Source organism: Nocardioides anomalus, from assembly GCF_011046535.1.
GTDB lineage: Bacteria > Actinomycetota > Actinomycetes > Propionibacteriales > Nocardioidaceae > Nocardioides > Nocardioides anomalus.
In genome coordinates this window covers 4,011,301-4,068,971 of record NZ_CP049257.1, presented here as the reverse complement: position 1 = coordinate 4,068,971, position 57,671 = coordinate 4,011,301, and the positions used below count along the sequence as shown (strand labels likewise).

Sequence of the window (57,671 nt, the reverse complement as noted above, 5' to 3'; positions counted from 1 at the left end):
ATCCTGGGCATCGCGACGGGCATCTACACGATCCCGTCGCTGGCCCTGCTGCCGCTGATGGTGCCGTTCACCGGGCTGTCGAAGACCACGGTGGTGATCGCGCTGGCCCTCTACGCGCTGACCATCCTGGTCCGCTCCGTGCTCGAGGGGCTGCGCGCCGTGCCGGAGGAGGTCGTGGAGTCCGCGACCGGCTTGGGGTACGGCGCCGGGCGGCTGCTGTTCCGCGTCGAGCTGCCGCTGGCGCTGCCGGTGATCATGGCCGGCCTGCGGGTGGCCACGGTCTCCACCGTGGCGCTGACGACCATCGGCTCGCTGGTCGCCTACGGCGGGCTCGGCAACCTCATCAAGGACGGCGTGCAGACCAACTTCCGCGCCGAGCTCTTCACCGCCGCGGTGCTCTGCGTGGTGCTGGCCGTGGCGCTCGACGTGATCATCGTGCTGGCCCAACGGCTGCTCACGCCGTGGACGAGGGGAGTGCGGGCATGACCGTCCTCTCCGACGCCTGGACCTACCTCACGACCTCGGCCAACTGGACCGGCGACGCCGGCATGCTGCACCTGCTCCTGCAGCAGCTGCTGCTGACCGTGACCGCGCTGGCCATCGCCCTGGTCATCGGGCTGCCGATCGCGCTGTGGCTCGGCCACCTCGGCCGCGGCGGCTTCCTGGCCATCAACATCTCCAACATCGGACGCGCGGTCCCGACCTTCGCGCTGCTGGCGCTGTTCGTGACCGCGGACTTCCCCGGCACCGGCGTGCTCGGTCCCTTCGGCCGGGCCGGGCTGGCCACGCTCTTCGCGCTCGCCCTGTTCGCGCTGCCGCCGCTGATCACCAACTCCTACGTCGCGGTCCGCGAGGTCCCGGCCGAGGTCAAGCAGGCCGCCGACGGCATGGGCATGACCGGGCTCCAGAAGTTCCTCCGGGTGGAGCTGCCGCTCGCCCTGCCGCTGGTGATGTCCGGCGTACGCCTCGCGCTCGTGCAGGTCTGGGCCACCGCCACCATCGCCGCCCTCGTGGCCGGTCCCGGCCTCGGCCGGGTCATCACCGACGGCTTCTTCCGCACCAACTACGGCAAGGGCATCGCCGGCGCCATCGTGGTCGGCCTGGTGGCCCTGGTCCTCGAGCTGATCGCCGCCACCCTGCAGCGCCTGGCCGACCCCATGCGGGGGGCCAGGGCCGGCCGGACCCCCGGCGGGCCGGGAATGTCGGTGACGTCGCCTACGGTTGAGCCCAGCGCCGACACCGTCGGCGCTCAGTGAGGTTCGCGCACCACCCGGCTGCCTCATCCGGACACGCCTGGGACAGACCCAGGGGACACAGAAGGAACACCATGTCGATCAGACGACAGCTCGCGGCGGTGCTCTCCGTCGGCACCCTCTTCCTCGCCGTCGGCTGCGCCGGCGACGACCTCGACTCGGGCTCGGACAGCTCCGGCAGCGACTCGTCCGCCACCGCGTCCACGTCCACCTCGGCCTCCACCTCGGAGTCCGCCTCGACCTCCGCCGGCGGCCCCATCACGCTCGCCGGCCAGAACTTCCCCGAGGCCACCCTGGTCGCCTCGATGTACGAGCAGCTGCTCACCAAGGCCGGCTACGACGTCACCACCAAGCTGGTCGACAGCCGGGACGGCTACATGGCCGACTTCCCCGGCGGCGTGGACATCGTCCCGGAGTACGTCGGCGGCATCGTCAACTTCCTCAACTCCCAGGCCAACGGCGACAACGCCACGCCCTTCGAGGCCGGCGACGGGACCCAGCTGGCCGAGGACGGCAAGCAGCTCCTCGACGCCGCGGGCATCACCCTGCTCCCCGTGTCCGAGGCCACCGACACCAACGCGTTCATGGTGACCCAGGACTACTCCGACGAGAACGGCGTCACCAAGCTCTCCGACCTCGAGGGCAAGAGCGTCAAGCTCGCCGCCGCCCCCGACTGCGAGGGGCGCCTGGACTGCGAGGGCGGCCTGTCCGACCAGTACGGCATCGACATCACCGAGGTGCTGCCGCTCGGCTACGCCAGCGACCAGACCTACCAGTCGGTGATCTCCGGCGAGTCCGAGCTGGGCGAGACCTCCACCACCGACGGCACCCTGGAGTCCCAGGGCCTGGTGATCCTCGACGACGACAAGCAGATCCAGCCGGCCCAGAACCTCGTGCCGGCCGTCTCCACCGAGTTCCTCACCGCCCACCCGGACGTCGCCGACATCCTCAACCCGCTGATGGCGGCGCTGACCACGGAGAACCTCACCGAGCTCAACGGCAAGATCGCCGTCGACCGCGAGAAGCCCGAGGACGTCGCGAAGCAGTTCCTCACCGACAACGGGCTGCTCTGAGCACCACCTGATCCACCCGCAGGCGAGGGGCGCCACCGGACGGTGGCGCCCCTCCGCGCGTGCGCGCGGCCAGGTGCCGCACCGAGCAGTCCGTGGTCGGTGCGGACCTGCTTGGCCACGTCCTCGGGCTCCTCGCTCTCGTCCGGTGCCTCGGCCCGACCGACCCGAACGGCCGCTGCTCGACCCCCGGGCGGAGCGGTCGCGACTGCGCCGCCGCCACGTCGCGAGGCGCACCGGACTGCCGGCTGTCGGTCGCGCTCGTGGCCAACGGTGGGGCGATGCTCGCGCTGCTGACCACGCTGGGCGCCGAGCTGCTGGCGGCGTACGCCGACGTCGCCCCGCCGGAGCCGCCGCTGCCCGAGCCGGTGTCGGTGGAGGGCGCCGAGCAGCTCGAGAGCGCCGGCGTCGATGTCGCCCCGACGACCGTCGAGCTGCGCCGCCTCGAGGGCGAGCGGCTCCAGGCGGTGAGCGCGGACGGCGGGCGGGCCGGCACGGTGGCGTTCGTCGGCGATGACACGGACGGCGCGGCGTACCTGCACGCCGGCCGCGCGATGCCCCGCCTCTAGCGCTCTGCGGCCCGGACCTCCAGCGCCTCGGGCGCGACGGTGGCCACGTCGAGCACGTCGGGCGGGGGGCGCCAGCTGGGTGCCGTCTTCCGTGCGCGGCAGCGGCCGCGGCAGCGCGGCCACGGCCTCGGCCTCCGCGCGGCGGTCCTGCTCCACCAGCCAGCCGATCAGCCGGTCGGCGGGCAGCAGTCCGGAGCGGGTCAGCGAGCGGGTGCCCCAGAGCTCGACGATCCCGGAGCGCAGCAGCGCCCACCACTCGTCGGAGCAGCCGGGAAGCTCGGCGAAGTAGCGGTGCAGGTCGCCGGCCAGCACCCGGTCCACGAAGACCTCGGTCGTGCCCGGCACGCCGTGGCCGACGACGGAGACCAGCGAGGCCCGCTTGGTCGCGAACCGGTCGCGCAGGTCCTCCAGCGACGAGCGCTGCTGGGTGATCGAGGAGCCGTCCGAGCGGATCCGCCAGTGGTAGACCACCTCGGGCAGGACCGCGAACCGGCGCGCGCGGAGGTACGCCTCGGTGGTGGTCGGCTGGTCCTCGTAGCGGGTCTTCTCGGGCCACGACAGCCCGGCCGAGCGCCAGAAGTCCATCCGGAACAGCTTGTTCCAGGCGAACACGTCCCCGAGCAGCTCGGGGTGCTCGTCGATCCCCACCGTCCGCCGCTCCCGGTGCAGCCGCGCCATCCACGGCAGCTCGGCGAGCCCGCCGTCCTCCAGGCGCGCCACCGAGCCCACCGCGAACGCCGTCCCCCGGCCCAGCGCCGAGCGCAGGGCCGCGTAGGCGCCGGGCGGCACCACGTCGTCGGAGTCGGCGAAGGCCAGCAGGTCGCCGGTCACGTGCCGCAGCCCCTCGTTGCGGGCCGCGCCCAGGCCGCGGTTCTCGGTGTGGACGACGCGCACCCGCGCCTCGCGCGCGGCGTACGCCTCGGCCACGTCGCCCGTCTGGTCCCTCGAGCCGTCGTCGACGACGACCACCTCGAGGGGACCCTCCTGGGCCAGGACCGAGTCCAGGCACTCCGGGAGGTACGCCGCCACGTCGTACGCCGGCACCACCACGCTCAGCAGCGGGCGTCGGCGAAACGGCATGGCCGATAGGCTCTCACCCCGTGACGGAGCTGAGCCTGACCGACCCGACGACGTACCCCCGCAAGGTGCTGTTCGTCGCCGGCGCGGGCCGCAGCGGCACCAGCACGCTGGCCGGTCTGATGCGGATCATGGGCCTGCACGTGCCCCAGCCCGAGGTCGTCGCGGACGAGACCAACCCCAAGGGGTTCGGGGAGCCGCGGTGGGTGGTGGACCACCACGACCGGCTGCTCAAGGAGGCGCTGGTCCAGGTCAGCGACAGCCGGCCGGAGGCGTGGTTCGAGACCGGCCGGGTCAGCACCCGCGAGCCCGAGCGGATCGCCACCGCCGAGTGGCTGGACAGCCACTTCCGGGTGAGCCCCGAGCTGGTGGTCAAGGACCCGCGGCTGGGCTGGTTCATCGGGCTCTGGCGGGTCGCCGCGGTCCGCACGGGCGCGACCCCGGTCTTCGCCACCATGCTGCGACCGCCGGCCGAGGTGGTCGGCTCCAAGCAGACCTACTACGCCAACCGGCTGGGCTCGGCCCACCTGGCCGCGAGCTGGCTCAACATGATGCTGCACACCGAGCGCGGCACCCGGGAGTCGGTGGCGGACGGCGGCCGGGTCTTCGTGCGCTACGAGGACCTGCTGACCGACTGGGTCAAGACCTCGATGCACGTCGCCGAGACCCTCCAGCTCCAGCACGTCCTGCACGCCGACAGCGAGCAGATCCGCGAGGGACACCGCTTCGTCGACCCCACCCTGCGCCGGATGAGCCAGACCCTCGCCGACCTGGGACTCCCGAAGCAGCTGCACGAGCTCACCGCCGGCACGTGGGAGGAGCTCAACAAGCTGGCCGACCCCGGCGGCGACGTACCGGCCGTCCACGAGGCCCTCGACCAGCTGCGTGCGGCGTACGTCGACCTCTACGAGGAGTCCGCCGCCATCAGCCGCTCCAGCGTCGTGGCCGCCGAGCAGCGACTCAAGCGCCAGCGGCCCCCGCCCCCACCCCGGCGTCCGGCGGCGTCGCCGACCGGATCCCGCACGGCGTACGCGCGGCCATCCCGCCCTCGGTCCGCAAGGGGCTCCGCAAGGCCGTCGGCCGGGAGCGGCCCACCGATGGCTGACCTGGCCAACCTCGAGGGGCACACCGAGTACGACGTCACCTGGCCCTGGAACCAGCCCGGCGGCCTGCGCCCCGGCGCCACCGCCGTCCTGCGCGTCAAGGACGAGGCCATCAACCTGCCCTGGGTGCTCCCACCCCTGCTGCGCGCCACCGACCACGTCCTCGTCGTCGACAACGGTTCCACCGACGGCACCCCCGACGTGGCCCGCGAGAGCGCCGAGAAGGCCGGCCTGGCCCACAAGCTGGAACAGCTGACCTACCCGTTCCCCGTCTCGCGCGCCGGCGCCGAGCACCTGGCCACCCCCGAGCGCAGCGTGCACTCGCTGGCCTACTTCTACAACTGGTGCTTCGCCCAGGTCCGCACCCGCTACTCCTGGAAGTGGGACGGCGACATGGTGCTCACCACCGAGGGCGAGGTCTCGATCGGCGACCTCGGCTGGCAGGTCGGCGACGTCCAGTCGATCATCCGCGTGCCCCGCCACGGCCTCTACCTCGAGAGCGACACCTTGGGCTACCTCGACCTCGGCCTGAAGAACGCCGAGGAGTGGGGCTTCCCCATCGGCCCCGACTTCGTCTTCACCAAGGCCTACGAGTGGGAGATCCGCACCACCCCCGAGCACGTCCGCTCCATCGGCCTGCCCCACGGCCTCTGCGTCGAGCTCAAGCACCTCGACGGCGACGAGTTCGCCCACTGGACCGACCCCGCGAGCTTCGCCACGTCGTACCGCAACAAGCGCAAGCGCCGCGAGTGGACCGTCCACAACGCCCTGCTCAACGGCGAGGTCCTCCCCGGCGTCCACGAGATCACCGCTCCCGAGGGCACCCACATCGTCGACTTCGTGACCCAGACCTGGCTCCCGCAGGCCCCCCGCCCGCTCGAGGTGGGTCTCCCCGAGCTCGCGCCGCTGTCCCCGGCCCAGCGCCGGCTGGTCGAGCAGGAGAGCGCCTCGTGAAGCCCACGGCCAACGAACGCGCATTCGCCGGGCACGACGGCTCCGCTGCCCGGTGGTTCGCGACCCAGCCGGGGTGGTGGCACGACCACTTCGAGTCGGCCGCCGACCAAGCGCTGAGCGAGCTGCACGGCAGCGGTGTGGCGACGGCCGGGCGCGAGCTGCTCGACGTGGGTTGCGGCGACGGCATCATCACGCTGGGGCTGGTGCGCCGCGGTGACTTCGCGCGTGTGGTGGGCATGGACATCGTCCCCACCGACCAGGCCTTCCTCGAGGCCCAGGCCCGACACCACGGCGTTCGCCCTGTCGAGACGACGGACTCGCTCTCGTTCGTCCAGTCGGCCCCCGACACCGCACCCTTCCCCGACGGCTCGTTCGACTTGGCCACGGCCTGGTCGGTCTTCGAGCACGTGACCGAACCGCGACCCCTCCTGCGGGACGTGCACCGCGTGCTCCGGCCCGGAGGCGTGCTGTTCATCCAGGTCTGGCCGCTGTGGTACTCCGAGCACGGGTCGCACTTGTGGCCCTTCTTCGACGAGACGTTCGTCCACCTCACCCGCTCGCCAGCGGAGATCCTCGACCACCTGCGCGAGAGGATCGGGGACCGACAGCTCGCGCAGTCCATGTACGACCTCTACGAGTCGTGCAACAGACACACCGTCGACGACATCCAGAGCGCCCTGCTGGACTCCGGTTTCGGCATCGGCAAGGTGTCGCTGAGCGGCGCCTCAGTCCACGTCCCGCCGGGGCTCGAGCGCATCCCCCTGAGCCGACTGGCCATCGACGGGTGCACGATCCTGGCCGTCCGTCGCTGAGTCTCCCCAGGTGTGGCGAACGGCGTTCGCCCAGTGGGGGTAGGTAGAGTGCGACGGTCGTCGAGACGGTTGCGCAGCGAGTGCCGTCAGATGTGTTGAGGTGGATGAGTTGACCGCGTCGTCCGGGCAGTCGCGAGCCGTGCTGGTCACGGGTGGGGCCGGCTTCATCGGCTGCGCCCTGGCCCCCCAGCTCCTCGAGCTCGGGCTGCCCGTCGTAGCGGTGGACAACCTGCTCGAGCAGGTGCACCCCGGCCGGGCCCGGCCCGCTGCACTGCCGGAGCAGGTCGGGCTCGTCGAGGGCGACGTGGCGGATCCGCACGTGTGGGACGAGCTGCTGAGCCGCGTCCGCCCCGAGCTGGTGGTCCACCTCGCGGCCGAGACGGGCACGGCCCAGTCGCTGACGGAGTCGACCCGGCACGCCACCACCAACGTCGTCGGCACCACCACCATGCTCGACGCACTGGTGCGCCACGACGCCTTCCCGAACCACGTCGTGCTGACCTCGACCCGCGCGGTGTACGGCGAGGGACCGTGGCGGGCCGCGGACGGCAGTGTGTTCTCTCCGCCTCCGCGCTCGCACGCCCAGCTCGAGGCCGCCGAGTGGGACCACCTCGACCCCTCGGGCCAGCCGGCCACCCCGCTGGCCACCGAGGCCGCCACCGCGCCGTACAACCCGAGCAGCGTCTACGGCTCGACCAAGCTGGCCCAGGAGCTCGTGCTCCGCAACTGGTCAGCCAGCTTCGGGATCCCGCTCTCGGTGTTCCGGCCCCAGAACGTCTACGGCCCGGGCCAATCGCCGCACAACCCCTACACCGGGATCATCACGCTCTTCCACCGTCTCGCCTCGCGCGGCGAGACCCTCGACGTCTACGAGGACGGCGAGATCAACCGCGACTTCGTCTACATCGACGACGTCGTCTCGGCCCTGGCCGCCGCCGTCGCGGCCCCACCGGACGCCCAGCGGGTCCTCGACATCGGCAGCGGCGTGCGCACGACCATCCACGATGCCGCCCGCATGATCGCTGAGCACCACGGCGCGCCCGAACCGAAGGTCTCGGGACGGTTCCGCGACGGCGACGTGCGCTCGGCGTGGGCCGACGTCACGGCCACCCGCGAGGCTCTCGGCTGGGAGCCGACCTGGAGCTTCCGGGACGGCAGCGCCGCGGTCTCCGACTGGCTCGAGCGGGGTGGGTTCCTTGGCTGACGGGTTCACCGCCTTCGCGTGGGTCGAGGGGATGCTCGATCCGTGGCTCCCGGCGATCGACCGACTGCTGGAGGTGCCCGGCTGCGAACGGGTGCTCGTGGCCGCTGGTCCCTTGCGGAGCCTGGACCACCTGCCCCACGACGACCGGGTCCAGGTCGTTGCGGCGGAATCGTTCGCCGCCACCGTCGCGGCCCTGCCCGACATCGTCGACGGGCCGGTCCTGCTGCTGACCGCGCCCGTGCTCCTGCCCACCGACGGCATAGACCCGGCCCTGCACGCCTTGGAAGGCGATCTTCGCGTCGTCTCGGTGTCGTTATTGAGCAACGCCGCCGGCCACCTGAGCTTCCCGCAGAAGAACAGGCCTACTCAATACTCCTACCAGGGCCACGACGAGACCACGATGACCCAGCGGTTGCGCGAGAGCGACCCGGTCCTCGACCCGGCGCCGATCGCAGCGCCAGCGGGCGCGGCCACGCTCGTCAGTCGCAACTGCCTGGTGATGACCAAGGGCCCCGACGACGTCTTCGCTGGCAACCCGGAGGCCGCCGTGGCCGAGATGGTGATGCGGGCGGGCCGCCGTGGCCTGAGGGCTGTGCTCGACCCCTCGACCTACGTCGCCCGCCTCTGGGAAGGGGCGCACTGGCGCACGACCCCTCTCGACGACGAGCAGGTCCGAGCCCTGCTGCGGGAGAGGCACCCCGCGGCTTTGCGTCTGCACGACGCGCAGCGTCGTCGCGTGGACATGCCGCTCGGCCTGGTCATGGGCACGGCGCGAGCGAAGGTCCGCGGCCTCCGGATCCTCGTCGACGGGAGCTGCCTCGGCCCGATCGAGAACGGCACCCAGGTCCAGACGCTCGCCCTGGTCGAGGCGCTGGCCCGGCGCGACGACGTCAAGTGGGTCGGGGTGGGTCTCGGCGGAGCGGTGCCCCGCTACGCCGAGCGTGTGCTCGCCCATCCCGATGTGCGCGTGCTCAAGACCACTGGACTCCGCTTCACCGACAGCCAGCGGGCTGATGTCCTCCACCGTCCGTTCCAGCCGACCGGCAGCCTGCCGTGGACGAACTGGCGCAAGTCGGCCGACCGCGTCCTCATCACACTGCAGGACCTCATCGCCTACGGGGTCGGCGCTTACCACGACGAGCCGGGCGGCTGGCTGCGCTACCGACGGGGCATCAAGCAGGCGGTGCGCAGGGCCGACGGGGTCGTCGTCATCTCCCACGACGTCGACGCCGACCTCCGGCGCGAGCGGCTGCCGCTGGTGACGGAGCGGACCTTCGTCGTCGAGAACGGCACCGACCACCTGCGGGGCGACGAGGCGGAAGAGTTCCCCGCCGAGTTGCTGGCGCGCGGGTGGGGGGCGCGTGAATTCCTGGTCGTGCTGGGAGCCAACTACGCCCACAAGAACCGCGACGTGGCGATCCGCGTCCTGCGCCGACTGCGCGAGCGCAACCCCTCGCTCGGACTGGTGCTCGCCGGAGTCGCCGTTGCCGAGGGCTCGAGCAGGGTGTTGGAGTCGCTGGAGCTGCGCGAGACCGACGGCGTGGTGACCCTGCCGGACGTCACCTCCGAGGAGCGGAACTGGCTGCTGCGGCACGCCGCGATCTGCCTCTACCCCACGTCCAACGAGGGTTTCGGCCTCGTGCCTTTCGAGGCCGCGCGCTTCGGGACGCCGACGGTGTTCACGCGCATGGGTCCCCTTGCCGAGGTGCTGGACGGCGTACCCGTGGCCGCGAGCAGCTGGGACCCGGAGGACCTCGCGGCGGCCTGCCAGCGGCTCCTGGACGACCCGCAGCTGTCGATCGAGCAGGTGACCGCGACGCTCAAGTGTGGTGACCGCTACACCTGGGACGAGACGGCGGCCCGGCTCGTCCGTGCCTACCGGCTGCTGTTGGCCGAGCCGGTCCGATGACCACCGAACCACGCGAGGAAGACATGGCTGACCAGAACCCCGCTCCCAAGGACGACCACGAGACGGTGAAGAACACCGCCGACCTCGACCAGATCTCGCTCACCCAGGCGCTGCTCGACGTCGACGTGGCCAACGCCCGGGTCATCGACCTCACCAAGCGGCTGACGACGCTGACCAAGGAGCTGCGCCGCACCACGAGCGAGCTCCAGCAGGCCAAGCTGCGCAACCGGAAGCTGGTGGCGGAGCTCGACCAGATCAAGGGCTCGCGGGCGTTCCGTTCGGCCAGCACCGCGCAGCGTGTGCTCGGCGCCGCACGCTCGCGGCTGGGGAGGTGACCGGGCCGATGGCCGAACCCCGCGTCCTGCTGGTCATCACGGCGTACAACGGTGAGGCCTTCATCGCCCGGACCCTCGACTCGGCCCTGCAGATCGATCCTGGCGACGCCGAGCTCGACGTCGTCGTGCTTGACGACTGCAGCCCGGCACCGGGGTTCAGTGGTCGTCTGGCCGCGATGTGCGAGGCCCGGGGCATCGGCTACTACCGCAGCCCGCGCAATCTCGGCATCCCGCGCAACGTCTCGCTCGGGATGCTGACCGCGGTCGAGGAGGGCTACGACCACGTCATCATCAGCAACAGCGATGTCGTGTACCCGCGCAACTTGTTGTCCCAGCTGCTCCGGGCGGTCGCGATGGACGGCGTGGGCTCGGTGACGGCCTGGTCGAACAACGTGTCGATGTACTCGCTGCAGAACGCCGACCCCGACCGGCACCTCGCCGACCAGGACAGGGTCGACTGGCTGAGCGAGACGCTCGCCGCGCACTACGACGACGCCGTGATGGACATCCCGGCCGGGATCTCCTTCTGCATGATCGTCCCGACCCCCGTGGTCCGCGACGTCGGGGTGATGGACCCCGTCTTCGGGCGTGGCTACTGCGAGGAGACCGACTGGTCGCTGCGCAGCCTCGCCGCCGGCTACCGCATCGGTCTGGCCCCGGGCACCTTCGTCTACCACGCCGGTCGAGGGTCCAGCCTGGAAGCGGGCCTGGTGACACGAGACCACACCTCGGTGCCTGAGAACGAGGACATCATCGACCTGCGCTACCCACTCTTCCGGGGACAGGTCGGCGGCTTCGCGGCCTCCGGCATCCTGGCCGAAGCCCAGCTCTACGGCGTCGACGCGGTGATGCGTCGGGCCGGAGCGGAATCCGGATACACCATCGACGCCGGCTGGCTGCCGCCCAGCGAGGCCGGACCCGACCTGGTCCGTTGCACGATCGCACCCGATGGCATGGACGGGACCGTCTCGATGGAGCACCTCGGGTTCCAGCACGTCCTCGAGGACGTCGACGCCTTCAGCGTGGGCGCGGCCCTGCAGGAGTTCTTCGGCGGGCGAGCCCCGTCGGCGGTGAACCTCCGCGACCGGGGCGCCCTGTCGACGTCCCTGCAGTCGGAGTTCGCGACGCTTTCCCAGCGGCACGGGAACTACCCTTCCCGCGTCTGAGCCGCCTCAGCACCTCGTCAGGAGTCACCACCATGAAGCTCAGCCTGGGGCCGTCACGTCCAGCACCGGCGCCTCGACCTGCTCCCGAGCCCTACGTCGGCGAAGAGCTGGTGCAGCTGTTGACCGACGCCGGCCCGCTGTGGATCCCGGCGGCCGACGGGGTCATGCGGCCGTTCCTCGAGGAGCGCGGCACGTGGGAGCCCGAGGAGGGGATGCTGCTGAGCGAGTTCTTCCGACCCGGTCTGCGCTTCCTCGACGTCGGCGCGAACGTCGGCTACTTCTCCCTCTTCGCCGCCAAGCACTGCCCCGGCGCCCGTGTGCACGCGTTCGAGCCGCACCCCCTCACGAGCAAAGTCCTCGCTCTCAACGCGTGGGCCAGCAATGCGGACATCACCAGCCACGCGCTTGCGCTGTCCGACGGGGACCGGGTGCTCGCGCTGACCACCGCGGAGTCGAATCTGGGTGACACCAGAGCGCGTGCCACCGGCGCGGGCACGTCGCTGTCGCCGGCGGCTCCGCTGGACGAGGTGCTGCCCGCCGCCGTCTTCGACTTGGTCAAGATCGACGTTCAGGGTTTCGAGCCGGAGGTTATCGGCGGCATGGCCGGGATGCTCGAACGCAGCCCCGGTGTCGTGGTCGTGGCCGAGTTCTGGCCTTCCGCGCTGCGAGAGCGCGACCTCGATCCGATCGCCGTACTGCACGGGTACCGCAAGCTCGGACTGCAGGTGCGCGGCCAGGTGGGTGAGCACCTGTCTACCGCTAGACCCGTCGAGATGGTGCGGATCTGCGATCAGGCCGGCCCCAACGGCCAGATCAACCTGGTGTTGACGCGCGCGGGAGGTTGAGGTCGTCCGCGGGTCACGACGATCCGGACAAGGCCCTTTCGACCGCTGGGGTCAGGTAGGGGACGAGCGATTGCGCGAAGGTCACCGTCAGGTGGTTCTCGTCGCGGTAAGGGATCACGCCTCCGATGACGGCCGGGCAGGTCCCGCGCCGACAGAGGTACTTGTTGAGGTTGACCCTGAAGACCCTGTCGTCGTCCTTGGCTACCCGCTTGGCCGCGGCGGTGAGGTAGTCGACGCCGATCCACTTGCGAGGTCGGCCCGCGCATGCGCCGAAGTCGTCGAGGTGGGCAGCGACGCAGTCGGGCGTGACGTTGGTGGGGTCCGCCGGCGCCGGGGTGTCACGTATGACCAGGACTGCGCCGCCGTCCTCGGCCGCCCGTCTCACTGTCGGCTCGTACATCTCGGCTGAGCTGGAGTCGGCGCGGTCCAGGGTCGACATGACCACGAGGTCGTACTTCCCGGCCAACAACTCCGCAGCGCTGTCACTCATGATGTCGTCGCAGAAGCTCGGGTTGGGGTCGAAGGTGGAGTAGCAGCTGCCGACGATGTAGGTGTCCACCTGCCAGTGGTTCTGACGACCGATCTTCGACATGGCCTCGACCCACTGACCAGCGTGGGAGTTCCCGAAGAGGGCGACCCGCTTCACCGGGTCGGTGATGTCGCCTCGGTGGCACACGACAGGTGTCTCGTGGTACGGCGGCCAGTTCAGGCACTTCTTGTCGGTGATGCCGTCGGAGTAGTCGTCCTTCGCGAACTCGGGGGACGTGATGAGCTTGTCGGTTCGGGGGCAGTCGTGCGCGGGGTCCATGGCGCCGGCTCCGAAGCACGGACGGCCGCTCGTGATCGCCTTCTCGACCTTGGCTGAGGCTGCGGCGATCTCGCTGTTCGTGTGGGCAGTCAGAGCGACGCCGGCGACCACGACCAGTGCGGTGATGGCGAGCGACATGACGAACACGCGCCGGAGGCGGGCCCTGAGCCACGACGAGCCGCGCACCGGACCTTCGAGGAACGTGGTGCTGCCCCAGGCGAGCAGCAGAGCGAGGACGAGCAACACCACCTTGTCCCACCAAGCGGTGTCGTGGCCCAGCGCGTAGGGCGCGATGACGATCAGCGGCCAGTGCCACAGGTACAGCGCGTACGAGCAGTCCCCGATCAGCTGTACTGGCGCTGACCTGGTCAGCCACCGCGGGTTCCCGGCGTGGCCAGGGTCGGTGGCGAGGATGACCGCCGCGGTGGCGAGAGTCGGAAGGAGCGCCGCGTAGCCCGGGAAGGGCGTGTCCACGGTGATGACGGCGAAGGCCGTCGCGATGCCGACGACCCCGCCCCAGAACAGGGTGATGCGGACCGACGGCTCAAGACGCCGGAGAAGGACAGGGTAGGTCGCCGCGAGCAGGCTGCCGATGCCGAGCTCCCACATGCGGGTCCACGTCGAGAAGTAGGCCACCGCCGGAGCGGAGTAGGTCTGGGCCAGGCCCCACCCGAAGGAAGCCGCAACTGCGATCACGAAGCCCCAGCCCACCAACGCGCGTGCAGAGCGCCCAGAGCGAACCGCGCACCACGTCAAGGCCCCGACGACGATGGGCCAGGCGACGTAGTACTGCTCCTCGACCGACAGCGACCAGAAGTGCTGGAAGGGTGACACTGCGCGCTGCGCGTCCAGGTAATCGGTCGACTCGGAGACGAGTTGCCAGTTCTGGACGTAGAGCATCGAGGTGATGGCCTCGCGAGCCAGGGCCTTCCACTGACCAGGCGACATGAAGAGGATGCCACCACCCAGGGTCGTCAAGATGACGGCGCCCACTGGCGGCAGCAGGCGGAGGGCGCGTCGACTCCAGAACCGGCCGAAGTCGGCGAGCCGCTGAGGTGGCCGGCTGAGCAGGTGACTCGTGATGAGAAAGCCGGAGATGACGAAGAAGACGTCGACTCCGACGAAGCCGCCAGGGAGAGCGCCTGGGAACAGGTGATAGGTCACGACGCCGAGCACGGCAACGGCCCTCAACGCCTGGATGTCGAGACGGTGCTGCTTGCTGGTGTCGGGGGAACCAGTGCTCGGCGCGCCCTGTCGTGCTGGTGCAGTGCGGCGCGAGCCGGCCACCGTGGCCTCCGACTGAGCTCGGGCCACCTCGGTCACCCCGGAATTCTAGGGCGTGGCCAGGACCGGTCCGAATCGACGCGGCGTCGTCAGGCCCGCCAATGCTTCGAGCACGGGCATCCGCTGTTACCGTGTTGGAGCGTCCTCATGGTGCGCTGCCGCCGTCGCTCACCTGACGCTGACTCCGGCGAACAAGGATCTCAATGACTGACCGCGCAAGCCTCGACGCCACCACTCCGCCGACCTCGCCTTTCGGTAGGGAGCCCCGCATCGGAGTGCTGGTCGTGGCGTACAACGCTGCCTCCACCCTTCCCGAGACGCTCGACCGCATTCCCGAGTCCTTCAGGTCGAAGATCGCGGAGGTGTTTGTCTGCGATGACGCGAGTCCCGACCGTACCTACTTGGTAGGCCTCGACTACCAGAAGTCGGCGCACGATCTCCCGATCAGCGTCATCCGCCACGAGCGCAATCTCGGCTACGGAGGCAACCAGAAGGCCGGCTACAAGCTCGCCGCCGAGCACGACCTCGACATCATCGTGATGCTCCACGCGGACGGGCAGTACGCGCCCGAGTTCTTGCCCGCGATGGTCGAGCCTTTGGTCAGCGGCGAGTGCGATGCCGTTTTCGGCTCGCGGATGATGGAGCGCGGCGCGGCCCGGAAGGGTGGCATGCCGCTCTACAAGTACGTCGGCAACAAGGTGCTCACTCGCGTCGAGAACAAGATGCTCGGCTCGGACCTCTCCGAGTTCCACTCGGGGTACCGCGCGTACAACGTGCACACGCTCTCTGAGCTCGACCTGTCCGCGACCTCCGACGGCTTCAACTTCGACACCCAGATCATCATCGCGCTGCACAGCCACGGCAAGAAGATCGTCGAGATCCCCATCCCCACGTTCTACGGCGACGAGATCTGCTACGTCAACGGCATGCAGTACGCCGCCGACGTGGTCGCCGACGTTGCTGTCTACCGGCTGGCAAAGATGGGCTTCACGCCCGGTGAGCTCGCCCAGGTCGGCGACGAGTACGACCTCAAGGAGTCCGAAGGCTCTTCGCACACTGTCATACAGCACCTCCTTGAGGACATGCCGGCCGGCCGTGTGCTCGATGTCGGCTGCTCGGGCGGACTCCTCGGCGAGCTGCTGCGCGACCGGGGCCACCACGTCACCGGCGTCGACTACCTCGAAATCCCAGGCGTCGACAAGCGGGTCGATGAGTTCTTCCAGGCCGACCTCGAGCAAGGGCTGCCGGAGGAGGTGGGCGGTGGCTACGACCTCGCCGTAGCCGCCGACGTGCTCGAGCACCTCCGCAACTCCGACCAGCTCCTGCGCGAGATGGGTAGCCGGCTCAACGAAAACGGCAAAATCATCATCTCGGTCCCGAACTTCGGTCACTGGTACCCCCGCGCGCGCACCGTTCTGGGCGTCTTCGACTACGACCAGCGCGGCATCCTGGACAAGACCCACGTCCGCTTCTTCACCCGGCGCAGCCTGCTGCGGATGATCCAGAAGAACGGCTTCAAGGTCACCCGCATGGAGATGACGGGTCTGCCGGTCGACGTCGTCTCGGGCAAGCGCTCGCTGGTCAAGCGCGCCGTCTTGGCCCTGGACGCACTGCTGGTCAAACTCCGGCCGACGATGTTCGCGTACCAGTTCGTGGTCGAGGTCGAGCCGGTCCCCGCGCCTCGCTCGGTCGTGTGGGCGCGCCGGGGTCGCTGAGGGAGCCGCGGGCAAGCTGTGGCGGTCATGGCCGGGGATGGGCCGCCGCGGAGCTCCCGCGGTCGGTCTTCCTCGTTGTCGCCGCGGTGTCCGCGGGGCTCTTGATCGGACTGTCGCGGAACGTGTTCTTGTTCTGGGACGATTTCATCTTCCTGGGCGAGGCCCAAGAGAACGACCTGAGTCGGGACTACCTGACGATGGGCCTGTTCCGACACTTCTCGCCCGTGTCTCGTTTGGTCGATCTCATGGTGGCCGACTCGGTGGCAGACCACCCGTGGGTCATCCCGTGCGTGCTGTTCGTCCTGCTCGCGGGGGTCGTCGCCAGCGTCGTCTGGCTCATGGTCGTGCTGCACGGGCGCACGGGCTACGCCTTTGTGGGATGCGTGGTCGTGGCGCCGTCGCTCACCTTGCTCCAGCTCGGCAACTGGTGGACGGCCGGGGTCAACATCATGCCGGCCTTGATCGGTTGCTACCTCTCGTTCGCCGCAATGGTCGAGGTGGTACGTGGCAGGGGGTCACGCTTCTCGATCCTCTGCTGGGCCGGCGCAGCGCTCGGGGTGCTCGACTACGAGTTGCCCATGCTGCTCATCGGGTACCTCGGGCTCTGGGTCCTGCTCTTCCGTGATCGCGTGACCGCCGAATCGCTGGGGGTGCTCGCTCGTCGCACGTGGTGGACCTGGGCCGGCTTGGCGACCATCTGTCTGGCGGCGGCCCTCAACTACCGGCTGAACTACTACGACCCGGTCCCCAGGCCGTCGGTCACGGACACGGCGCACGCCTTGGTGCGTTCCCTCGTCCACACCCTCGTGCCGACCGCACTCGGGTTCCACGACCCGCGGTCCACCGGCTTCTCGGCCTTCAGCCTGATCGTCGGCTGCGTCACCCTCAGCCTCGCAGTCCTGTGGCTCTTGGTTACCCGTGAGGCGGCGTGGAAGGGTCTGTTGTTCGCTGCGGCGGGTTGGCTCCTGCCTACTCTGGCGCTCGTGCTGAACCGGGTGTCCATCTTCGGTGTGCACGTCGTGGACAACGTCATCTACTTCCACCTGCCAACGGCGCTGTTCGCCGTCGGAATGCTCGAGGCGTGGCGATCGCCGGCCCGGCTCCGAGGCCGCCGGCTGCGGCCGCCTCCCGTGGCACGGCGCGCGATGGTGGCGTCCGCCATCGTGGTCATGCTCGGCGGCTACGCATGGTCCACCGGACCTACTGCCCGTTACCAGCTCCCGGAAGGTGCGACGCCGGATTACGTCGAGCACGCACGTGAGTCGGCCTCCGTGATCGGAGCTGATGGTCAGCCCTTCGCCGTGCTGGGTGGTGATGTACCCGGTTTCGTGGTGCCGGGCGACTTCCGCCCCTACAACCGGGTCGGCCGGGTCCTGCGGCTGACGGTCCCGGATCTGCACTTCGACGATCCTGACCGACGCCTGTACCGCGTCGACGACAGCGGGAACCTGGTACCCGCGCACATCGAGTGGGTCCGCGTGGCCGGACCATTAGAGTTGAGGCTGCGGAATGCGCCGAACCGGGCCATCAGGTCAGGCAACCAGCTCTGCTTCACGAGCACCCGCGACGTCTCGGTGATCTGGGCTCTCGGCGAGCCTGTCGAGGGACCCGGCCTCGTCGTGCGGACCACAGCTGAGGTCAGCTCGCCCACCGGCCTGAGGACCGTCGTCCGCCGAACCGGCGCGACCACCTTTGACCGCGCGAACCCGGACGACCACTCGCTCACCCCTCGCCGGCCTGGCGTCCTCGACAATGTGCAGGCGACCTCCATCGCCACCCTCAGGGTGAAGGGCTTCGACCCGGGCGTCGATGTCTGCGTGAAGTCGGTCGAGGTCGGGCGCCTTGTCAGCTGACCCGGGTGTCGCCCAGGTCACGCGGGTACCGCTCCCGCGGCGGGAAACTTCGCCGTACCGTTGTCGTTGAACTGGCACAGGAAGTAGTCCGGTACCCACACCGGCTCCAGCACCGATCGAGCAGGCAGCGATCGGCGCGGGAGTGGTCGGAGGGACGGGAACGAAAACGAGGTCAATGAGATGTCCGCCCTGAGGGTGGGCGTCGTCGGCGCAGGTCGCGTCGGCGCCGTCCTGAGTGCTGCGCTCCGCGCGGCCGGCCACGACGTGGTCGCGGCCGCCGGTGAGTCCGACGCCTCGCGCAGCCGCATCGCTTCGCTGCTGCCGGGCGTACCCCGCCGCAAGCCGACAGCCGTGGCCCGGACCGCCGGCCTGCTGCTGCTCGCGGTGCCCGACGACATGTTGGGCAACGTGGTGACGATGCTGGCCGACAGCGGCGCCCTGCGCCCGGGTCAGCTCGTCGTGCACACCTCGGGCCGCCACGGGCTGGCCGTCCTCGAGCCGGCCCGCGCGGTCGGCGCGCGGATCGCGGCGATGCACCCGGCGATGACCTTCACCGGCACGGCGGTCGACCTCGAGCGGCTGACCGGGACCGTCTTCGGCCTCACCGCCGACCCGGCCGAGCGCGCCGTGGTCGAGGGCCTGGTCGCCGACCTGGGGGGTACGCCGATGTGGGTGCCCGAGGAGATGCGCACGCTGTACCACGCGGGCCTGGCCCACGGCGCCAACCACCTGGTCACCCTGGTCACCGAGGCCATGGAGATCCTCTCCGCGGCCGGGGCCGACGACCCGGCCGGCACGCTGCGCCCGCTGCTCACCGCGGCCCTGGACAACGCGCTGGCCCACGGCGACGCCGCGCTCACCGGACCCATCGTCCGCGGCGACCTCGGCACCGTCGAGGCCCACCTGCGCGACGTGGAGGCCAACGCCCCGCAGACCCTGGCGTCGTACGTCGCGCTGGCGCGGGCCACCCTCGGCCGCGCCGTCACCGACGGCCGGCTGGTGCCGCTCCGCGCCCAGCGCATCCGCGAGGCGCTCGACGCCGCGGAGACCCGGGCCCGCGTCCGGGTGCGCTGATGGAGCTCGTCCCCACCCGGACCGAGCTCCGCGAGCGGCTCGCCGGGAAGGCCTCGGTCGCCCTGGTGCCCACCATGGGCGCGCTCCACGACGGGCACGCCAGCCTGCTGCGCGAGGCGCGAGGGCGCGCGGAGGTCGTCGTGACGAGCGTGTTCGTCAACCCGCTGCAGTTCGGCGCCGGCGAGGACCTCGAGCGCTACCCGCGCACGCTCGACGAGGACCTCCGGATCTGCGACAAGGAGGGCGTCGACCTGGTCTTCGCCCCCGCGGTCGAGGAGGTCTACCCCGGCTGGCCCGCCCAACCCCAGGTCACGGTCGAGCCCGGCCCGCTCGCCACCGTGCTCGAGGGCCGCACCCGGCCCGGCCACTTCCGCGGCGTGCTGACCGTCGTGGCCAAGCTGTTCGGGCTGGTCCGGCCCGACGTCGCGGTCTTCGGCCAGAAGGACTACCAGCAGCTGGTCCTGGTCCGCCGGATGGTCGACGACCTGTGCCTCGGCGTCGAGGTCGTCGGCGCCGAGACCGTCCGCGAGCCCGACGGCCTGGCCCTGTCCAGCCGCAACCGCTACCTCGACCCCGACCAACGCCGCGAGGCCGCCGTCCTCAGCAAGGCCCTGCACCGCGCCCAGGAGGACGCCGTCCGCGGCGTGGACGCCGCCCTGGGCGCCGCCCGCGCCGCCCTGCGCACCGGCCACGGCGTCGACCTGGACTACCTGGTCGTCACCGATCCCGACCTCGGCGAGCTGCCCCGCGACGCACCCCCCGGCACCGAGGCGCGCGTGCTCATCGCCGCCAAGCTCGGCTCCACCCGCCTCATCGACAACATGCCCCTCACGATTGGACACCCCTGATGCTCCGCACCATGATGAAGAGCAAGATCCACCGCGCCACCGTCACCCAGGCCGACCTGCACTACGTCGGCTCGGTGACCGTCGACGAGGACCTGCTCGAGGCCGCCGACCTGCTCCCCGGCGAGCTCGTCCACATCGTCGACATCACCAACGGCGCCCGTCTGGAGACCTACACGATCGCCGGCGAGCGCGGCTCGGGCGTCATCGGCATCAACGGCGCCGCCGCCCGCCTCGTGCACCCCGGCGACCTGGTGATCCTCATCGGCTACGGCCAGATGGAGACCGCCGAGGCCCAGGACCTCAAGCCACACGTGGTCTTCGTCGACGCCGACAACAAGATCCTGGCCACCGGCTTCGACCCCGCCGAGACCTTCGGGGACCCCACGCTGGCTCGCGGCGACCTGACCACGCACTAGATTGATTTCGGTGACCGCACCCGTACGCCGGCTCCCGGGCCGCCTCACCGCGCCGGAGCCCGGTTGGACCACGACGGCCGACGTGGTCGTCATCGGCTCCGGCATCGCCGGCCTCACCGCGGCCCTGCGCCTGCGCGACCGCGTGGACAAGGTCCTGGTCGTCACCAAGGACGTCCTCAACGCCGGGTCGACCCAGTGGGCGCAGGGCGGCATCGCCGCGGCCCTCGGCCCGGGCGACACCCCGGCGCAGCACGAGGTCGACACCCTCGTCGCCGGCGCGGGCGCGTGCGACCTGGCCGCCGTACGCGTGCTGGTCGAGGAGGGACCCGAGGCCGTCCGCGAGCTGATCGCGCTCGGCACCAACTTCGACCACGACCCGGACGGCGAGCTGTCGCTGACCCGCGAGGGCGGCCACCACCGCGACCGGATCGCGCACGCAGGCGGCGACGCCACGGGAGCCGAGATCCAGCGGGCGCTCATCGCCGCGATCGAGCGCGCACCCGAGATCGAGGTCGTCCAGCACGCCCTGGCCGTCGACCTGCTCCTCGCGGAGGACGGCGGGGTGGCCGGGGTGACCCTGCACGTCATGGGCGAGGGCCAGCGCGACGGAGTCGGTGCCGTCCGCTGCCGTGCCGTGGTCCTGGCCTCCGGCGGTCTGGGCCAGGTCTTCTCCCAGACCACCAACCCGGCCGTCTCCACCGGCGACGGCATGGCCCTCGCGCTGCGGGCCGGCGCGACCCTGCGCGACCTGGAGTACGTCCAGTTCCACCCCACCGTCATGTACCTCGGTCCCGACTCCCGCGGCCAGCAGCCGCTCATCTCGGAGGCGGTGCGCGGCGAGGGCGCGTTCCTCGTCGACTTCGAGGGCCGCCGGTTCATGCAGGGCGTGCACGAGCTCGCCGACCTCGCGCCCCGCGACGTGGTGGCCAAGGCGATCATGCGCCGGATGCTCGACACCGGGCACCCGCACATGTGGCTGGACGCCCGCCACCTCGGTGCGGAGTTCTGGGAGCGCCGGTTCCCGACGATCCTGGCCACCGCCCGCTCGTACGGCGTCGACCCGGTCACCGAGCTCATCCCGGTCGCGCCGGCCTGCCACTACGCCAGTGGCGGCGTGCACACGGACCTCTGGGGCCGCTCCAGCGTGCCCGGGCTCTACGCCACCGGCGAGGTGGCCTGCTCGGGCGTGCACGGCGCCAACCGGCTGGCCTCGAACTCCCTGCTCGAGGGCCTGGTCTTCTCCCGCAGGATCGCCGAGGTGCTGCCCGGCGAGCTGCGCGACTGGGCCGACCCCGCTCCGGACGAGCGCAGCGCCGGCCTGGTGGCCGGCACTCTGCGCCGCGAGCTGCAGGAGACGATGACGTCCCAGGTCGGCGTGCTCCGCACGGCCGCGGGCCTGGCGGACGCCGTCGCCGTGCTGGAGAAGCTCGCCGGCGTACCCGCCGAGGCCGTCGACCTCGAGTCCTGGGAGACCACCAACCTGGTCACCATCAGCACCGCGCTCGCCGACGCCGCCGCGCTGCGCGAGGAGACCCGCGGCTCGCACTGGCGCGAGGACTTCCCCGACCGCGACGACGAGCGCTTCGCCGGCCACGTCGACGTCCGCGCCCAGGACGGCGAGCTCCGGCTGGAGTACGTCGCGAGCCCGCCCACGGACACGCTGTGAGCACCCTGCGCGACGAGCTGGCCGCGGCCGGGCTCGACCCCGACGAGGTGCAGGCGCACGTGGACCGGGCCCTGGCCGAGGACGTCCCCACCGAGGACGTGACCAGCGTGGCCACCATCGCCGAGGACGCCCGCGGCGACGGCGTCTTCGCGGCCCGCGAGCCCGGGACGGTCGCCGGCCTGGTCGTCGCGGCCCTCGTCTTCGAGACCGTCCTCGGCGAGGAGGTCACCGTCACCGACCGCGTGCCCGACGGCACCCGCGTCGGCCCGGGCGACGTGGTCATGCGGGTCGCCGGCCCGACCCGCGGCCTGCTCACCGCCGAGCGGACCGCGCTGAACTTCGCCTGCCACCTCTCCGGCGTGGCCACCGCCACCGCGGCCTGGGTCGACGCCCTCGAGGGCACGAGCGCCCGGGTCCTCGACACCCGCAAGACGCTGCCCGGCTGGCGCCACCTGGAGAAGTACGCCGTGCGCTGCGGTGGCGGCCTCAACCACCGGATGAGCCTCTCGGACCGCGCGATGGTCAAGGACAACCACGTCGTGGCCGCCGGCGGCGTCGTGCCGGCCTACCGCGCCGTGCGCGCGGCGTACCCGGACCTGCGTGTCGAGGTCGAGGTGACCGACCTCGACCAGCTCCGCGAGCTGCTCGAGGCCGGCTGCGAGGAGATCCTGCTCGACAACATGCCCACCGAGGCCATGGCCGAGGCGGTCGCCATCACCGCCGGCCGCGCCAGCCTGGAGGCTTCCGGCGGCCTGACCTTCGACCGGGCCCGGGAGGTGGCCGAGACCGGCGTGGACTTCATCTCCGTCGGCGCCCTGACCCACTCGGTCAAGGTCTTCGACCTCGGGCTGGACCTCAGCGAGGGCTAGCCGTGCCCCTCCTCGCCGCCGACATCGGCAACAGCCACACCGTCCTCGGCCTGCTCGAGGACGGCGAGGTCGTCGCCGACTGGCGCGTGTCGACCGACGTGCGCCGCTCCGCCGACGAGTGGGCCGCCCTGCTCCGCGGCCTCCTCGGCGACCGCCTCACCGGCCTCGACGGCGTCGCCGTCTGCTCCACCGTCCCCGCCGTCCTCCTCGAGTGGCGCGAGATGCTCACCCGCCACCTCGCCGACGTGACCGCGGTCGTGGTCGAGCCCGGCGTCCGCACCGGCATCCCCGTCCTCACCGACAATCCCCGCGAGGTCGGCTCGGACCGCATCGTCAACGCCCTCGCCGCCGCCACCCTCTACGGCGGCCCCGCCGTCGTCGTCGACTTCGGCGGCACCGCCACCACCTTCGACGTCGTCAACGCCAAGGGCCAGTACGTCGGCGGCGCCATCGCCCCCGGCATCGAGATCTCCCTCGAGGCTCTCGGCCGCCGCGGCGCCCAGCTCCGCGAGGTCGAGCTCGTCCGCCCCCGCACCGCCATCGCCAAAAACACCGTCGAGGCGCTCCAGTCCGGCCTGATCTTCGGTGTCGCCGCCCAGGTCGACGGCCTGGTCGGGCGCATGCTCGCCGAGCTCGGAGCGGATCGCGCCGAGGTCACCGTGATCGCGACCGGCTATCTCGCCGGCCTGGTCGTCGACGAGTGCGCCTGCTTCACCGAGCGGGACCCGTGGCTGACGTTGCGGGGCCTGAGGCTGGTGTTCGAACGCAACGGGTGATCGGGCCTAGTCGACGACGGGCCAGCTGGCGTCGCAGTCCGAGGATGCCCTCGAGGGCTTCCCGTAGACCGTCACCACGCGGCAGCGTCCCCCGACTACGGCCGACAGCCGTCCGATGGACAACCTCTGCAGGCAGAGGTTCCGCAGGGGTGACTCGAACCCGAGAACGATGCTCCGGGCTCTGCGACCGTCAAGTCGGTCCACCACGGTGACGTCGTCTCCGGCGGGTAGAGGGCTCAGGACCTGGTTGTACTGCGGATCAGGGCCGAGCATGACGGGTCGGACCGCTCGGTCGCTCGCACTGCTGTAGGTCAGCGCGTAGAACAAGCTGTCCGACGCGAGCCGCTTGGGCAGGGTGATGAGGACGTTGGATCCCGCCGGGCCGCTCAGGCACGCACCGTCGGCCGAGTCGACCACCGTGCCGACGCGCGCCTCGACGGTCCCGGCGTTCAGCGGGATGTTGGCCAGGGTCGTCGGGTGAGCCCTGACGAGTCGGCCCGTCGACGTCACCAGCAGCCGCTCGTCGGCCGTCGGATCCAGCCTCGCGGAGACGTCGGGGTCCAAGGCGAAGACGTCGGACACAGCGGTGAAAGGCTCGATGAACGTTGGCGCTATGTCAACGGGCAGCTTGGTGCGGAGCAGGTCGTAGGGACCGGGACGCGCCTCGAGCTGGCGAGTGACCGCGGTGACGTACGAGTGCGCTGGCGTCGTCTGGTTGTGCTCAGAGACGTCGTGCAGCGTGACCAGCGTCGAGAGGGCCACGGCCGTCGAGGCCAACGACGCCAGCACGAGCCATGTCCGGCGTCCGTCGCGCGGGGACCTCTCCCGCTCGGGCAGCGTCGCGTAACCCAGAGCGAAGGCAAGCAACGAACCGATGTGCACGTCGACGTAGTACTGCAGGTCCACCACGATCACAGCAATGCTCGAGACATCGAGCCGGCCAGCCGCCACGATCGCAAGGTTGGCGGCGTAGATGGCCACGAGAAACGCCACCACGCGCCACACGCCCCGGCGAAGACGTCCGAGAAGGGCCGTGGCAGCCACCAACGCGGCGAGGCCGACCACCGCCTGCAGCGTGATCAACGGGTCCGCGGCCGAGGTGCGTGAGCCCACCAGTGTGGGGAGATAGCCGCGCCAGACGCTCTCCCAGACCAGCCGTACCGTCCCGCCGACGCTACCGGGCTCAGGAGAGGAGTTGAAGATGAAGGCGCGGTACACGAGGTAGACGAGTTCCACCACGACGTAGGGCGCCCACAGCCGAGCCTCACGTGTCAGCCAACCAGGTCGACGCGCGAAGCCGAGACCAAACAGGTAGCGGATGAGCACGAGGTAGCCGATGGTCAGGATTGGCCGCTCCTGCACCAGCAATGCAGCGACAAGAGCGAGCACTGACACCGCGCGCTGCCACTCGCGACGGTGCTGGCAGTAGACGACGAAGGCAGCGGTGCAGAGCGTCATCAGGAAGGCTGCTCCGAGCACGTGCACCGCGGCGCCCCACCAGAGCACGGTTTTCAGCACTGGCACCGAGGCGGTGCCGGCCAGGGCGACGAGAAGCGCCAGCGGGCGGCGGCCGATCAACTCACGGTGAAGCCACGCCTGCGCCAAGAAGATGCCGCTGACCACGACGGCTGGAAGCAGCGCGGCGACGGGGTAGTCAAGGCCAACGGTGCGCTGGACCGCGAAGTACGCGAGACGTGTGAGCGGCGCGAAGTGTCCGTAGTTGTCCCTGACTAGCCAGGACGGGGTCAGCTCGCCGTCACGAGCGAGCTGCAGGTAGACGAAGTCGTCGGCGAAGAACTGCGAGTAGCGGCGTTGGGTCAGCCACACGAGGAGCAACGTCAGGAGCCCACAGAGCGCGGCCAGCCCGGCGTACACAGGTGCGCTGAGGAAGTCGCGGGCAGGTGCCTGGGGGACCGGACCCGAGGGAGGGGCTTCCCCGCGTCCGGTCGTCGTCGCGCTCATGACGGGCCAATCATGGCCCACTGGGCGCGTTCGCGCCGCAGCAGCAAGGCCAGGCTCGCGGTGGCGACTGCGGCACCTGCCAGCAGGGCGAGTGTCGCCCTGGTGACGACTCCCGTGTCGGGTGCCGCACCGAGGGCGAGTCCGGCGAGTCCCAGCAGCCAGCCGGTGGTGACCCAGACGTGGTGTCCCAGAGCGAGGAGAGCTTGGGCGAGGACCACGGCGACGAGAAAGAGCCCGACGGCGAGGGTGAGCAGGAGACAGGTGGCGCGGTCGAGCCTCTGGTCGAAGCCGAACACCCAGCTCACGAGCGGCGGGGCCAGAGCCGTCGAAGCCAGGCAGACCGCTGCGCTGACGCCGGCGACGGTCATCAGGACGCGCCGTACCAGCTCGTCGAACGCCTGGCGGTCGCCACCGCCGACGTATTCCGCCAAGGAGCGCAAGTATCCGGGCTGCACCGCGCTGAAGAGGAACACCGGGATGCGCACGACCACGAGGACTGCGAGGTACACGCCCGCAAGGTCCCGCTCGTCGTCGGTCGCCAACAGGTTGACCACGAGGGGTCCGGCGTTGATGAGCAACTGAGAGGCGAGCGCACTCAGCACCAGCAGCGCGAGTGGCCGCGCCAGCGGGTCGGCGGGCCCGGCTCTTCGTTGCTCAGGTGCGAGGCGCCAACCCGGAAGGGTCAGGAGCAAGGTGATCCAAGGCGACAGCCCGAAGAGCAGTCCGAATGTCGCCACAGACTCTCCTCCGGTCAGCACGAGCGCCAGCGCGCCGACCATACGGCTCGCTCCGTCCACGACCAGCTGAGTGCCGTAACGTCGCAGGTGCCCTTGACCTGCAAGCTCTCCACGGACCTCGAACCATGCGGCGTACCCGGGTAGCGCGAGGCACAGCGACACGACGAGCCAGTCCTGATCGCCCAGGACTCGGACCGTCAGGGGGTACGCCGCGAGCGCCAGGACGAGCGCGGCTCCGGCGGCGGCTTGCCCGTGACCCAGCGCCCGTCGGGTGAGGGAACGATCCCACGTGTGGCGTGATCGTTCTACGCCTCGACGGCGTGTCACCTCCTGTTCGAGCGGGGTGAAGAGCCCCGTGGCCACGCTCGTGACCAAGAGGTAGAGGCTCGAAAGCGCGCCGAACCCGGCTGGCCCGAGTGAGCGCCCGGCGAGCACCAGCACCAGGTAGGTGGTCCCCGCCTGAGTGACCAGGCCGGCGAGGAGCGGGATCGCTGCCCCGCGCCTCGAGCCGCTCACCGCTGCGCGAGCAACATGGTGACCTCGGCCAGCCCGGAAGGGGATCCGATCTCGTAGAAGCGGTCTGACACCAGGTAGCCCGACAGTGCCCCTTCCAATGACAGCGCATGGCACAGACTTGAGAGGTCGAAGGCCGTGTCGGCCGGGATCCGCTCTTCGATGAGGCTCCGCTCGAACACCGACAGGCCGTAGTCGATCCAGCGCATCGACGCCGGGACGCTTTCGAGCCCCTTCTCGTAGCGCACGACCCGGCCCTCGGCGTACTCGACATTGCTGGTGTCGAACCGGCCGTCGTTCTCGTAGACCGTCATCAGCGCGGGCAGCCCGGAAGCCTCGTGGGCTGCGTGCACCGCCGCGGGGTCGACCTGGAGCCAGGAGTCGCCGTAGAGAACGAGGAAGCGTGCCTCCAGGGCGCCTTCGTCGTGGGCCAGCCGCAGCGCACCGCCCGTGCCGCGCAGATCGCGGCCCTCGTCGACGTACGTCACCGTCAGGCCGTGCGCAGAACCGTCACCGACGTGCTCGCGGACCTGGTCACCGAGGTAGCCGACGCAGTAGACGACCGAGTCGACACCGGCGGCGCTCAGCCACTCCAGTTGCCAGTCGGCGAACGGCCGGCCGGCCACGGGGAGCAACGTCTTCGGGATGGTCTTGGCGACCGGCCACATACGAGTGCCGAGCCCGCCGGCCAGGATGATGCACTGCACGATGAGGCCGGCTACTCGCGCACGAGCATGGTGCTGCCCGCGGGGTCGATGCCGAACCGGAGTTCGCTCAACCCCTCCTCGCGCATCGCCGCGCGCACCCGGCGGGTGTCCTCGGCGTAGAACATCAGGAAGCCGCCGGCGCCTGCGCCCACGAGCTTGCCGCCCCGCGCGCCGGCGTCGCGACCGAGGTCGTACAGGTGGTCGATGCGCGGGTTCGACATCGAGCTCGAGCGCTTCTTCTTGTTCAGCCAGTGCTCGTGCATCAGCTCCGCGAAGCCCGACACGTCGTCCCTCTCCAGGGCGTCCAGCTGGCGCAGTCCGAGGTCCTTGACGAAGTGCAGGTTGTCGATCATCGACTGGTCGCGCTGCTGCGACTTCACCACCTGCTCGGCCAGCACCTCGTCGGCGGCGCGGGAGTAGCCGGTGAAGAACATCAGCAGGTGCTGCTCGAGGTCGTGCACCGTGTCGCTGGACAGGCGCGCCGGGGCGACGTCCACCGAGCCGTCAGGGTTGAAGTCGAAGCGGGTGATGCCGCCGAAGGAGGCGATGTACTGGTCCTGCTTGCCGACGGTGCGGCCGAGCCGGTCGATCTCGATCTCGCAGGCCTCGCGGCCGAGGTCGGAGGCCGAGACGTGGTTGCGCTGCATCGCGTGGACCGCCTTGAGCAGCCCCACGGTGAACGAGCCGGAGGAGCCGAGCCCGGTCCCCGACGGGATGTCGGCGGTCGAGACGATCTCCACGCTGGGCCCGATGTCGTGGGCCTTGAGGACCTCGCGCACGATCGGGTGCTCGATCTGCCCGGGCTCGTCCACCCTCTCGAGCTGGCTGTACTTGAGGAAGTAGTCGTCGGTGAACGTGCGGTTGACCGAGATGTAGATGTGCTTGGTGATGGCCGCGGAGACGACCATGCCGCCGTGCTCCTCGTAGTACGACGGCAGGTCGGTGCCACCGCCGCCGAGCGTGATCCGCAGGGGGGTCCGGGTGATGAGCACGACGCTCAGCCCACCAGTGGGACGTGCGCGACGGCGGCGAGCTGCCAGCCGAGCCGCGCGTCGTCGCGGTTGCGGGGGAAGGCCTTGGCGAAGAAGCCGGTGACCGCCTTCTCCAGTCCCGACGGCTCGGTGCCGGGGGAGCGGTGCTCCATGTCGTCGACGAGCTTCTGGCCACGCGCGATGACCGCGAGCTTGTAGAGGTTGAAGAACGGGAAGCCCGTGCGCAGGACCCGGTCCACGTCGAAGCCGGCGTCGGTGAGCACGGTCTGGAGCAGCGGCGCGGTGAAGTGGCGCCAGTGGCCGATGTGCTTGTCGAACGCCGAGCGCGGGCCGCCGGGGACGGTGACCACGACCTTGGCGCCGGGGGCCAGCAGGGCACGCGCCTCGCGCATCAGCGTGGTCGGGTCGTCGACGTGCTCGAGCACCTCCGAGCACACCGCGTGGGTGGCCGGGGGCTGCCGCTCGTCGCGGGTGACCGGCTCGAGCAGGTTGCGCTCGTAGAAGTACGCCGGGACGCCGGCCCGCTCAGCCGCCTGGTTGGCGCGGCGCACGCCCTCGGCGCTGTACTCGACGCCGAAGACCGACGCCTGCGGGTTGGCCTCCTGGAGGTCGACGCCGAACTGGCCCTGCCCGCTGCCGATGTCGAGGACCACTGCACCCTTCGGGAGCGGGCCGAGCAGCTTGAGGATCATGGCGTGGCGGTAGTCGTTGGCCGGGTTGCCCTTCGCGGCCTCGCCGTACTTGTCCCAGTGGTCGTCCCAGTCGTCCTGGTCAGTCCCGTCGGCGTTGAGGCGGACCGGGGCCGCGTCGCTCACAGCGTGAAGCCGGCGGCGGCGGCGTCGTCGTGGAACATGCGGACGGTCTCGAGCGAGAACTGGTCGAGGTCCTTGTCGAAGGAGGCCATCTTGCCGATCAGGTCCGGGGTGGCGGTGATGATGTGCACGCCGACCTGCTCGGCCTGCCGGACGTTGAGGACCTCGCGGGGGCTGGCCCAGAGCAGCTCGAGCTCGGGCTGGGGGCGGAGCACCTCGAGGGCCTCCGCCATGATCGGCATCGGGTCGCGGCCGGTGTCGGCGATCCGGCCGGCGAAGACCGAGACCACGTGCCCCGGACCGCCCTCGGAGGCCCGAGCCACGGCCTCGACCTGCGCGACCGTCATCAGCGCAGTCACGTTGAGGTGCACGCCGTCCTGCGAGAGCTCCCGGACGACGTCGTCGCTCGGGACACCCTGGGTGTTGGTGATCGGCACCTTGACGTAGACGTTCTCGCCCCACGAGGCGATGAGTCGGGCCTGGCGCACCATCTCGGCCGGCTGGTCGGCGAAGACCTCGAAGGAGATCGGGTGCGTCGTGATCGTCTCGAGCACCTTGCGTGCGAACGCCTCGTAGTCGTCGACCCCGGCCTTGCGCATCAGCGTCGGGTTCGTGGTGAACCCGGAGATGCGGGGGTCCTGCGCCAAGGCGATGATGCTCTCGAGGTCAGCGCCGTCTGCGTAGATCTTCACTGGGGCTCCAAGTCCGTCATGTGCCGTGCTGGAGGTCAGGCGCGTGGGGCGCCGCAGACCTCCAAGACATACTCCCGTGCCTGCGCGAGCGAGCCAAAACGCGCGCCCGGCGCGTCTCGGAGCGGTTCCCCGAGTCCCCAGTCGATCCAGACCGAGGACACGCCGGCCCGGTGGGCCGCGTCGACATCGCGCCACCGGTCGCCGGCCGCCACGCTCCGGTCGAGGTCGACGCCGTGGCGCCGCGCGGCGTCGAGGATCATCCCGGGGCGCGGTTTGCGGCACCAGCAGCCCTCGTGGCCGCTGTGCGGGCAGACGACGATGTCGTCCACCGGGACCTCCGCGCGGAGCTTGTCGTGGAAGGCCTGCAGCAGGGTCGGGTCCAGGGTGCCGCGGGCGAGGTCGGGCTGGTTGGTGACCACCACGAGGAGGAGGCCGGCTGCGCGGAAGGCCGCGCACGCCTCGGCCACGCCGGGCAGCACCTCGAACTCGTCGAGGGTCCGCGGCGGCACGGGCACCCCGTCCCGCTCGAAGGCGCGGTTGAGGACGCCGTCACGGTCCAGGAAGACGGCCGGGCGGCCCACCGCCGCCGTCACTTCCCGTCGAGGAGCCCCGCCCGGGCCTGGTCGAGCATCGCGGTCATCGAGTCGCGCAGCGCCTCGGGGCCGGTGCGGCGGTTGCCCCAGCCGAGCGAGCGGACCTTGTCGGTGCCGATCCGGACGACGGGGACGTCGCCCTTCCAGCCGCGGTCGCCACCGGTGTACTCGAAGGTCGTCGAGCCCGGCTCGAGCCCGACCACCTGCATGGCCAGCTCGGCGATCTCGGTGACCGTCACGTAGTCGCCGGTCGCGACGTTGAACGCGTCGAAAGGCGTGTCGGCCAGCGAGCCGGCGAGCAGCACCGCGTCGATGACGTCCTCGACGTAGATGTAGGACTTGCTCTGGCGTCCGTCGCCCAGGATCCGCAGCCTCGTCGGGTCGTCGAGCAGGCGGCGCACGAAGTCGAACCCGACGCCGTGGGTCTGGCTCGGCCCCACGACGTTGCCGAACCGGAAGGCGCGGACGGTGAAGTCGAACATCGCCGCGTACGCCGCCAGGATCGCCTCGCCGGACAGCTTGCTCGCGCCGTACGTCGAGGTCGGGACCATCGGACCGTGGTCCTCGGTGGCCTCGACCTCCCCGAGGTCGCCGTACACGCCCGATCCGGAGGCGTAGAGCACCAGCTGGACCTCGGCCATCCGGGCCGCCTCGGCCACGTGGTGGGTGAGCAGTGTGCCCTGGTCGAAGTCGATGGCCGGGTTGGCCACCGCGGCCGCGATGTCGGGGTTCGAGGCCAGGTGGATGGCGGCGGTGTGGCCGCGGAACGCGTCGGTGAGCGCGGGCAGGTCGCCCACCTCGGCGCGGACCACGCTCAGCCGCGGATCGTCCTTGACCGGCTCGAGGTGCCAGTCGCGACCGGACGAGAAGTTGTCGTAGACGGTGACCTGCTCGGTGGCCTCGTCGGACAGCAGCCGCTTCACGAAGTGGCTGCCGATGAAGCCCGCGCCGCCGACGACGCAGACGCGGCGCAGGCGCTCGCTGCCGTCGCTCATACGACGGACTCCCACTTTGTCGCGGCCACGGCGAGCGCCGGGTGGCTGACCAGCAGGTGCCAGATCACGCAGCACAGACCCTCGGTGTGCGGGGTGATGTGGGGAGCGTAGGTCGGCGGCACGACGACGCAGGCGTCGGCGAGCTGGGCGGTGTAGCCGCCGTCGCGGCCGACGATGCCGAAGACCGAGGCGCCGGCCGCCTTGGCGGTGTCGAGGGCCGCCACGATGTTGGTCGAGACCTGCTTCTCGCGGTTGCCGCCGCCGACCGAGAAGACCAGGACGGCGTCGCGGTCACCGATCCGCGAGCCCCTGAGCCACTCGCTGAACGTGGTGTCCCAGCCCTCGTCGTTCGCCCGGGCGGTCAGCTCGGAGACGTTGTCGATGGGGGAGTAGGACTCGACGTTGCAGATCTTGCGGAAGTCGTTGACGGCGTGGCTGGCCGATCCGGCCGAGCCGCCGACGCCCAGGATGAAGAGCCGACCCTCACGCTCGCGGACCGCGGCGATCCCCTCGGCCAGCGCCTCCACGCTGTCGCTGTCGAGGGACTGGACGATGGCGACGGTCTCCTTGAGGAAGTCGTCGGTGAAGGACATGCGGAACTCCTAGACGTGCTGCTCGGTGACGGTGGCGACCGCGAACGTGTTGAGGCCGAACTTGTGCCGGAAGCACTTGATGGCGTGGGGCCAGAAGCCGGCCTTCACCATCAGGGGCCACAGGTCGCGCGGGTCGTAGTACATCTTGTGGTCGTCCATCTCCTCCGCCGGCGAGGTCCCGAGCCGGAACGCGGAGTACTCCAGCGCGCGCTTGCCCCACCAGGAGGGGACGTTCACGGCGCACACGCCACCGGGACGCAGGACGCGACGGAAGTGGGCGAGGGTCTGCTCGGGCTCCCAGAGGTGCTCGACGACCGACATGCAGAGCACGACGTCGAGGGAGGCGTCGGGGACCTGCTCCATGGCCTCGGGCAGGTAGCCCTCGACGGCGCGCACCTTCGGGTGCTGGCTCAGGTCGGGTGCCAGCGAGACGTCGATGAGCGTGGCCGTCCGGACCTGGCCGAGCACGTTGCGCATGAAGGTCGCGTCGTACCCGCACCCGATGTCGCCGACGTCCTTGCCCGTCAGCGGGCCGACGACCTTCTCGATCTGGCGCTTGGACAGCCAGACCCCGAACCGGTCGACCGCCGTGACGTCGCCGCTCTCACCGAAGGAGCTGGAGCGGCCCGCGACGGGCTCACTCACTGCGGCGGGCGGCGGCGGGGCCGTAGCTGACGCTGGTGGCGTGGAGCAGGAGGGTGAAGCAGAACGTCGAGAAGCCGACGATCATGAGCATGAGACCGAGCACCCCGAGGTGCGGCACGGTCGCCGACGGGTCGGGCAACGACGCGTCGTTGCTGATGAAGGTCGCGAGCAGCACCACGTCGAGCACAAGGCCGAGCGTGAAGAGGCTGCCGCTGATCACCATCATCTTGGTGTAGGTGAAGATGCGGCGCCAGCGTTCGCGCAGTCGTCCGCCGTAGTCGAGGAACATGTGCGCGAGGCCGCCGAAGTAGATGCTCTGCAGCCCGATCACGGTCAGCGCGACGCCGACCAGCATGGTCAGCAGGCTGAAGGTCACGCCCGCGACGGTGATGTCGCCGAAGGAGAGCGGCAGCGTCAGCAGCAGGCCGAGCACCGTGAGCACGATGCCGGGCTTGAAGAGGAAGAACTCGGCGCCGTGGATGAACATCGCGCGCAGGTTGATCCAGGCCGCTGCGAACGGCGAGAACCAGCCGGACCGCTTGTGGTGGGAGAGGCGCCCCTCCTGGTCCTTGAGGAAGGTGACCGGGACCTCGGTGGTCTTCAGTTCCATCCGCACGGACTTGAGCACCATCTCCGAGGCGTACTCCCACGACTGGGAGACGATGCCCATCCGGACCAGCGCCTCGCGGGTGATGCCGCGCATCCCGCAGTGGATGTCGCTGAAGTGGCTGCCGTAGAGCCGGTTGAGGATCCAGGTCGTGAGCGGCGTGCCGAAGTACTGGTGCAGGGGCGGCATCGCGCCCTTCTCGATGGTCCCCTTCCAGCGCGAGCCCATGGCGTACTCGGCCCCGCCGCGCATCGCGTCCACGAACGGCTTCAGGTTGCGGAAGTCGTAGGTGCAGTCCGCATCGCCCATCACGACGTACCGGCCGCGCACGTAGGGGATCGAGTCGATGTAGGCCCGACCCAGGCCGCGCAGCGGCGTGTGCAGCACGCGGGCGCCCCCGCGCAGCGCGATCTCGGGAGTCTCGTCACTCGAGGCGTCGACGATGAGGATCTCGCCCTTCACCCCAGCCTCGCGCAGCCCCCGGTGGCACCACTGCACGAACTCCTCCATCGTGATCCGCTCGTTGACGGCGGGGATGAGGATGGTGACCTCGGGGTCCGGCTCGTCGTCGGCAGGGACGAGGAGGGTCACCTCGGGGTCGGTGGGGGAGGTGAACGCGCGGACCCCGGGCACCGCACAGGCGGCCTCGAGACCGGCGGGAACCTCGGTGCCCACGGGCGTCAGGGATTCGAGCACGTCCGGCACGCGCCTCACCTTAACAACGCGGCGGCCTTGCGCCGCTATCGGCGAGCGGCCGCTCCCGCGTCGCGGCGGTTCGCAGTTCGGGCGCGGCCGCTGCTCGTTTCCCCGCGGTATCCAGCCCGACCGGGCGCCAGGTCAGCAGGGTGCACCGGGGCGTCGTGCGAGGCGCCCGGCGGGCGAGGCGGTCGCCTTGGGCTCGTCATCGCCCAGGGCTCGACTCGCGGGCCGCGCTGCGGTTCTTCGCCGCGACCGTCGCGCTCGTCTTCCACTCGTGGTGTCCCTTGACCGGCAGGCCGAGCCTCGACGGGGCGGGCTTCGTGTACTTCGGCTACACCGCCGTCGGCTTCTTCGTCGTGCTCTCCGGGTTCGTGCTCGCCTGGTTCTGGCGGTCCGGAACCCTCGTGCTGTGGTGGCGGCGTTCCGCACGGTCGCACTGCGGGCCGTGGCCTGCGTCGTCGCCGCCTACTGGGTTGCCGAGCAGCACTCCTGCAATGGGACGGGCCGCTGTTGCCGTTCCGCCAGACCGAGCTGTTCTCGGACTTCGTCGAGCTCCCACCTCTGGCCTACCTGATCGTGGCCGCGGGGGGACCGACCTGCGGCGAGGGCGTCGAGCCCGGTCGGGCTGCGTCCACTGGTCGCACTCGGCGGCTGGTCCTACGCGCTGTACCTCTTGCGCGCACCGCTGCTGACGGGGTGGAAGAGATCTGGGTGTGCACTGACCACCTCGCCCCGCCCGGATGGGCTGGATGTGCTTGTGTGCCGCGGTGGCGGTGCTCGCGCCCTGGGTGCCGCACACCGCCTTCGAGGGCCCGGTCGAGCGTCGGCTTCTCCGGCCGGTCGGTGGCCGACGCGCCGCCATGGTGGGCACCTGACGCCACGCCCCCGACGGCTAGGTGGAGGCCCCGACCACACTGGGCGACGCGTCGAGGTCGATGCAGCAGTGTTTGCTGGACAAATAATTTGCCAATTATGAGCGTCAGGAAGTCCCGGCAATTCGGCATTTCGATTGGTGTGCCCAAAAGTGGTGTGCCATATTGTCGGCGTTCGAATTCGGGGGACCGTGTCAGCGAGAAAAGAGAATTCACATGGCGCAGAAAGTGCACATCGTCCTCGAAGACGACATCGACGGCTCGGAGGCCACCGAGACTGTCTCCTTCGCGCTCGACGGCACGAGCTACGAGATCGACCTCAACGACGACAACGCCGCCAAGATGCGTGACGCGCTCGCGACGTACGTCGGCCACGCGCGCAAGGTGAGCGGCAGTCGTCGCGGCGGCGGTCGCCGCTCGAGCACCCCCGCCGCCAACGGCAACGGCGGCGCCAGCGCCAGGGAGATCCGCGAGTGGGCGCGCGAGAACGGCCACGACGTGCCGGAGCGTGGTCGGATCCCGGCCGACGTGCGTGAGGCGTACGAGTCGGCTCACTGAGCGCTGGGAGCGGCGCTGTTCGCTCTCAGCGGATGCTCTCCTCACCTCAGGCGGGAACGCGTAGGCTCGAAGTCGGGTTGTGCTGAGCGACCCCACGAAGTCTTGAGGAGATTGCATGTTCGAGCGGTTCACGGATCGTGCCCGCCGGGTGGTCGTGCTGGCCCAGGAAGAGGCCCGCATGCTCTCCCACAACTACATCGGGACCGAGCACATCCTGCTCGGGCTCATCCACGAGGGCGAGGGCGTGGCCGCGAAGGCCCTCGAGAGCCTCGACATCTCGCTGGAGGCCGTGCGCGCCCAGGTCGAGGAGATCATCGGCCAGGGTCAGCAGGCGCCGAGCGGGCACATCCCGTTCACGCCGCGGGCCAAGAAGGTGCTCGAGCTGTCCCTGCGCGAGGCGCTGCAGCTCGGCCACAGCTACATCGGGACCGAGCACATCCTGCTCGGCCTCATCCGTGAGGGCGAGGGTGTCGCGGCGCAGGTGCTGCAGAAGCTCGGCGCGGACCTCAACCGGGTCCGCCAGCAGGTCATCCAGCTGCTGTCGGGCTTCCAGGGCAAGGAGTCGACCGCCTCGGCGGCGGCCGCGGCCGGCGGGGGCGACGCGCCCAGCTCGAGCCTGGTGCTCGACCAGTTCGGTCGCAACCTGACCCAGGACGCGCGCGAGGGCAAGCTCGACCCGGTCATCGGGCGCGAGCAGGAGATCGAGCGCGTGATGCAGATCCTGTCGCGCCGCACGAAGAACAACCCCGTGCTGATCGGTGAGCCGGGCGTCGGCAAGACGACGATCGTCGAGGGCCTGGCCCAGGACATCGTCAAGGGCAACGTGCCCGAGACGCTCAAGGACAAGCAGATCTACACCCTTGACCTCGGTGCCCTGGTGGCCGGCTCGCGCTACCGCGGTGACTTCGAGGAGCGGCTGAAGAAGGTCCTCAAGGAGATCCGCACCCGCGGCGACATCGTGCTCTTCATCGACGAGATCCACACCCTCGTCGGTGCCGGTGCGGCCGAGGGCGCGATCGACGCGGCCTCGATCCTCAAGCCGATGCTGGCTCGTGGTGAGCTGCAGACCATCGGCGCGACGACGCTCGACGAGTACCGCAAGTACCTCGAGAAGGACGCCGCGCTCGAGCGCCGCTTCCAGCCGATCCAGGTCGCCGAGCCCTCGATCGCGCACACCATCGAGATGCTCAAGGGCCTGCGCGACCGCTACGAGGCGCACCACCGGGTGACGATCACCGACGAGGCGCTGGTCTCGGCCGCGACGCTGGCCGACCGCTACATCTCCGACCGGTTCCTGCCCGACAAGGCCATCGACCTCATCGACGAGGCCGGCTCGCGGCTGCGGATCCGCCGGATGACGGCGCCCGCGGACCTGCGCGAGTACGACGACAAGATCAGCGACGTCCGCCAGCGCAAGGAGGCGGCGATCGACGGGCAGGACTTCGAGGCCGCGGCCCGCCTGCGCGACGAGGAGAAGCAGCTGATCCTCAAGAAGTCCGAGCGCGAGAAGCAGTGGCGCGCGGGCGACATGGACGAGGTCGCCGAGGTCGACGAGGAGCTCATCGCCGAGGTCCTCGCTGTGGCGACCGGCATCCCGATCGTCAAGCTCTCCGAGGAGGAGTCGACCCGGCTGCTCAAGATGGAGGACGAGCTCCACAAGCGCGTCATCGGCCAGGACGAGGCCGTCAAGGCCCTGTCGCGGGCGATCCGGCGCACGCGAGCGGGTCTGAAGGACCCCAAGCGTCCCGGCGGGTCGTTCATCTTCGCCGGCCCCTCGGGCGTCGGCAAGACGTGGCTGTCCAAGACGCTGGCGGAGTTCCTCTTCGGCGACGAGGACGCGCTCATCCAGCTCGACATGTCGGAGTACGGCGAGAAGCACACCGTCTCGCGGCTCTTCGGCTCGCCTCCCGGCTACGTCGGCTACGAGGAGGGCGGTCAGCTGACCGAGAAGGTGCGGCGCAAGCCGTTCTCGGTCGTGCTGTTCGACGAGGTCGAGAAGGCGCACCCGGACATCTTCAACAGCCTGCTGCAGATCCTGGAGGAAGGTCGCCTGACCGACTCCCAGGGTCGGGTGGTCGACTTCAAGAACACCGTCATCATCATGACCACCAACCTCGGCACCCGCGACATCGCCAAGGGCGTGCACCTGGGCTTCAACCAGTCCGGTGACGCGGCGGGCTCTTATGAGCGGATGAAGAACAAGGTGTCGGAGGAGCTCAAGCAGCACTTCCGGCCGGAGTTCCTCAACCGTGTCGACGAGATCATCGTGTTCCCGCCGCTGTCGCGCGAGCAGATCGTCCACATGGTCGACAACATGATCGCCTCCGTCGAGGTCCGGTTGAAGGACCGCGACATGCGCATCGAGCTCACCCAGAACGCGAAGAACCTGCTCGCCGAGCGGGGCTTCGACCCGGTCCTGGGCGCTCGGCCGCTGCGTCGCACGGTCCAGCGCGAGATCGAGGACGTGCTGGCCGAGAAGATGCTGTACGGCGAGGTCGGCCCGGGCCAGATCGTCCTGGTCGACGTCGAGGGCGAGGGTGCAACGGCGTCGTTCACCTTCGACGGCCAGAAGGTCGGCGAGCTGCCCGACCTGCCGCCGTTCGAGACCGCCGAGATCGGTGCCCTCGAGGCGCCGGCCGACGGCCCCGACGACTCCGACGGGCCGATCGACGTCCCGCGCTCGGAGGACTGAGCGCACCTCGCACGACCCTGGCGACCCGCCTCTCCGACCGGAGGGGCGGGTCGTCGCATGATGGGTGGGTGAGCGAGACGCCTGAGTCCACCCCGGCTGCCACGGAACCGCGGGTGTGCCCGCACTGCCAGGGGACCTCGTTCTGCGAGGGGTTCGTCGAGGACATGGGCCAGGCCTCGCAGGGGTACGCGCGGTGGATCCCGGGGCCGCTGGAGCGGGGGCTGTTCGGGGGTGCGGCCCGCTTCGGCAAGCAGCGCTACCCGATCGCGGCGCACCGCTGCGGACGCTGCGGCTACCTCGCGCTGTTCGTCACTGGGGACTGAGCGCTCAGAGGGCGTAGCTGTCCGGCCCGGTGCGGCGCGCCAGTCTGTCGACGAGGAGCGAGTCCAGGCAGCGCTCGCGCTGCGAGGCGTCCGGCCACACGGCGTCCAGGCGGCTGCGGTGCACCGGGCCGTCGGCCTCGCGCAGCACGGCCATGAGGCGGCCGCGGCACTGGCGGTCGGTGCCGGCCCAGGCCTGGCCGCGCCGCGGCGGTCCGTCGTACGCCGGGTAGCCGGCCGATCGCCACGCGCACCGGTCCGCGATCGGGCACTCCGCGCAGCGCGGCGAGGCCGCGGTGCAGACGAGCGCGCCGAGCTCCATGACCGCGACCGCCCAGGTGGCGGCGGTGTCCGGGTCGTCCGGGAGAAGCCGTGCGGCGCGGTCGCGCTCGGCCCGGGTCAGCGCCGTCGGGGGGAACTCGACCCCGCCCACGGCCCGCGCCACCACCCGGCGCACGTTGGTGTCCAGCACCGCGTGGCGCTGCCGGAAGGCGAAGGACGCCACGGCCGCCGCGGTGTAGTCGCCGACCCCCGGGAGCGCCAGCAGCGCGGCGTGGTCGTCGGGCACCTCGCCCCCGTGCCGCTCGACGATCGCGACGGCGGCCGCGTGCAGGCGCAGCGCCCGCCGCGGGTAGCCGAGCCGGCCCCACGCCCGGACCGCCTCGCCGGACGGCTCGGCGGCCAGGTCGGCGGGCGTCGGCCAGCGCTCGAGCCACACCTCGTACACCGGGAGGACGCGGGCGACCGGTGTCTGCTGCAGCATGAGCTCGGAGACGAGCACGGCCCACGGCGAGGCGTCGGGGCGGCGCCAGGGGAGGTCGCGCTGGTGCTCGGCGTACCAGCGGAGCAGCGGAGCGTGGAGGTCGGACATCGCTGGTGGACGGTAGCCGCCGTCCGGTGCGGCGTGGGTACGACGTCCGCGCGCCGGTTCGTCCTAGCGTGCTGGCCATGCCTCCGACGACGCGCCGGCCGCTCCCCGCCGCCGTCTACTGGCGCCGCCGGCTGGCGGTGCTCAGCATCGCGCTGGTGGTCTTCCTCGGCGTCGGCAAGGTGCTCAGCTGGGCCAGCGACGGATCGTCCGACGACGACGGCACGGCCGCGCAGACCGGCGCCTCGACGCTGACCAGTCCCACGACCACCGTGCCGGTGCCCGAGACGCAGAAGCCCGGCAAGAAGGGCAAGGGCGGCAAGCGCGGGGGCAAGGGCGGCAAGGGCAGCGCGACCGCCGAGCCCACGCCGACCCCCACGCCCACCCCGACACCCGTCCTGCCGGAGCCGAGCGGACCGTGCTCGGACGACGACGTCTTCGTGACGCCGAGCGTGCCGTCGCCGATCGGCGGCCAGGACGTCACCATCATGCTCAACCTGCAGACGCGCACGAGCGCCGCCTGCACCTGGCACCTCTCGCCCGACACGCTGCGGCTCAACGTCGTCTCCGGCCACGACCAGATCTGGCTGAGCAAGCAGTGCCCCGACGCCATCCCCACCCAGGACGTCACCGTGCGCCTGGCCTCGGTCACGCAGGTGCCGGTCGTCTGGGCGCGGGGCGCGCGCTCGGACGAGGAGTGCTCGGACCGGACGGCGTGGGCGCTGCCGGGGTTCTACCACGCGCGGGCGGCCGTGCTCGGTGGTGAGCCGACGGATGTGCAGTTCGAGCTGGTCGCTCCCGCCCCGGCCACCGTCACGCAGACGGCCGAGCCCAAGGGCGGCGGCACCGGGAGCGGATCTCCGTCGGTAGGGTGAGCGCGTGGTGACGCTCTCCGAGGACCGGCCGTGGGGCTCCTGGCACGTGCTGGAGGAAGGCGACGGGTACAAGGTCAAGCGCATCGTCGTCGAGCCGCAGAAGCGGCTGTCCTACCAGACGCATGCCCACCGAGCCGAGCACTGGGTCGTCGTCCAGGGCAAGGCCACCTGCACCCTGGACGGTGACACGGTCGTCGCCGGCCCGGGTGACTGCGTGGACGTCGCGCTCGGCCAGGCCCACCGGATCGCCAACGAGGGTGACGAGACCTTGATCATCATCGAGGTCCAGCGCGGCTCCTACACCGGCGAGGACGACATCGTGCGCCTCGAGGACGACTTCGGGCGCTCCGACTCCTAGACGTACCGCTCGAGGATCGTCGACTCCGCGAGGCGCGACAGGCCCTCGCGGACGCTGCGGGCGCGGAGCTCGCCGACGCCCTCCACGACCTGCAGGTCCTCCACGCCGGCGGAGAGCAGCTTCTGCAGCGTCCCGAAGTGGTCGACCAGCCGGTCCACGACCGCGGCGGGCAGCCGCGGGACCTTGGCCAGGAGCCGGTAGCCGCGGGGGGCGACCGCTCCGTCGAGGTGCTCGACGCTGCCGAGGCCCAGCACGCGGGCCGCGGACGCCGGGTCGACCAGCTCCGTGGCGCTGAGGGCCTCGAGCCGCTGGAGCAGCACCTCAGGGGTCTTGCCGCGGCGCCCGCCCGGCACGTAGTCGCGGATCACCAGCTCGCGCTCGAGGTCCACGCCGGTGATGAGCTCCTCGAGCTGCAGGGAGAGCAGGCGGCCGTCGGTCCCGAGCTCGAGCACGTAGTCCTCGATCTCGCGGGCGATGCGGGTGACCATCTCCAGGCGCTGGGCCACGACGGCGACGTCGCGCACGGTGACCAGGTCCTCGATCTCCAGGGCGGAGAGGGTGCTGGACACCTCGTCGAGGCGGAGCTTGTAGCGCTCCAGGGTGGCCAGGGCCTGGTTGGCGCGGGAGAGGATCTGCCCGGAGTCCTCGAGGACGTGGCGGGTCTCGCCGACGTACGCCGCGATGATCTGCATCGACTGGCTCACCGAGATGACCGGGAAGCCGGTCTGGCGGGCGACCCGGTCGGCGGTGCGGTGGCGGGTGCCGGTCTCCTCGGACGGGATCGTGTGGTCGGGCATCAGGTGCACCGCGGCCTTGATGATCCGGGTGATGTCCTTGTCGACGATGATCGCGCCGTCCATCTTGGCCAGCTCGCGCAGGCCGGTGGCGGTGAACGGGACGTTGAGGTCGAAGCCCCCGGTGGCGATCGAGTCGACGGTCCGGTCGGTGCCGAGGACGATCAGCGCGCCCGTCCTCCCGCGCAGGATCCGCTCGAGGCCGTCGCGCAGCGACGTGCCCGGGGCGATGGCCTGGAGGGTCGCGCGCAGGCGCAGCGTCTCGTCGGACCGGTCGGCCACGTCGTCACCCCCCTCACGAGCAAGCACGCAAAGGGTACGGCCTCCGGGGCCGCACCGACTCGATCCGTCCGACCTAGCCCGCGGAGCCCTCCTCGGCGGCGCGCAGGCGCGGCTCGGAGGTGAGCTGGAGCAGGCGGAGGGCGGAGGCGACGTCGGGGACGTCGAGGACGCGCATGCCGTCGACGGTCCAGGACTCGGGGGAGCGGGGGCCCTGGCGGGTGCGGTCGCTGGGGACGACGGCCACGCGGAAGCCGAGGCGGGCGGCCTCGGCGAGGCGTTGGGGCAGGTCGCGGACGCGGCGGAGCTCGCCGGCCAGGCCGAGCTCGCCCATGGCGACGACGCCGGAGGGTGGGGCGACGCCGAGGGTGGCCGAGCCGATGGCGACGGCCAGGGCGAGGTCGCTGGCCGGCTCGTGGAGGCGGGCGCCGCCGACGGTGGAGGCGAAGACGTCGTAGGAGTGCAGGCGGATCCGGGCGTGCTGTTGCAGGACGGCGAGGACGAGGGCGACGCGGGAGGAGTCGAGGCCGGACGTCGTACGCCGGGGCCGCTCGAGCGGGGAGGGGGTGACCAGGGCCTGCACCTCGGCGAGCAGGGGGCGCCGCCCCTCCATGGTGACCGCGACGCACGTGCCGGGGACCTGGCCGCTCTGGTGCTCGACGAACAGGCCGGTGGGGTCGGCGACCGCGCTGATGCCGTCGGCGCCGAGGTCGAAGCAGCCGACCTCGTCGACGGGGCCGAAGCGGTTCTTCATGGCCCGGACCATCCGGAACCGCGAGTTGCGGTCGCCCTCGAAGTGCAGGACCACGTCGACGAGGTGCTCGAGGACCCGGGGACCGGCGATGGCGCCGTCCTTGGTCACGTGGCCGACGATCACCGTGGTGATGTTGCGGGTCTTGGCCACGCGGACCAGCGCGGCCGCGACCTCCTTGACCTGGGTGACGCCGCCGGGCACGCCCTCGAGCCCGGAGGCGCCGATGGTCTGCACGGAGTCGACGACGAGAAGCGTGGGCCGCACGTCCTCGATGTGGGTCAGCACGGCGCCGAGGTCGGTCTCGGCGGCGAGGTAGAGCTCGTCCTCCACCGCGCCGGTCCGGTCGGCCCGCAGCCGCACCTGGGAGGCCGACTCCTCGCCGGTGACGTAGAGGACGCGGTGGCGCCCCCGGGCGGTCTGGGCGGCGACCTCGAGCAGCAGCGTGCTCTTGCCGACGCCGGGCTCGCCGGCCAGCAGGATCGCTGCGCCCGGCACGAAGCCGCCGCCGAGGACGCGGTCGAGCTCGGCGACCCCGCTGGTGCGGAACGCCGACTCCTCGACCGAGATCTCGCCGATGGGGACGGCCTTGGCCGTGACCGGCGACGCGGCCGCGCGCACGGTCGGCGCCGCGGTCTCGGCCACCGAGCCCCACGCCTGGCACTCGCCGCAACGGCCCACCCACTTGGCGGTCTCCCACCCGCACTCGGTGCAGCGGTAGGCGGGACGCGAGGCGGTCTTGGGCACGGCAGCAACCTAGGCGGCGGCACCGACAGCCGCGCGGTGCCGCACCGAGACCCTGGGGACGACGGTCCGAGACGAGCCCACCCACCAGGGTGAGCCCGGGATACCCTGACTTTGGAACGATCCAGCGACATTTGCACAATGACCTGGGAAGTCAGGTCGGCCAGGCAGGGGGAAGGACGTGTCGAGCACCGTGCAGCGGCACCCGGTCACCCCGCCGACCCTGGCCGACGTCGCCGAGCGGGCCGGCGTCTCGCGCCAGACCGTCTCCAACGCGGTCAACAACCCCGAGCTGCTCCGCGAGGACACCCTGCGCCGGGTGCAGGAGGCGATCGCCGAGCTCGGCTACCTGCCCAACCGCGCCGCCCGCAACCTGCGCACCCGCTCCTCGCACCTCATCGGCCTGCCGATCAAGCCGGCCGAGGAGGGCACCGCGAACGCCGCGATGGACCGCTTCGTCCACTCCCTCGTCGACTCCTCACGCGCGGTCGGCTACCACGTGCTGCTGTTCTCCGGCCAGCGCACCGGGTACGCCGCCGACGAGCTCCCGGCGTACGACGACCTGCTGCGCTCGACCGCCGTGGACGCGTTCGTGGTCACCGACACCTACCTCGGCAACCCGCAGGCCGCGTGGCTCAACGAGCGGCGCGCGCCCTTCGTGGCCTTCGGTCGGCCGTGGAACGACCCCGACGCGCGGCACCCCTGGGTCGACGTCGACGGCGCGGCGGGTGGCGACCTCGCCACCACGCACCTGATCGAGCGCGGCCACCACCGCATCGCCTGGATCGGCTGGCGCAAGGACTCGCTGCTGGGCGAGGACCGTCGGGCCGGCTGGTCGCGGGCCATGCGCTCGCGCGACATCCCCACCACGGGCCTGGCCTCCCGCGTCGAGGACACCGTCGCGTCCGGCCGCGAGGCCAGCGCAGTGCTGCTCGACGAGGCCCAGCCGACGGCGTTCGTCTGCGCCTCCGACACCCTCGCCATGGGGGTGCTGCACACGTTGTACGAGCGTGGGCTCAAGCCGGGCCAGGACGTCGCAGTCACCGGCTTCGACGACAGCCTCGTCGCGCAGACGGTGCCGCCCGGGCTGACCAGCGTCCGGCTGCCGCTCGAGCAGGTGGCGATCGAGGTCGTGCACGCCCTCGAGGGGCTCCTCGGTGCCCCGCCGGTGGTCGGCGCCGGCGTGCTGCTCGAGCCGACGCTGGTCGTGCGCGGGAGCAGCTGAGGTCAGAACGCCTTGGACCAGAGGTTGACCGCGTAGTCCACCTCGAGGCCCTCGTGCTCGGCGAGCACCGCGTCGGCGGTGGCCGCGTCGAACTCGATGCGCACGACCGCCTCGAGGTCGGCGCGCGAGGAGAAGCGCCAGCCCATGTCGACGGGGGTGCGGGTCCAACCGTGCGTGGACCAGAAGCGCTCGAGGTCGGCGGCGCCGGGGCGGTCGGGGTAGCCGTGGCGGAACCACGCGCCGAACGTCGAGCGCGAGGGGTCGTTGTCGATGACCATCGCGACGCCGCCTCGGCGCACGACGCGGTCGAGCTCGGCGAGGCCGGGCTCGCAGCCGGGGCCGAAGAAGTAGGCCCAGCGGGCGTGGACGACGTCGACGCAGGCGTCGGGGAGGGGGAGGGCCTGGGCGGTGCCCTGGCGGACGTCGACGTTCGGCAGGGCCCGGGTGCGGCGGCGGGCCAGGGCGACGAGGTCGGGGTGGGGCTCGACGCCGATGACCTCGGCGGCGGTGGTGGCGAAGCGGGGCAGGTGGAAGCCGGTGCCGCAGCCGACGTCGAGGACGGTGCGCCCGCTCCACTCGACGACGGAGGCCATGGCGTCCCAGAGGCGACCGTCGGGGTCGACGGCGCGGTTCTCGACCTCGTACGTCGCGGTGTGGTGCCAGATGTTGGGGCTCGGCCGGGCCCCGTCGGGGAGGGTCAGATCCGGACCAGGCCGCGGGGCGTCTGCACCTGCGCGGCGAGGATCCCGGGGGTGCCGTTCGGCGAGACCCACTCGACCTTGACGTCCTCGAGGGGGGCCTCGACGGTCTCGCCGAGCCACTCGCTCACGCGGTGGGTGTCGCCGGCGATCTCCAGGGTGGCCAGCGAGAACGCGCCGTCGGCGCCGTGGCTGGGGTGCAGCTCGGGCGCGACCTCCCACTGGATGAAGAACGGCAGCTGCGGGTCGGAGATGAGGCCGTTGACGCCGATCTGCTTCCAGCGCAACTCGGTGCCGTCGGGGCGGTGCCGGCTGCCGACGACGGCCTCGCGGCCGAGGCGGCGCTCGACGACGCTGATGTCGTCGACCGCGACGACCCAGCCGAGCCAGCCGCCGCCGAGGGCGGAGCGGGCGCGCACGGCCTGGCCGAACGGCGCCTTGTCGGAGGCCGGGTGGTCGAGGACCTCGACGACCTCGAGGTAGGTGTGGTCGGCGAGCGGCAGCAGCATGTTGCGGGTGCCGAAGCGCGGGTGCACGCCGCCGTCGACGAAGCGCGCGCCGAGGAGGTCACCGATGCGTTCGGCCGTGGCGGCCAGGCCGTCGGGTCCGGCTGCGAACGAGAGGTGGTCGAGACGCATGCAGAGATTGTGGACGGCGGCGTGCGCGTCCACCAAAGCGGGGCCCTGGTGTCTTGACGTCGAGAGAGCGGGCGGGGGAGCGCTAGCGGGGGTCGGCCGGGTGGATCGCCAACCGCGAGCGCGAGAGCAGGTGCTCCTCGCAGTGTCGCGCGAGCTCGGCGTACCCCGCCTCACCCATGAGGGCAGTCAGCTCGGCGGCGCTGGTGACGTACAGCGGCTCCGGCGCGGTGTGGGCCTCGGTGTTGCCGGTGCAGTACCAGTCCAGGTCGTGCCCGCCCGGCCCCCAGCCGCGGCGGTCGTACTCGCCGATGCTGACCTCGGTGTACTCCGTGCCGTCCTGGCGCTTGACCGTGCGGAACGTGCGACGCAGCGGCAGCTGCCAGCACACGTCGGGCTTGGTCTCGAGCGGGTTCTTCTCCAGCACGTAGGCCAGCGCGTGCAGCGCGCACCCGGCGCCGAGGTGGAAGTCCTTGCGGTTGTGGAACACGCACGCCGACTGGCCGTCGTACTCCACGACCATGGTCTTGCGCTCACCGTCCTCGTCGACGTCGACCCAGTCGGACTTCTTGACCTTCTTCGCTCTCCCGTTCTTGGGGGAGGGCCGGAACTGCCACAGCGTCTCGTCCAGCATGCCGACGTACGTCGCGACGCGCTTCTCGTCGTCGGCGTCGGCGAAGTGCGCCCCGAGCGCGCAGCAGCCGACGTCGGGCGACTCCTTGTAGATGCCCGCGCAGCCGCCGCCGAAGATGCACTGGTAGCTCGAGGTGAGCCACGTCAGGTCGCACCGGAACGTCTCGGACTCGTCGTCGGGGTTGACGAACTCGACGTAGGCGCGCGGGAACACCAGATCCACCTCAGGCACCGGCCAAGCCTACGTACGTGGGCCCGCGGGTACGTTGGACCCATGCGCGTCGGCGTGCTGGACATCGGGTCCAACACCGGGCACCTCCTCGTCGTGGACGCCCACGGTGGAGCGGCCCCGCTGCCGGCGTACTCCTTCAAGCAGCCGCTGCGGCTGGCCGAGCACCTCGACGAGGACGGCCGCGTCTCGCGGACCGGGATCGACGCGCTGACCGAGTTCACGGCCCAGGCGCTGCGGGTCGCGGAGGACAAGGGCTGCGAGGAGATGCTCGGCTTCGCGACGTCCGCGGTGCGCGACGCCGGCAACAGCGAGGCGGTCCTCGAGCACGTGCAGGACCGCACCGGCGTGCTGATCGACGTGCTGTCCGGCGAGGACGAGGCGCGCCTCACCTTCCTGGCCGTACGCCGCTGGTTCGGCTGGTCGGCGGGCCGGCTGGCGGTCTTCGACATCGGCGGTGGGTCGCTGGAGATCGCGGGCGGGGCGGACGAGGCGCCCGACGTGGCGTGGTCGCTGCCGCTGGGTGCCGCCCGGCTGGCCCGCAGCCACTTCCTCGGCGGCCGCGCCGACGAGGAGACCCTGCGCGACCTGCGCCGCCACATCCGCGCCGAGATCGCCCACGACGCCGGCCACCTGCTGCGCGCCGGCCGCCCCGACCGGGCGGCCGCGACGTCCAAGACCTTCCGCTCCCTGGCCCGGATCTGCGGCGCCGCGCCCTCGACCGACGGTCGGCTCGTGCCCCGCTCCCTGCCGCTCGAGGAGCTGCGCGAGTGGATCCCCAAGCTGGTGGCGATGGGCGCCGACGAGCTGGCCGGGCTGCCCGGGGTCTCGCCGAGCCGCACCCACCAGATCGTGCCCGGCGCGCTGGTGGCCGAGGCCTGCATGGACATCTTCGACCTGACCGAGCTCGAGATCTGCCCGTGGGCGCTGCGCGAGGGCGTGATCCTCGAGCGGCTCGACCAGCTGTCGGTGCGTGGCCAGTGAACGACACGATGAACGCCCCGGTGAACGCCCCAGAGAACGGGGCACCGTGACGCGGGTCGGTCTCTCGACGTCCTCGGTCTACCCGGAGTCGACGGCGCACGCGTTCGCGTACGCCGCCGCGCTGGGCTACGACGCCGTCGAGGTGATGGTCATCGACGCGCTGTCGCAGTCGATCAGCGCCGTGCAGCAGCTGTCCGAGCACCACGGCGTCCCCGTCTCGGCGATCCACGCGCCGTGCCTGCTCTTCACCCAGCGGGTCTGGGGCACCGAGCCGTGGGGCAAGCTCGAGCGCTCGGCCGAGATGGCCCAGGCGGTCGGCGCCGAGGTGGTCGTGGTGCACCCGCCGTTCCGCTGGCAGAAGGACTACGCCCGCGACTTCGTCAACGGCATCGCCGCGCTGGAGGAGTCGACCGGGATCGCCTTCGCGGTCGAGAACATGTACCCGTGGCGCGCCTCCTCGCGCCGCGGCATGGAGATGTACCTGCCCGGGTGGGACCCGTCGGCCGAGCCCTACGCCAACACCACCATCGACCTCTCCCACGCCGCGATCGCCCAGGACGACCCGATCGCGATGGCCGACCGGCTCGGCCCGCGGCTGCGCCACGTCCACCTCACCGACGGCACCGGCTCGGCCAAGGACGAGCACCTGGTGCCGGGGCGGGGTACGACGGGCGCCGCGGAGTTCCTGCGCCACGTCGCCCGCACCGGGTTCCGCGGCGAGATCGTGCTGGAGATCAACACCCGCAAGGCCAGCTCGCGCGAGGAGCGCGAGAAGGACCTGGTCGATTCTCTGGACTTCGCGCGCGAGCACTTCACCGCGGATTGAGCGCGGCTAGCGCGAGGCGAGCCCGGTCTCGTAGGCCAGCACGACCAGCTGCGCGCGGTCGCGGGCGCCGAGCTTGGTGAACAGCCGCGACACGTGGGTCTTCGCGGTCAGCGGTGAGAGGACCAGCTGCTCGGCGATCTCCCGGTTGGACAGCCCGCGCGCGACCAGGGCCAGGATCTCGAGCTCACGCGGGGTGAGCCCGGCCAGCCGCTCGTCGGCCGCCGGGTCGGCGGCGACGGCGGGGACGGGAGCGGGTTCGGTGGCCACGTAGGCCTCGATGAGCCGGCGGGTCACGGCCGGCGCCAGCAGGGCCTGGCCGTCGGCGACGACGCGTACGGCGTCCAGGAGCGCCTGCGGCTCGACGTCCTTGAGCAGGAAGCCGGAGGCGCCGGCGCGCAGCGCGCCGAAGACGTACTCGTCGAGCTCGAACGTCGTCAGCACCACCACGCGGGTGCCGGACAGCGCGGGGTCGGCGGTGATCGCGCCGGTGGCGGCCAGCCCGTCGAGGTGCGGCATCCGGATGTCCATCAGGACCACGTCGGGCCGCAGCGAGCGGGCCAGGGCCACCGCCTCGCGACCGTCGACGGCCTCGCCGACGACCTCGAGGTCGTCCTCGGAGTCCAGGAGCGCGCGGAAGCCCGCGCGGACGAGGGTCTGGTCGTCGGCCAGCAGCACGCGCGTGGTCACGGTGCCCCCACCGGCAGGCTGGCGTGGACCCGCCAGCCGCCGTCGTGCGGGCCGGCCTCGAGGGTCCCGCCCGCGGCCAGGGCGCGCTCGCGCATGCCGCGCACGCCGTGCCCGGTCCCAACGGGCGCGACGGACGGGCCGGTGCCGCCGCCGTCGTCGGTCACGTCGATGACGACGTGGTCGTCCTCGCGCGCGACCCGCACCCGGGCGCGCGCGCCGCCGGCGTGGCGGACCACGTTGGTCAGCGCCTCCTGCACGATCCGGTAGCCGGTCGCGGCCACCGCCGCGGGCACCGTGGCCGTGCCCGGGTCGATGTCCACGTGCACGTCCACGCCGGCCGAGCGCAGGCTCTCGCCCAGCTCGTCGAGCTCGGCCAAGCCCTGGGTCGGGGCGATCGGCACCGTCTCGTCGTCGTACGGCGTGCGCAGGGCGCCCAGGGTGGCGCGCAGGTCGGTGAGCGCCTCGCCGCTGACCTTCTTGATGTCCTCCAGCGTGCGCCGGGCCTGCTCGGGGTCGCGGTCGAGCAGGTGCGCGCCGACACCGGCCTGGACGTTGATGGCCACCATGGCGTGGGCGACCACGTCGTGGACGTCGCGGGCGATGCGCAGCCGCTCCTCCCCGACGCGGCGGCGGGCCTCCTCGTCGCGGGTCCGCTCGGCGGTCTCGGCCCGCTCGACCAGCGCCTCGTGGGCGATGCGCCGCTCGCGCAGCGTCGAGCCGAGCAGGAGGGGGGCGGCCACGAAGGCCAGGTTCTTGGGGATCTCCGCGGTCTTGAGCGCGGTCTTGCCGTGGCCGAAGAACAGCACCGCGAAGAGCACGAACGGCATCAGGGCCAGGCCGGTGAGGATCGTCGTGCGCCGGCTGGTGGTGAGCGCGAGCCGGTAGCCCGCGACCATCGTGGGGAACGGCGCCGTCTGGTAGATGTCGACGACGCCGAGCACCGCGTACAGCGTGACCATGCCGTAGACGAGCACCCAGGCCGGGTGCACGCCGCGCAGGAGGACGGCCGCGCTGGCCAGGGCGATGAGCAGGACCGCGAGCGGGGTGGAGTCGGTGCCGCCGTCCTCCGAGCGGGCCAGCTCGACGAGCATCGCGGCCGCGAGCCCCGCGAACAGCAGGAGGTCCCAGCCGACCGTCCTCGGGTGCAGTCGCACCCGAGGACGGTAGGCCACGCCGGGGGAGGGTGTCACCGCTCGGTGACGCCGATCCGGTCGTGCAGGCGCCGCAGCGGCATCGGCGCCCACCAGTTGTACTTGCCGAGCAGCCCCATCAGCGCCGGGACCAGCAGCGAGCGGACGATGAACGCGTCGACCAGGACCCCGAAGGCCGTGGCCACCCCGATCTGCTGGATGAACGAGATCGAGCTGGTGCTGAAGGCCCCGATCGCCACGGCCAGCAGGATGGCCGCGGCGGTGACCACCGCGCCGGTGCGCTGGACGCCGACCGCCACCGACTCCCGTTCCCCGAGCCCGCCGTCGCGCAGCTCCTTGATCCGGCCCAGCAGGAAGACGCCGTAGTCGGTGGAGAGCGCGAAGATCAGGGTCGCGGTGATGAGGAAGTCGGTCGGTTCGATGCCGCCGTTGGGGGTGTAGCCGAGCAGCCCGGTCAGCCGGCCGTCCTGGTAGATGAAGGTCAGCACGCCGAGCGAGGCGGCGACGGTCAGGCCGTTCATGATCACCGCCTTGACCGGCAGGACCACCGAGCCGGTCATCAGCCACAGCACCAGCAGGGTCAGCCCGATGACCAGGCCGGCGGCCAGCGGCAGTCGCGAGCCGATGGCGTCCTGCTGGTCGATGAACTCCGCGGCCCCACCGCCGACCAGGGCGTCGACGCCGGGCACCGAGACGTCGCGGGCCTCCTGGACCAGCTGCCGGGCCGCGGCACCCTCCGGATCGCCGGAGGCGACCAGGTCGAGCTGCCAGGTGGTGGCGTCGAGCTGGACCGGGTCGGCGGCGGCGACCACGCCGGGGAGTGCGGCCACCTGGTCGGTGTACGTCGTGACGGCGGCCGGGTCGCTCGCCTCGACCGCGACCAGCACCGGGCTGCCGCCCGTCCCGCCGAACGACGACTCCGTCGCGTCGGCCACGGTGCGGGCGCTCTTGTCGGTGGGGATGACCGAGCTGTCGACCGGGGTCCACTCCGCGCGGAGGGCCGGGGCGGCCAGGGCCAGCATCACCACGCCGGTGGCCACGGCCACCGCGCCGGGTCGGCGCATCACGGCGTGGGAGAGGCGGTACCAGCGGCCCTTCTCCTCCGGCGTCGCCGACTCCTTGCGGGCGAGCTCGGCGCCCCACAGGGCGAAGAGCGCCGGCGACACGACCAGCGCCGCGACCGCGGCGACCACGGCGACCACTGCGCCGGCCAGGCCCATGGACTTGATGAAGCCCAGCGGGAAGACGGTGAGCGCGGCCAGGGCCACCGCCACGGTCGTCGCGGAGAAGGCCACGGTCCGGCCGGCGCTGCGCATCGTGGTGGTGAGGGCGCCGAGCGTGGCGCCCTGGCGGCCGAGCTCCTCGCGGTAGCGGGTCACCAGGAACAGCGTGTAGTCGATGGCCAGCCCGAGGCCGAGGCCGATGACCAGGTTGAGGGCGAAGACGCTCATCCCGTAGAGCTGGTTGATCCCGGAGATGACCAGGAACGTGCCCAGCACCGTGGTCGCGCCGACCACCAGGGGGAGCACCGCGGCGCGGCCGCGGAAGAAGAGCAGCGAGAGCAGGAGCAGGATCGGGAAGGCCATCATCTCGGCGCGACCCAGGTCCTCGCCGATGGTGGAGCCGAGCTGGACGCCGACGACTGCGGAGCCGCCGACGGCGACGTCGTCCTGGCCGTCGAAGGTGTCGATGACGTCCTCGCCGACGGCGTCCTCGTCGGCCGCCGCGTCGAGGGTGGCGAGCACGAGCACCTGGGTGCCGTCGGTGGAGACCAGGCCGGCGGGGCTGCCGCGAGTGGTCGTCGGGGACGTCACGTCGACCACGCCGGGCTCGGCCGCGAGCTGCGCGGTCACCTCGGCGATCCGGTCGCTGTCGGCGGCCACGCCGCCGGGGGTGTCGACCAGGAGGACCACGCCGGCGGTGGCCGCGCGGCCGGTCGCGCCGGAGATCCGCTCGACGGCCCGGACCGAGTCGGCGTTGGCCGTGGTGAAGCCGCCGCCGGACTCCAGCTGCCCGGCGACCGGGCCGCCGAAGAAGCCGGCCACGAGGACGAAGAGGAACACCGCGAGCAGGGTCCGCTTGGGAGCGGCCGCGACCAGGCGCAGCAGGCGGCCCGGAGCAGCCGGGGCGTCGTGGTGGGGGTCGGGGGTGGTGCGGGAGGGGAGCTGCTGGGTCGTCATGGCTCGACTCTCCGGCCCGGACCCGCCCCCGGTCGTCGTGCCCGGGGAGCAACTCGGCGGGCGGCGTACTCCCGTGGGCGTACGCCGCCCGCCGTAGCCTGCGCTCATGCCTCGCGGACGTCGGCCCGGGTCGCCCGAGACCAGCGCGACGATCCTGGCCGAGGCGCGCGCACTCTTCGCCGCCCAGGGGTACGCCGCCACGTCGGTCCGGGCCGTGGCCACCGCGGCGGGCGTCGACCCGGCCCTCGTGCACCACTACTTCGGGACCAAGCGCGAGCTGTTCCTGGCCGCGCTCGGGGCCCCGGTGGATCCGCGGACCGTGCTGGGGCCCGTCGTCGCGGGTGGCGTGGCCGGGGCCGGCGAGCGGCTGGTGCGCACCTTCCTGAGCGTCTGGGACGACGAGGCGACCCGGCTGCCGCTGCTGGCCCTGGTCCGCGGCGTGCTCGAGCCGGGCGGTGAGCGGCTGGTCGCCGACGGGCTGCTGCGGGTGGTGCTCGGACCGGTCGGGGAGGGGCTGGGCGTGGACCAGCCCGAGCGGCGGATGAGCCTGGTCGCCTCGCAGCTCATCGGGCTGGTCATGGCCCGCTACGTGCTCGGGCTCGAGCCCCTGGCCTCGGCGCCGGCCGAGGACCTGGTGGCGGCGTACGCCGCGACGCTCCAGCGCTACCTCGAGGTGCCGCTCGACTGAACGGCCCGGGTGCGACACAATTCATCGCATGATGAATTTTGTGGTGGAGGCGCGCGGCCTATCGGTCATGCGGGGCGGCCACCCGGTCCTGGACGGCCTGGACCTGGCCATCGGGGCCGGCGTGACCGGTCTGCTGGGCCCGAGCGGGTGCGGCAAGTCGACGCTGCTGCGCTCGGTCGTCGGCGCCCAGCGGGTCGCCGGCGGCACGGTCACCGTCCTGGGTCAGCCGGCCGGCAGCGCGGCACTGCGCCACGAGATCGGCTACGTCACCCAGGCCGCCAGCGTGTACGACGACCTGACGGTGGGCGAGAACCTGCGCTTCTTCGCCCGCGTCCTCGGGTGCCCGGCCAGCGAGGTCGACCGGGTCGTGACCGCGGTCGACCTCGGCTCGCACGCCGACGCGGTGGTGGGCCGGCTGAGCGGCGGCCAGCGCTCGCGGGCCAGCCTGGCCGTCGCGCTCCTGGGCCGTCCGCGGCTCCTCGTCCTCGACGAGCCGACCGTCGGCCTGGACCCCGTGCTGCGCCGCGACCTGTGGAAGCTGTTCCACGAGCTGGCCGACGGTGGCGCGGCCGTCCTCGTCTCCAGCCACGTCATGGACGAGGCCGAGCGCTGCGACCAGCTGCTGCTCATGCGCGACGGCGCGGTGCTGGCCCAGGACTCCCCGGCCGCGATCAAAGCGCAGGCCGGCACCGACGACGTCGAGTCGGCGTTCCTCTCCCTGGTGGCCGCGGCGTGAGCCCCCGGATCACGCTGGCCGTCGCCGGCCGGGTGCTCGTCCAGCTGCGGCGCGACCCGCGCACCGTCGTCCTGCTGCTGGTCGTCCCGTGCCTGCTGCTGACCCTGCTCTGGTGGATGTTCGAGGACTCCCTGGGCAACCCGTTCGGCCGGTTCGGGCCGGCGCTGCTCGCGGTCTTCCCGTTCATCGTGATGTTCCTGGTCACCAGCGTGACCACCCTGCGTGAGCGCTCGGGCGGGACGCTGGAGCGGCTGCTGGCCATGCCGATGGGCCGGCTCGACTTCCTCGTGGGCTACGCGCTCGCCTTCGGTGTCGTCGCGGCCGTGCAGGCGCTGCTGGCGGTGGTCGTCAGCGTCGGGTTCCTCGACCTCGACATCGCCGGGTCCGTCCTCCTCCTCGGCCTGGTCGCGGTGGCCGACGCCGTGCTCGGCTCGGCCCTCGGGCTCTTCGTCAGCGCCTTCGCGCGCACCGAGTTCCAGGCCGTGCAGTTCCTGCCCGCGGTGGTCTTCCCGCAGCTGCTGCTCTGCGGGCTGTTCGTGGGCCGCGACGCGCTGCCCGACGTCCTGCACGCGGCGAGCGACGTGCTGCCGCTGTCCTACGCGGTGGACGCGATGACCCACCTCACCCGTGGAACGGCCACCAGCGACGTCTGGCTCGACCTGCTGGTGGTCGCGGGCTTCGCGGTGGCCTCGCTGGGTCTCGGCGCCGCGACGCTGCGTCGTCGGACACCCTGACCCAGAACGAGCAGCTCGAGGTGGCCGACGACCGCGAGCTCGCGCACGTGCGCCGGGACCGCGACCGCATCAGCGGCAGCACGTCGCCCCGCTCGATGGCCACCTCCGCAATGGAGCGACGTAGCCTGTCGACATGGCGTTGTTGAGCCGACCGCTGCTCCTCCTCAGCCGCAGCGAGCAGGTCAAGAAGCTGGTCAGCACGATGCCGGTCTCGGCGGGGATCGTGCGCAGCTACGTGCCGGGTGAGTCCACACAGTCCGTGGTCGAGGCGAGCGCACAGCAGGTCGAGGCCGGGCTGCGGGTCTCGCTGGACTTCCTCGGCGAGGACACCCTCGACGCCGAGCAGGCCGACGCCACGGTGGCGGCGTACCTCGAGGTCCTCGACCAGCTCGCCGCGCGCGGGCTGACCCGGATGGCCGAGGTGTCGGTGAAGCTGTCGGCCATCGGCCAGGCCCTGCCGGACCAGGGGCACAAGATCGCGCTCGAGAACGCCCGCACCATCTGCCGGGCCGCCCGCAACGCCGGCACGACGGTGACCCTCGACATGGAGGACCACACCACCACCGACGCCACGCTGGCCACCCTGCGCGAGCTGCGCAAGGACTTCCCCGAGACCGGAGCGGTGCTCCAGGCCTACCTGCACCGCACCGAGGCCGATTGCCGCGCGCTGGCCTACGAGGGCTCGCGGGTGCGGTTGTGCAAGGGCGCCTACAACGAGCCCGAGGAGGTCGCCTTCCAGGACGACCTCGACGTCGACCGCTCCTACGTCCGCTGCCTCAAGGTGCTGCTCCGCGGCCAGGGCTACCCGATGATCGCCACCCACGACCCGCGCCTGGTCGAGATCGCCTCGACCCTGGCCTCGCGCTACAACCGCGAGCAGGGGTCCTACGAGTTCCAGATGCTCTACGGCATCCGCCCCGAGGAGCAGAAGCGCCTGGTCGAGGCGGGCGAGCGCGTGCGGGTCTACATCCCCTACGGCCAGGAGTGGTACGGCTACCTCATGCGCCGCCTCGCCGAGCGCCCGCAGAACCTGACATTCTTCCTGCGGTCCCTGATCTCGAAGAAGTGAGCGCCCCCGTGAAGCAGACCGCCATCCTCGGTGCCGGCGTCATGGGCGAGACCCTGCTCTCCGGCCTGGTCCGCGCCGGGCGCCGCGTCGACCAGCTGCTGGTCGGCGAGAAGCGCAACGAGCGCGCGCAGGAGCTCGAGGAGCGCTACGGCGTCGCGGTGGTCGGCAACGCCGACGCGGCCGCCAAGGCCGACACCGTCGCGCTGGTGGTCAAGCCGCAGGACATGGCCGACCTCCTCGACGAGATCGCCCCGTCCCTGCGCGCCGGTCAGCTGCTCGTCTCGCTCGCCGCCGGCATCACCACCGGCTTCATCGAGTCCCGCGTCCCCGACGGCGTCGCCGTGGTCCGCGTCATGCCCAACACCCCCGCGCTCGTCGACGAGGGCATGGCCGCGGTCTCGCCCGGCTCGCACTGCTCGGAGGAGCAGCTGGCCGAGGCCGAGTCGCTGATGTCCTCGGTCGGTCGCGTGGTCCGCATCCCCGAGCGCCAGCAGGACGCGGTCACCGCGATCTCCGGCTCCGGACCGGCGTACATCTTCTTCGTCGTCGAGTCGATGATCGAGGCCGGCGTGCACCTCGGCCTGCCGCGGGCCACCGCCACCGAGCTGGTCATCCAGACCCTGGTCGGCTCGGCCAAGATGCTGCGCGAGACCGGCACCCACCCGACCGTGCTGCGCGAACAGGTCACCAGCCCCGGCGGGACCACCGCCTCCGCGCTGCGCGAGCTCGAGGTGCACCGCGTCCGCGCGGCCTTCCTGGCGGCCATGGAGTCGGCCCGCGACCGCAGCCGCGAGCTGGCCGAGGGCGACTGACCTCCCACCCCTGGGTGGACGCTCCCGGGCGGCGCTCGGCGGGAGGATGGGGACCGTGAAGCTCGACGCCGTCGTCTGGGGCGCCACGCCCGAGGAGGCGGCGCGCTCCTACCCCGCCGACGACCTGGTCCCGCCCGGCCTGCGGCTGACCCGCGCGATCGGGGTCGCCGCGCCGCCCGAGCGGACCTGGCGCTGGCTGTGCCAGATCGCGGTGGCGCCGTACTCCTACGACCTGGTCGACAACCTCGGCCGCCGCTCGCCGCAGACGCTCACCCCGGGCGCGGACCGGCTCGAGGTCGGCCAGACCATGGCGGTGGTCTTCCGGCTCACGTCGTTCGAGGCCGGCCACCAGTGGACGGCGGTGACCTCGTCGCGCGGGGAGCGGCTGTTCGGCCGGGTCGCGATGACGTACGCCGCAGAGCCGGACCGTGCGGGCTCCCGCCTCGTCGCCCGCGTCGCCGTGGGCTCGGCCGGGCCGGTGGCACACGCGCTGGCCTGGGGCGACCTGGTGATGATGCGCCGCCAGCTGCTCAACCTGAAGCGGCTGGCTGAGAGGGTGCCGTGATGGACGTGCACCGCACCCCCGAGGACCGCTTCGCCGACCTGCCGGACTTCCCCTGGCCGCCGTCGTACGCCGAGGTGGCGGACCCGGACGGCGGCACGCTGCGGATGGCGTACGTCGACACGGGCCCGGCCGACGGCGAGGTCGTCCTGCTCCTGCACGGCGAGCCGTCCTGGTCGTTCCTCTACCGCCACGTGATCGCGGTGCTGAGCGACGCGGGCCACCGCTGCGTGGCTCCGGACCTGGTCGGCTTCGGCCGCTCGGACAAGCCGCTGGCCACGGGCGACCACAGCTACGCCCGGCACGTCGCGTGGGTGCGCGAGTTGGCCTTCGACCACCTCGACCTGCGCGAGGCCACCGTGGTCGGCCAGGACTGGGGTGGGCTCATCGGGCTCCGGATCGCGGCCGAGCACCCGGACCGCGTCGCGCGGGTGGTGGCGGCCAACACCGGCCTGCCGACCGGCGACGTGGACATGCCGGAGATCTGGTGGCAGTTCCGCCGTGCGGTCGAGCAGGCCGAGGTCCTCGACGTCGGGCGGCTGGTGGCGTCCGGCTGCG

General features: G+C 71.6%; 54 protein-coding genes and 1 pseudogene (2 of these 55 only partly in view). 33 read left to right on the top strand and 22 right to left on the bottom strand.

Going from position 1 to position 57,671, the window contains the following annotated elements; translation table 11 throughout:
* From G5V58_RS20290 to G5V58_RS20280, 3 genes are all read left to right on the top strand, one after another.
* Positions 1-486, top strand: partial view of an ABC transporter permease gene (locus tag G5V58_RS20290; RefSeq protein WP_165236711.1) — the 3' portion only. Its footprint begins 210 nt before the window's first position; the window shows 486 of its 696 coding nt (coding positions 211-696); its start codon lies off the left edge, out of view; the stop codon is at positions 484-486.
* Positions 483-1,256, top strand: coding sequence for an ABC transporter permease (locus G5V58_RS20285; RefSeq protein WP_165236709.1), 774 nt, complete (start codon positions 483-485; stop codon positions 1,254-1,256). Before G5V58_RS20290 ends, G5V58_RS20285 begins: the two co-directional genes overlap by 4 nt.
* Positions 1,257-1,327: 71 nt before the next feature.
* The gene (locus tag G5V58_RS20280) at positions 1,328-2,326 is read left to right on the top strand and encodes an ABC transporter substrate-binding protein (protein WP_165236707.1); all 999 of its coding nucleotides are present in this window, start codon (positions 1,328-1,330) and stop codon (positions 2,324-2,326) included.
* A 1,316-nt stretch (positions 2,327-3,642) separates the two neighbouring features.
* Here G5V58_RS20280 and G5V58_RS26775 read toward each other — a convergent pair.
* Positions 3,643-3,972: pseudogene (locus G5V58_RS26775) on the bottom strand (glycosyltransferase family 2 protein); the annotation flags it as partial.
* 20 nt (positions 3,973-3,992) lie between these two features.
* On the opposite strand from G5V58_RS26775, the gene G5V58_RS26145 reads away from it, so the two are divergent.
* The 7 genes from G5V58_RS26145 (at position 3,993) to G5V58_RS20235 (ending at position 12,297) form a co-directional block, all read left to right on the top strand.
* Positions 3,993-6,026 carry a sulfotransferase family protein gene (locus tag G5V58_RS26145; RefSeq protein WP_230486791.1) on the top strand — a complete coding sequence of 678 codons (2,034 nt, stop codon included), beginning with the start codon at positions 3,993-3,995 and terminating at the stop codon, positions 6,024-6,026.
* Positions 6,023-6,838: a class I SAM-dependent methyltransferase gene (locus G5V58_RS20260; protein WP_165236705.1), complete on the top strand. Its 816-nt coding sequence runs from the start codon at positions 6,023-6,025 to the stop codon at positions 6,836-6,838. The genes G5V58_RS26145 and G5V58_RS20260 overlap by 4 nt, the downstream gene beginning before the upstream one ends.
* Positions 6,839-6,938: 100 nt before the next feature.
* Positions 6,939-8,042 (top strand): NAD-dependent epimerase/dehydratase family protein, encoded by a 1,104-nt coding sequence (locus G5V58_RS20255; protein WP_230486790.1) that lies wholly within the window; start codon positions 6,939-6,941, stop codon positions 8,040-8,042.
* Positions 8,035-9,951, top strand: a complete 1,917-nt coding sequence (locus G5V58_RS20250) for a glycosyltransferase (protein WP_165236703.1) — start codon at positions 8,035-8,037, stop codon at positions 9,949-9,951. Before G5V58_RS20255 ends, G5V58_RS20250 begins: the two co-directional genes overlap by 8 nt.
* Before the next feature lie 23 nt (positions 9,952-9,974).
* A complete protein-coding gene (locus G5V58_RS20245; RefSeq protein WP_165236701.1) occupies positions 9,975-10,286 on the top strand; it encodes a hypothetical protein in 312 nt (103 codons plus the stop codon).
* A gap of 8 nt (positions 10,287-10,294) precedes the next feature.
* On the top strand, positions 10,295-11,452 hold the full coding sequence (locus tag G5V58_RS20240; RefSeq protein ID WP_165236699.1) for a glycosyltransferase family 2 protein: 1,158 nt from the start codon (positions 10,295-10,297) through the stop codon (positions 11,450-11,452).
* A 32-nt stretch (positions 11,453-11,484) separates the two neighbouring features.
* The gene (locus G5V58_RS20235; protein ID WP_165236697.1) at positions 11,485-12,297 is read left to right on the top strand and encodes an FkbM family methyltransferase; all 813 of its coding nucleotides are present in this window, start codon (positions 11,485-11,487) and stop codon (positions 12,295-12,297) included.
* A 13-nt stretch (positions 12,298-12,310) separates the two neighbouring features.
* Here G5V58_RS20235 and G5V58_RS20230 read toward each other — a convergent pair whose 3' ends face one another.
* Entirely contained in the window at positions 12,311-14,428 is a 2,118-nt protein-coding gene (locus G5V58_RS20230) for an acyltransferase family protein (protein ID WP_165236695.1), read from the bottom strand.
* Between the two features lie 164 nt (positions 14,429-14,592).
* On the opposite strand from G5V58_RS20230, the gene G5V58_RS20225 reads away from it, so the two are divergent.
* The 8 genes from G5V58_RS20225 to G5V58_RS20190 all read left to right on the top strand — a co-directional run bounded on the left by G5V58_RS20225 (position 14,593) and on the right by G5V58_RS20190 (position 23,606).
* Entirely contained in the window at positions 14,593-16,104 is a 1,512-nt protein-coding gene (locus tag G5V58_RS20225; RefSeq protein WP_165236693.1) for a bifunctional glycosyltransferase/class I SAM-dependent methyltransferase, read from the top strand.
* Between the two features lie 122 nt (positions 16,105-16,226).
* Complete coding sequence (locus G5V58_RS20220; RefSeq protein WP_165236691.1) at positions 16,227-17,957, top strand: hypothetical protein; 1,731 nt, start codon at positions 16,227-16,229, stop codon at positions 17,955-17,957.
* Between the two features lie 180 nt (positions 17,958-18,137).
* Complete coding sequence (locus tag G5V58_RS20215; RefSeq protein ID WP_165236689.1) at positions 18,138-19,031, top strand: Rossmann-like and DUF2520 domain-containing protein; 894 nt, start codon at positions 18,138-18,140, stop codon at positions 19,029-19,031.
* Positions 19,031-19,879: a pantoate--beta-alanine ligase gene (gene panC, locus G5V58_RS20210; protein ID WP_165236687.1), complete on the top strand. Its 849-nt coding sequence runs from the start codon at positions 19,031-19,033 to the stop codon at positions 19,877-19,879. Before G5V58_RS20215 ends, panC begins: the two co-directional genes overlap by 1 nt.
* Positions 19,879-20,295 carry an aspartate 1-decarboxylase gene (gene panD, locus G5V58_RS20205; protein ID WP_165236685.1) on the top strand — a complete coding sequence of 139 codons (417 nt, stop codon included), beginning with the start codon at positions 19,879-19,881 and terminating at the stop codon, positions 20,293-20,295. The genes panC and panD overlap by 1 nt, the downstream gene beginning before the upstream one ends.
* Positions 20,296-20,305: 10 nt before the next feature.
* The gene (locus G5V58_RS20200) at positions 20,306-21,961 is read left to right on the top strand and encodes an L-aspartate oxidase (RefSeq protein ID WP_329957535.1); all 1,656 of its coding nucleotides are present in this window, start codon (positions 20,306-20,308) and stop codon (positions 21,959-21,961) included.
* A complete protein-coding gene (nadC, locus tag G5V58_RS20195) occupies positions 21,958-22,830 on the top strand; it encodes a carboxylating nicotinate-nucleotide diphosphorylase (protein WP_165236681.1) in 873 nt (290 codons plus the stop codon). Before G5V58_RS20200 ends, nadC begins: the two co-directional genes overlap by 4 nt.
* Positions 22,831-22,832: 2 nt before the next feature.
* Positions 22,833-23,606: a type III pantothenate kinase gene (locus G5V58_RS20190; RefSeq protein ID WP_165236679.1), complete on the top strand. Its 774-nt coding sequence runs from the start codon at positions 22,833-22,835 to the stop codon at positions 23,604-23,606.
* Positions 23,607-23,612: 6 nt separating this feature from the next.
* Here the strand turns inward: G5V58_RS20190 and G5V58_RS20185 are convergent, their stop codons facing one another.
* The 11 genes from G5V58_RS20185 to G5V58_RS20135 form a co-directional block, all read right to left on the bottom strand.
* Positions 23,613-25,568: a hypothetical protein gene (locus tag G5V58_RS20185; protein WP_165236677.1), complete on the bottom strand. Its 1,956-nt coding sequence runs from the start codon at positions 25,566-25,568 to the stop codon at positions 23,613-23,615.
* A complete protein-coding gene (locus G5V58_RS20180; protein WP_165236675.1) occupies positions 25,565-26,746 on the bottom strand; it encodes a lipopolysaccharide biosynthesis protein in 1,182 nt (393 codons plus the stop codon). The genes G5V58_RS20185 and G5V58_RS20180 overlap by 4 nt, the downstream gene beginning before the upstream one ends.
* A 71-nt stretch (positions 26,747-26,817) precedes the next feature.
* Positions 26,818-27,525: a sugar phosphate nucleotidyltransferase gene (locus G5V58_RS20175; RefSeq protein WP_230486789.1), complete on the bottom strand. Its 708-nt coding sequence runs from the start codon at positions 27,523-27,525 to the stop codon at positions 26,818-26,820.
* An 11-nt stretch (positions 27,526-27,536) separates the two neighbouring features.
* A complete protein-coding gene (locus G5V58_RS20170) occupies positions 27,537-28,517 on the bottom strand; it encodes a GHMP family kinase ATP-binding protein (protein ID WP_165236673.1) in 981 nt (326 codons plus the stop codon).
* 5 nt (positions 28,518-28,522) lie between these two features.
* The gene (locus tag G5V58_RS20165; RefSeq protein ID WP_165236671.1) at positions 28,523-29,332 is read right to left on the bottom strand and encodes a class I SAM-dependent methyltransferase; all 810 of its coding nucleotides are present in this window, start codon (positions 29,330-29,332) and stop codon (positions 28,523-28,525) included.
* The gene (locus G5V58_RS20160) at positions 29,329-30,021 is read right to left on the bottom strand and encodes a transaldolase (RefSeq protein ID WP_165236669.1); all 693 of its coding nucleotides are present in this window, start codon (positions 30,019-30,021) and stop codon (positions 29,329-29,331) included. Before G5V58_RS20160 ends, G5V58_RS20165 begins: the two co-directional genes overlap by 4 nt.
* Before the next feature lie 35 nt (positions 30,022-30,056).
* Entirely contained in the window at positions 30,057-30,602 is a 546-nt protein-coding gene (locus G5V58_RS20155; protein WP_165236667.1) for a D-glycero-alpha-D-manno-heptose-1,7-bisphosphate 7-phosphatase, read from the bottom strand.
* An 8-nt stretch (positions 30,603-30,610) separates the two neighbouring features.
* Positions 30,611-31,609: an NAD-dependent epimerase/dehydratase family protein gene (locus G5V58_RS20150; RefSeq protein WP_165236665.1), complete on the bottom strand. Its 999-nt coding sequence runs from the start codon at positions 31,607-31,609 to the stop codon at positions 30,611-30,613.
* Positions 31,606-32,202, bottom strand: coding sequence for an SIS domain-containing protein (locus G5V58_RS20145; protein WP_165236663.1), 597 nt, complete (start codon positions 32,200-32,202; stop codon positions 31,606-31,608). Before G5V58_RS20145 ends, G5V58_RS20150 begins: the two co-directional genes overlap by 4 nt.
* A 9-nt stretch (positions 32,203-32,211) precedes the next feature.
* The gene (locus G5V58_RS20140) at positions 32,212-32,847 is read right to left on the bottom strand and encodes a class I SAM-dependent methyltransferase (protein WP_165236661.1); all 636 of its coding nucleotides are present in this window, start codon (positions 32,845-32,847) and stop codon (positions 32,212-32,214) included.
* The gene (locus G5V58_RS20135) at positions 32,840-34,159 is read right to left on the bottom strand and encodes a glycosyltransferase family 2 protein (protein WP_230486788.1); all 1,320 of its coding nucleotides are present in this window, start codon (positions 34,157-34,159) and stop codon (positions 32,840-32,842) included. The genes G5V58_RS20140 and G5V58_RS20135 overlap by 8 nt, the downstream gene beginning before the upstream one ends.
* Positions 34,160-35,241: 1,082 nt before the next feature.
* On the opposite strand from G5V58_RS20135, the gene G5V58_RS20130 reads away from it, so the two are divergent.
* The 3 genes from G5V58_RS20130 to G5V58_RS20120 all read left to right on the top strand — a co-directional run bounded on the left by G5V58_RS20130 (position 35,242) and on the right by G5V58_RS20120 (position 38,598).
* Positions 35,242-35,583: a histone-like nucleoid-structuring protein Lsr2 gene (locus G5V58_RS20130; protein WP_165236659.1), complete on the top strand. Its 342-nt coding sequence runs from the start codon at positions 35,242-35,244 to the stop codon at positions 35,581-35,583.
* A 115-nt stretch (positions 35,584-35,698) separates the two neighbouring features.
* A complete protein-coding gene (locus tag G5V58_RS20125; RefSeq protein ID WP_165236657.1) occupies positions 35,699-38,275 on the top strand; it encodes an ATP-dependent Clp protease ATP-binding subunit in 2,577 nt (858 codons plus the stop codon).
* Between the two features lie 68 nt (positions 38,276-38,343).
* Positions 38,344-38,598, top strand: a complete 255-nt coding sequence (locus tag G5V58_RS20120) for a hypothetical protein (RefSeq protein ID WP_230486787.1) — start codon at positions 38,344-38,346, stop codon at positions 38,596-38,598.
* A 4-nt stretch (positions 38,599-38,602) separates the two neighbouring features.
* Here the strand turns inward: G5V58_RS20120 and G5V58_RS20115 are convergent, their stop codons facing one another.
* The gene (locus tag G5V58_RS20115; protein ID WP_165236655.1) at positions 38,603-39,466 is read right to left on the bottom strand and encodes an A/G-specific adenine glycosylase; all 864 of its coding nucleotides are present in this window, start codon (positions 39,464-39,466) and stop codon (positions 38,603-38,605) included.
* Between the two features lie 77 nt (positions 39,467-39,543).
* Here G5V58_RS20115 and G5V58_RS20110 point away from each other — a divergent pair, with 77 nt between their 5' ends.
* A complete protein-coding gene (locus G5V58_RS20110) occupies positions 39,544-40,338 on the top strand; it encodes a hypothetical protein (RefSeq protein WP_165236653.1) in 795 nt (264 codons plus the stop codon).
* A 4-nt stretch (positions 40,339-40,342) separates the two neighbouring features.
* Entirely contained in the window at positions 40,343-40,696 is a 354-nt protein-coding gene (locus G5V58_RS20105) for a phosphomannose isomerase type II C-terminal cupin domain (protein WP_165236651.1), read from the top strand.
* On the opposite strand, the gene disA is transcribed toward G5V58_RS20105, so the two are convergent.
* Together disA and radA are read right to left on the bottom strand one after the other, a co-directional pair.
* Entirely contained in the window at positions 40,693-41,799 is a 1,107-nt protein-coding gene (gene disA / locus G5V58_RS20100) for a DNA integrity scanning diadenylate cyclase DisA (RefSeq protein WP_230486786.1), read from the bottom strand. The genes G5V58_RS20105 and disA overlap by 4 nt on opposite strands.
* Before the next feature lie 46 nt (positions 41,800-41,845).
* Positions 41,846-43,267, bottom strand: a complete 1,422-nt coding sequence (gene radA, locus G5V58_RS20095; protein ID WP_165236649.1) for a DNA repair protein RadA — start codon at positions 43,265-43,267, stop codon at positions 41,846-41,848.
* A gap of 178 nt (positions 43,268-43,445) precedes the next feature.
* Here radA and G5V58_RS20090 point away from each other — a divergent pair, with 178 nt between their 5' ends.
* On the top strand, positions 43,446-44,489 hold the full coding sequence (locus tag G5V58_RS20090; protein WP_230486785.1) for a LacI family DNA-binding transcriptional regulator: 1,044 nt from the start codon (positions 43,446-43,448) through the stop codon (positions 44,487-44,489).
* A 2-nt stretch (positions 44,490-44,491) separates the two neighbouring features.
* On the opposite strand, the gene G5V58_RS20085 is transcribed toward G5V58_RS20090, so the two are convergent.
* From G5V58_RS20085 to G5V58_RS20075, 3 genes are all read right to left on the bottom strand, one after another.
* A complete protein-coding gene (locus tag G5V58_RS20085) occupies positions 44,492-45,082 on the bottom strand; it encodes a class I SAM-dependent methyltransferase (protein WP_230486784.1) in 591 nt (196 codons plus the stop codon).
* Positions 45,083-45,186: 104 nt separating this feature from the next.
* On the bottom strand, positions 45,187-45,825 hold the full coding sequence (locus G5V58_RS20080; protein ID WP_165236647.1) for a VOC family protein: 639 nt from the start codon (positions 45,823-45,825) through the stop codon (positions 45,187-45,189).
* A gap of 82 nt (positions 45,826-45,907) precedes the next feature.
* Positions 45,908-46,687, bottom strand: a complete 780-nt coding sequence (locus tag G5V58_RS20075) for a hypothetical protein (RefSeq protein ID WP_165236645.1) — start codon at positions 46,685-46,687, stop codon at positions 45,908-45,910.
* Positions 46,688-46,729: 42 nt separating this feature from the next.
* Here G5V58_RS20075 and G5V58_RS20070 point away from each other — a divergent pair, with 42 nt between their 5' ends.
* Positions 46,730-47,668, top strand: coding sequence for a Ppx/GppA phosphatase family protein (locus tag G5V58_RS20070; protein ID WP_165236643.1), 939 nt, complete (start codon positions 46,730-46,732; stop codon positions 47,666-47,668).
* A gap of 46 nt (positions 47,669-47,714) precedes the next feature.
* Entirely contained in the window at positions 47,715-48,494 is a 780-nt protein-coding gene (locus G5V58_RS20065; protein WP_165236641.1) for a sugar phosphate isomerase/epimerase family protein, read from the top strand.
* Positions 48,495-48,500: 6 nt separating this feature from the next.
* Here G5V58_RS20065 and G5V58_RS20060 read toward each other — a convergent pair whose 3' ends face one another.
* The 3 genes from G5V58_RS20060 to G5V58_RS20050 are packed head-to-tail and all read right to left on the bottom strand — an operon-like array spanning position 48,501 to position 52,512.
* Complete coding sequence (locus tag G5V58_RS20060; protein WP_230486783.1) at positions 48,501-49,181, bottom strand: response regulator; 681 nt, start codon at positions 49,179-49,181, stop codon at positions 48,501-48,503.
* The gene (locus tag G5V58_RS20055; protein WP_230486782.1) at positions 49,178-50,335 is read right to left on the bottom strand and encodes a sensor histidine kinase; all 1,158 of its coding nucleotides are present in this window, start codon (positions 50,333-50,335) and stop codon (positions 49,178-49,180) included. The genes G5V58_RS20060 and G5V58_RS20055 overlap by 4 nt, the downstream gene beginning before the upstream one ends.
* 32 nt (positions 50,336-50,367) lie before the next feature.
* A complete protein-coding gene (locus G5V58_RS20050; protein ID WP_165236639.1) occupies positions 50,368-52,512 on the bottom strand; it encodes an MMPL family transporter in 2,145 nt (714 codons plus the stop codon).
* Between the two features lie 106 nt (positions 52,513-52,618).
* Between G5V58_RS20050 and G5V58_RS20045 the strand changes: the two genes are divergently transcribed.
* The 7 genes from G5V58_RS20045 to G5V58_RS20015 all read left to right on the top strand — a co-directional run.
* Positions 52,619-53,200 carry a TetR/AcrR family transcriptional regulator gene (locus G5V58_RS20045; RefSeq protein WP_165236637.1) on the top strand — a complete coding sequence of 194 codons (582 nt, stop codon included), beginning with the start codon at positions 52,619-52,621 and terminating at the stop codon, positions 53,198-53,200.
* 67 nt (positions 53,201-53,267) lie between these two features.
* On the top strand, positions 53,268-53,936 hold the full coding sequence (locus G5V58_RS20040; RefSeq protein WP_230486781.1) for an ABC transporter ATP-binding protein: 669 nt from the start codon (positions 53,268-53,270) through the stop codon (positions 53,934-53,936).
* Entirely contained in the window at positions 53,933-54,670 is a 738-nt protein-coding gene (locus G5V58_RS20035) for an ABC transporter permease (RefSeq protein ID WP_165236633.1), read from the top strand. The genes G5V58_RS20040 and G5V58_RS20035 overlap by 4 nt, the downstream gene beginning before the upstream one ends.
* A 133-nt stretch (positions 54,671-54,803) precedes the next feature.
* Entirely contained in the window at positions 54,804-55,739 is a 936-nt protein-coding gene (locus tag G5V58_RS20030) for a proline dehydrogenase family protein (protein WP_230486780.1), read from the top strand.
* An 8-nt stretch (positions 55,740-55,747) separates the two neighbouring features.
* Complete coding sequence (gene proC / locus G5V58_RS20025) at positions 55,748-56,551, top strand: pyrroline-5-carboxylate reductase (protein WP_165236631.1); 804 nt, start codon at positions 55,748-55,750, stop codon at positions 56,549-56,551.
* Positions 56,552-56,606: 55 nt separating this feature from the next.
* Positions 56,607-57,116: a hypothetical protein gene (locus tag G5V58_RS20020; RefSeq protein ID WP_230486779.1), complete on the top strand. Its 510-nt coding sequence runs from the start codon at positions 56,607-56,609 to the stop codon at positions 57,114-57,116.
* Positions 57,116-57,671, top strand: the 5' portion of a protein-coding gene (locus G5V58_RS20015; RefSeq protein ID WP_165236627.1) for a haloalkane dehalogenase. The gene runs 362 nt beyond the window's last position; 556 of the gene's 918 nt are visible here — the first part of the coding sequence; the start codon lies at positions 57,116-57,118; the stop codon falls past the right edge of the window. Before G5V58_RS20020 ends, G5V58_RS20015 begins: the two co-directional genes overlap by 1 nt.

What these genes read in the sequence shown, in the direction of transcription:
- G5V58_RS20285 (WP_165236709.1), top strand. Translation starts at nt 483, where the DNA reads ATGACCGTCCTCTCCGACGCCTGGACCTACCTCACGACCTCGGCCAAC.
- G5V58_RS20280 (WP_165236707.1), top strand. Translation starts at nt 1,328, where the DNA reads ATGTCGATCAGACGACAGCTCGCGGCGGTGCTCTCCGTCGGCACCCTC.
- G5V58_RS20245 (WP_165236701.1), top strand. Translation starts at nt 9,975, where the DNA reads ATGGCTGACCAGAACCCCGCTCCCAAGGACGACCACGAGACGGTGAAG.
- G5V58_RS20240 (WP_165236699.1), top strand. Translation starts at nt 10,295, where the DNA reads ATGGCCGAACCCCGCGTCCTGCTGGTCATCACGGCGTACAACGGTGAG.
- G5V58_RS20235 (WP_165236697.1), top strand. Translation starts at nt 11,485, where the DNA reads ATGAAGCTCAGCCTGGGGCCGTCACGTCCAGCACCGGCGCCTCGACCT.
- G5V58_RS20225 (WP_165236693.1), top strand. Translation starts at nt 14,593, where the DNA reads ATGACTGACCGCGCAAGCCTCGACGCCACCACTCCGCCGACCTCGCCT.
- G5V58_RS20215 (WP_165236689.1), top strand. Translation starts at nt 18,138, where the DNA reads ATGTCCGCCCTGAGGGTGGGCGTCGTCGGCGCAGGTCGCGTCGGCGCC.
- panC (WP_165236687.1), top strand. Translation starts at nt 19,031, where the DNA reads ATGGAGCTCGTCCCCACCCGGACCGAGCTCCGCGAGCGGCTCGCCGGG.
- panD (WP_165236685.1), top strand. Translation starts at nt 19,879, where the DNA reads ATGCTCCGCACCATGATGAAGAGCAAGATCCACCGCGCCACCGTCACC.
- G5V58_RS20185 (WP_165236677.1), bottom strand. Translation starts at nt 25,568, where the DNA reads ATGAGCGCGACGACGACCGGACGCGGGGAAGCCCCTCCCTCGGGTCCG.
- G5V58_RS20150 (WP_165236665.1), bottom strand. Translation starts at nt 31,609, where the DNA reads ATGAGCGACGGCAGCGAGCGCCTGCGCCGCGTCTGCGTCGTCGGCGGC.
- G5V58_RS20145 (WP_165236663.1), bottom strand. Translation starts at nt 32,202, where the DNA reads ATGTCCTTCACCGACGACTTCCTCAAGGAGACCGTCGCCATCGTCCAG.
- G5V58_RS20130 (WP_165236659.1), top strand. Translation starts at nt 35,242, where the DNA reads ATGGCGCAGAAAGTGCACATCGTCCTCGAAGACGACATCGACGGCTCG.
- G5V58_RS20125 (WP_165236657.1), top strand. Translation starts at nt 35,699, where the DNA reads ATGTTCGAGCGGTTCACGGATCGTGCCCGCCGGGTGGTCGTGCTGGCC.
- G5V58_RS20115 (WP_165236655.1), bottom strand. Translation starts at nt 39,466, where the DNA reads ATGTCCGACCTCCACGCTCCGCTGCTCCGCTGGTACGCCGAGCACCAG.
- G5V58_RS20110 (WP_165236653.1), top strand. Translation starts at nt 39,544, where the DNA reads ATGCCTCCGACGACGCGCCGGCCGCTCCCCGCCGCCGTCTACTGGCGC.
- G5V58_RS20085 (WP_230486784.1), bottom strand. Translation starts at nt 45,082, where the DNA reads ATGGCCTCCGTCGTCGAGTGGAGCGGGCGCACCGTCCTCGACGTCGGC.
- G5V58_RS20080 (WP_165236647.1), bottom strand. Translation starts at nt 45,825, where the DNA reads ATGCGTCTCGACCACCTCTCGTTCGCAGCCGGACCCGACGGCCTGGCC.
- G5V58_RS20070 (WP_165236643.1), top strand. Translation starts at nt 46,730, where the DNA reads ATGCGCGTCGGCGTGCTGGACATCGGGTCCAACACCGGGCACCTCCTC.
- G5V58_RS20050 (WP_165236639.1), bottom strand. Translation starts at nt 52,512, where the DNA reads ATGACGACCCAGCAGCTCCCCTCCCGCACCACCCCCGACCCCCACCAC.
- G5V58_RS20045 (WP_165236637.1), top strand. Translation starts at nt 52,619, where the DNA reads ATGCCTCGCGGACGTCGGCCCGGGTCGCCCGAGACCAGCGCGACGATC.
- G5V58_RS20040 (WP_230486781.1), top strand. Translation starts at nt 53,268, where the DNA reads ATGCGGGGCGGCCACCCGGTCCTGGACGGCCTGGACCTGGCCATCGGG.
- G5V58_RS20030 (WP_230486780.1), top strand. Translation starts at nt 54,804, where the DNA reads ATGGCGTTGTTGAGCCGACCGCTGCTCCTCCTCAGCCGCAGCGAGCAG.